General features: G+C 71.1%; 52 protein-coding genes and 1 tRNA gene (2 of these 53 cut by a window edge). 18 read left to right on the top strand and 35 right to left on the bottom strand.

Features of this window, described 5'->3' with window-relative positions:
* The 10 genes from D2L64_RS08815 to D2L64_RS08770 form a co-directional block, all read right to left on the bottom strand.
* Positions 1-1,082, bottom strand: the 5' portion of a protein-coding gene (locus D2L64_RS08815; protein WP_119574433.1) for a thymidine phosphorylase. The gene continues 199 nt to the left of window position 1, outside the view; 1,082 of the gene's 1,281 nt are visible here — the first part of the coding sequence; the start codon lies at positions 1,080-1,082; the stop codon falls past the left edge of the window.
* 175 nt (positions 1,083-1,257) lie between these two features.
* Positions 1,258-1,962, bottom strand: coding sequence for a cytidine deaminase (locus D2L64_RS08810; RefSeq protein ID WP_119574223.1), 705 nt, complete (start codon positions 1,960-1,962; stop codon positions 1,258-1,260).
* Between the two features lie 16 nt (positions 1,963-1,978).
* The gene (locus D2L64_RS08805) at positions 1,979-3,259 is read right to left on the bottom strand and encodes an ABC transporter permease (RefSeq protein WP_119574222.1); all 1,281 of its coding nucleotides are present in this window, start codon (positions 3,257-3,259) and stop codon (positions 1,979-1,981) included.
* Between the two features lie 3 nt (positions 3,260-3,262).
* Positions 3,263-4,588, bottom strand: a complete 1,326-nt coding sequence (locus D2L64_RS08800; RefSeq protein WP_119574221.1) for an ABC transporter permease — start codon at positions 4,586-4,588, stop codon at positions 3,263-3,265.
* Positions 4,585-6,351 carry an ABC transporter ATP-binding protein gene (locus tag D2L64_RS08795; protein ID WP_325049903.1) on the bottom strand — a complete coding sequence of 589 codons (1,767 nt, stop codon included), beginning with the start codon at positions 6,349-6,351 and terminating at the stop codon, positions 4,585-4,587. Before D2L64_RS08795 ends, D2L64_RS08800 begins: the two co-directional genes overlap by 4 nt.
* Positions 6,352-6,489: 138 nt before the next feature.
* Positions 6,490-7,554, bottom strand: a complete 1,065-nt coding sequence (locus tag D2L64_RS08790; RefSeq protein WP_119574220.1) for a BMP family lipoprotein — start codon at positions 7,552-7,554, stop codon at positions 6,490-6,492.
* A 278-nt stretch (positions 7,555-7,832) separates the two neighbouring features.
* Positions 7,833-8,174, bottom strand: a complete 342-nt coding sequence (locus tag D2L64_RS08785) for a hypothetical protein (protein WP_119574431.1) — start codon at positions 8,172-8,174, stop codon at positions 7,833-7,835.
* A gap of 459 nt (positions 8,175-8,633) precedes the next feature.
* Complete coding sequence (locus D2L64_RS08780; protein ID WP_119574219.1) at positions 8,634-9,551, bottom strand: sugar ABC transporter permease; 918 nt, start codon at positions 9,549-9,551, stop codon at positions 8,634-8,636.
* 2 nt (positions 9,552-9,553) lie between these two features.
* The gene (locus D2L64_RS08775; protein ID WP_119574218.1) at positions 9,554-10,570 is read right to left on the bottom strand and encodes a carbohydrate ABC transporter permease; all 1,017 of its coding nucleotides are present in this window, start codon (positions 10,568-10,570) and stop codon (positions 9,554-9,556) included.
* 142 nt (positions 10,571-10,712) lie between these two features.
* Positions 10,713-12,014, bottom strand: a complete 1,302-nt coding sequence (locus D2L64_RS08770) for an extracellular solute-binding protein (protein ID WP_119574217.1) — start codon at positions 12,012-12,014, stop codon at positions 10,713-10,715.
* A 327-nt stretch (positions 12,015-12,341) separates the two neighbouring features.
* Here D2L64_RS08770 and D2L64_RS08765 point away from each other — a divergent pair, with 327 nt between their 5' ends.
* Positions 12,342-13,406, top strand: coding sequence for a LacI family DNA-binding transcriptional regulator (locus tag D2L64_RS08765; protein ID WP_199714476.1), 1,065 nt, complete (start codon positions 12,342-12,344; stop codon positions 13,404-13,406).
* A 193-nt stretch (positions 13,407-13,599) separates the two neighbouring features.
* A complete protein-coding gene (locus tag D2L64_RS08760; protein WP_119574216.1) occupies positions 13,600-15,231 on the top strand; it encodes a glycoside hydrolase family 13 protein in 1,632 nt (543 codons plus the stop codon).
* A 163-nt stretch (positions 15,232-15,394) separates the two neighbouring features.
* On the opposite strand, the gene D2L64_RS08755 is transcribed toward D2L64_RS08760, so the two are convergent.
* From D2L64_RS08755 to D2L64_RS08735, 5 genes are read right to left on the bottom strand one after another with little or no spacing between them, the layout of a single operon-like run.
* Positions 15,395-15,832 (bottom strand): hypothetical protein, encoded by a 438-nt coding sequence (locus D2L64_RS08755; RefSeq protein WP_119574215.1) that lies wholly within the window; start codon positions 15,830-15,832, stop codon positions 15,395-15,397.
* A gap of 58 nt (positions 15,833-15,890) precedes the next feature.
* Positions 15,891-16,814: a YihY/virulence factor BrkB family protein gene (locus D2L64_RS08750; RefSeq protein ID WP_119574214.1), complete on the bottom strand. Its 924-nt coding sequence runs from the start codon at positions 16,812-16,814 to the stop codon at positions 15,891-15,893.
* A gap of 54 nt (positions 16,815-16,868) precedes the next feature.
* The gene (locus D2L64_RS08745; protein ID WP_119574213.1) at positions 16,869-17,456 is read right to left on the bottom strand and encodes a 2'-5' RNA ligase family protein; all 588 of its coding nucleotides are present in this window, start codon (positions 17,454-17,456) and stop codon (positions 16,869-16,871) included.
* A gap of 15 nt (positions 17,457-17,471) precedes the next feature.
* Positions 17,472-18,497 carry a tryptophan--tRNA ligase gene (gene trpS, locus D2L64_RS08740; RefSeq protein WP_119574212.1) on the bottom strand — a complete coding sequence of 342 codons (1,026 nt, stop codon included), beginning with the start codon at positions 18,495-18,497 and terminating at the stop codon, positions 17,472-17,474.
* Positions 18,498-18,530: 33 nt separating this feature from the next.
* Positions 18,531-19,499 (bottom strand): hemolysin family protein, encoded by a 969-nt coding sequence (locus D2L64_RS08735; RefSeq protein WP_119574211.1) that lies wholly within the window; start codon positions 19,497-19,499, stop codon positions 18,531-18,533.
* 86 nt (positions 19,500-19,585) lie between these two features.
* On the opposite strand from D2L64_RS08735, the gene galE reads away from it, so the two are divergent.
* Together galE and galK are read left to right on the top strand one after the other, a co-directional pair.
* Positions 19,586-20,569, top strand: coding sequence for a UDP-glucose 4-epimerase GalE (gene galE, locus D2L64_RS08730; protein WP_119574210.1), 984 nt, complete (start codon positions 19,586-19,588; stop codon positions 20,567-20,569).
* Positions 20,566-21,735 (top strand): galactokinase, encoded by a 1,170-nt coding sequence (gene galK / locus D2L64_RS08725; RefSeq protein WP_119574209.1) that lies wholly within the window; start codon positions 20,566-20,568, stop codon positions 21,733-21,735. The genes galE and galK overlap by 4 nt, the downstream gene beginning before the upstream one ends.
* Before the next feature lie 188 nt (positions 21,736-21,923).
* On the opposite strand, the gene cysN is transcribed toward galK, so the two are convergent.
* The 9 genes from cysN to D2L64_RS08680 form a co-directional block, all read right to left on the bottom strand.
* Positions 21,924-23,255, bottom strand: a complete 1,332-nt coding sequence (gene cysN, locus D2L64_RS08720; RefSeq protein ID WP_119574208.1) for a sulfate adenylyltransferase subunit CysN — start codon at positions 23,253-23,255, stop codon at positions 21,924-21,926.
* On the bottom strand, positions 23,255-24,166 hold the full coding sequence (gene cysD / locus D2L64_RS08715) for a sulfate adenylyltransferase subunit CysD (RefSeq protein WP_119574207.1): 912 nt from the start codon (positions 24,164-24,166) through the stop codon (positions 23,255-23,257). The genes cysN and cysD overlap by 1 nt, the downstream gene beginning before the upstream one ends.
* A 74-nt stretch (positions 24,167-24,240) precedes the next feature.
* Positions 24,241-25,071, bottom strand: a complete 831-nt coding sequence (locus D2L64_RS08710) for an inositol monophosphatase family protein (RefSeq protein ID WP_119574206.1) — start codon at positions 25,069-25,071, stop codon at positions 24,241-24,243.
* Positions 25,072-25,133: 62 nt separating this feature from the next.
* Positions 25,134-25,724: an aminoacyl-tRNA hydrolase gene (gene pth / locus D2L64_RS08705; RefSeq protein ID WP_119574205.1), complete on the bottom strand. Its 591-nt coding sequence runs from the start codon at positions 25,722-25,724 to the stop codon at positions 25,134-25,136.
* A 109-nt stretch (positions 25,725-25,833) separates the two neighbouring features.
* Positions 25,834-26,541: a 50S ribosomal protein L25/general stress protein Ctc gene (locus D2L64_RS08700; RefSeq protein WP_119574204.1), complete on the bottom strand. Its 708-nt coding sequence runs from the start codon at positions 26,539-26,541 to the stop codon at positions 25,834-25,836.
* 302 nt (positions 26,542-26,843) lie between these two features.
* The gene (locus tag D2L64_RS08695) at positions 26,844-27,824 is read right to left on the bottom strand and encodes a ribose-phosphate diphosphokinase (RefSeq protein WP_119574203.1); all 981 of its coding nucleotides are present in this window, start codon (positions 27,822-27,824) and stop codon (positions 26,844-26,846) included.
* A gap of 102 nt (positions 27,825-27,926) precedes the next feature.
* Positions 27,927-29,411 carry a bifunctional UDP-N-acetylglucosamine diphosphorylase/glucosamine-1-phosphate N-acetyltransferase GlmU gene (gene glmU / locus D2L64_RS08690; protein ID WP_119574202.1) on the bottom strand — a complete coding sequence of 495 codons (1,485 nt, stop codon included), beginning with the start codon at positions 29,409-29,411 and terminating at the stop codon, positions 27,927-27,929.
* 74 nt (positions 29,412-29,485) lie between these two features.
* A tRNA-Gln gene (locus D2L64_RS08685) sits at positions 29,486-29,556 on the bottom strand.
* 83 nt (positions 29,557-29,639) lie between these two features.
* Complete coding sequence (locus D2L64_RS08680) at positions 29,640-29,987, bottom strand: hypothetical protein (RefSeq protein WP_199714474.1); 348 nt, start codon at positions 29,985-29,987, stop codon at positions 29,640-29,642.
* A 134-nt stretch (positions 29,988-30,121) separates the two neighbouring features.
* On the opposite strand from D2L64_RS08680, the gene D2L64_RS08675 reads away from it, so the two are divergent.
* The gene (locus D2L64_RS08675; protein WP_119574201.1) at positions 30,122-31,084 is read left to right on the top strand and encodes an acyl-CoA desaturase; all 963 of its coding nucleotides are present in this window, start codon (positions 30,122-30,124) and stop codon (positions 31,082-31,084) included.
* Positions 31,085-31,196: 112 nt separating this feature from the next.
* Entirely contained in the window at positions 31,197-31,880 is a 684-nt protein-coding gene (locus D2L64_RS08670) for a TetR/AcrR family transcriptional regulator (RefSeq protein WP_119574200.1), read from the top strand.
* A 15-nt stretch (positions 31,881-31,895) separates the two neighbouring features.
* Here D2L64_RS08670 and D2L64_RS08665 read toward each other — a convergent pair whose 3' ends face one another.
* From D2L64_RS08665 to D2L64_RS08635, 7 genes are all read right to left on the bottom strand, one after another.
* Entirely contained in the window at positions 31,896-32,375 is a 480-nt protein-coding gene (locus D2L64_RS08665; RefSeq protein WP_119574199.1) for a DUF4383 domain-containing protein, read from the bottom strand.
* 107 nt (positions 32,376-32,482) lie between these two features.
* Positions 32,483-32,938, bottom strand: coding sequence for a DUF4383 domain-containing protein (locus D2L64_RS08660; RefSeq protein WP_119574198.1), 456 nt, complete (start codon positions 32,936-32,938; stop codon positions 32,483-32,485).
* 114 nt (positions 32,939-33,052) lie between these two features.
* Positions 33,053-34,855, bottom strand: a complete 1,803-nt coding sequence (locus D2L64_RS08655) for an ABC-F family ATP-binding cassette domain-containing protein (protein ID WP_119574197.1) — start codon at positions 34,853-34,855, stop codon at positions 33,053-33,055.
* A 305-nt stretch (positions 34,856-35,160) separates the two neighbouring features.
* Positions 35,161-36,108, bottom strand: a complete 948-nt coding sequence (locus D2L64_RS08650) for a 4-(cytidine 5'-diphospho)-2-C-methyl-D-erythritol kinase (RefSeq protein WP_119574196.1) — start codon at positions 36,106-36,108, stop codon at positions 35,161-35,163.
* 91 nt (positions 36,109-36,199) lie between these two features.
* Positions 36,200-37,072 (bottom strand): 16S rRNA (adenine(1518)-N(6)/adenine(1519)-N(6))-dimethyltransferase RsmA, encoded by an 873-nt coding sequence (gene rsmA, locus D2L64_RS08645; protein ID WP_119574195.1) that lies wholly within the window; start codon positions 37,070-37,072, stop codon positions 36,200-36,202.
* An 18-nt stretch (positions 37,073-37,090) separates the two neighbouring features.
* Positions 37,091-38,131 carry an ABC transporter ATP-binding protein gene (locus tag D2L64_RS08640; protein ID WP_119574194.1) on the bottom strand — a complete coding sequence of 347 codons (1,041 nt, stop codon included), beginning with the start codon at positions 38,129-38,131 and terminating at the stop codon, positions 37,091-37,093.
* Positions 38,118-39,161, bottom strand: coding sequence for an ABC transporter ATP-binding protein (locus D2L64_RS08635; RefSeq protein WP_119574193.1), 1,044 nt, complete (start codon positions 39,159-39,161; stop codon positions 38,118-38,120). The genes D2L64_RS08640 and D2L64_RS08635 overlap by 14 nt, the downstream gene beginning before the upstream one ends.
* Positions 39,162-39,379: 218 nt before the next feature.
* Between D2L64_RS08635 and D2L64_RS08630 the strand changes: the two genes are divergently transcribed.
* The 7 genes from D2L64_RS08630 (at position 39,380) to D2L64_RS08600 (ending at position 47,232) form a co-directional block, all read left to right on the top strand.
* Complete coding sequence (locus D2L64_RS08630; RefSeq protein ID WP_119574192.1) at positions 39,380-40,588, top strand: dipeptidase; 1,209 nt, start codon at positions 39,380-39,382, stop codon at positions 40,586-40,588.
* The gene (locus D2L64_RS08625) at positions 40,588-42,189 is read left to right on the top strand and encodes an ABC transporter substrate-binding protein (protein ID WP_119574191.1); all 1,602 of its coding nucleotides are present in this window, start codon (positions 40,588-40,590) and stop codon (positions 42,187-42,189) included. The genes D2L64_RS08630 and D2L64_RS08625 overlap by 1 nt, the downstream gene beginning before the upstream one ends.
* Positions 42,190-42,293: 104 nt before the next feature.
* Complete coding sequence (locus D2L64_RS08620) at positions 42,294-43,259, top strand: ABC transporter permease (RefSeq protein ID WP_233558863.1); 966 nt, start codon at positions 42,294-42,296, stop codon at positions 43,257-43,259.
* The gene (locus tag D2L64_RS08615; RefSeq protein WP_119574190.1) at positions 43,256-44,161 is read left to right on the top strand and encodes an ABC transporter permease; all 906 of its coding nucleotides are present in this window, start codon (positions 43,256-43,258) and stop codon (positions 44,159-44,161) included. The genes D2L64_RS08620 and D2L64_RS08615 overlap by 4 nt, the downstream gene beginning before the upstream one ends.
* Positions 44,162-44,168: 7 nt before the next feature.
* On the top strand, positions 44,169-45,329 hold the full coding sequence (locus D2L64_RS08610; protein ID WP_119574189.1) for a M24 family metallopeptidase: 1,161 nt from the start codon (positions 44,169-44,171) through the stop codon (positions 45,327-45,329).
* 5 nt (positions 45,330-45,334) lie between these two features.
* Positions 45,335-46,183, top strand: coding sequence for an alpha/beta fold hydrolase (locus tag D2L64_RS08605; protein ID WP_119574188.1), 849 nt, complete (start codon positions 45,335-45,337; stop codon positions 46,181-46,183).
* Positions 46,180-47,232 (top strand): Lrp/AsnC family transcriptional regulator, encoded by a 1,053-nt coding sequence (locus D2L64_RS08600; RefSeq protein WP_119574187.1) that lies wholly within the window; start codon positions 46,180-46,182, stop codon positions 47,230-47,232. Before D2L64_RS08605 ends, D2L64_RS08600 begins: the two co-directional genes overlap by 4 nt.
* Positions 47,233-47,281: 49 nt before the next feature.
* On the opposite strand, the gene D2L64_RS08595 is transcribed toward D2L64_RS08600, so the two are convergent.
* Positions 47,282-48,184 carry a TatD family hydrolase gene (locus tag D2L64_RS08595; RefSeq protein ID WP_119574186.1) on the bottom strand — a complete coding sequence of 301 codons (903 nt, stop codon included), beginning with the start codon at positions 48,182-48,184 and terminating at the stop codon, positions 47,282-47,284.
* A 75-nt stretch (positions 48,185-48,259) separates the two neighbouring features.
* Here D2L64_RS08595 and D2L64_RS08590 point away from each other — a divergent pair, with 75 nt between their 5' ends.
* Entirely contained in the window at positions 48,260-49,504 is a 1,245-nt protein-coding gene (locus D2L64_RS08590) for a hypothetical protein (protein WP_119574185.1), read from the top strand.
* Positions 49,505-49,582: 78 nt separating this feature from the next.
* Positions 49,583-50,434 carry an alpha/beta fold hydrolase gene (locus D2L64_RS08585; protein WP_119574184.1) on the top strand — a complete coding sequence of 284 codons (852 nt, stop codon included), beginning with the start codon at positions 49,583-49,585 and terminating at the stop codon, positions 50,432-50,434.
* Positions 50,435-50,629: 195 nt separating this feature from the next.
* Here the strand turns inward: D2L64_RS08585 and metG are convergent, their stop codons facing one another.
* Positions 50,630-52,432, bottom strand: coding sequence for a methionine--tRNA ligase (gene metG / locus D2L64_RS08580; protein WP_119574183.1), 1,803 nt, complete (start codon positions 52,430-52,432; stop codon positions 50,630-50,632).
* Positions 52,433-52,591: 159 nt separating this feature from the next.
* Between metG and D2L64_RS08575 the strand changes: the two genes are divergently transcribed.
* On the top strand, positions 52,592-53,521 hold the full coding sequence (locus D2L64_RS08575; protein ID WP_233558862.1) for a hypothetical protein: 930 nt from the start codon (positions 52,592-52,594) through the stop codon (positions 53,519-53,521).
* A gap of 40 nt (positions 53,522-53,561) precedes the next feature.
* On the opposite strand, the gene rsmI is transcribed toward D2L64_RS08575, so the two are convergent.
* Positions 53,562-54,431 carry a 16S rRNA (cytidine(1402)-2'-O)-methyltransferase gene (gene rsmI / locus D2L64_RS08570; RefSeq protein WP_119574182.1) on the bottom strand — a complete coding sequence of 290 codons (870 nt, stop codon included), beginning with the start codon at positions 54,429-54,431 and terminating at the stop codon, positions 53,562-53,564.
* 66 nt (positions 54,432-54,497) lie between these two features.
* On the opposite strand from rsmI, the gene D2L64_RS08565 reads away from it, so the two are divergent.
* On the top strand, positions 54,498-56,189 hold the full coding sequence (locus tag D2L64_RS08565) for a dolichyl-phosphate-mannose--protein mannosyltransferase (protein WP_119574181.1): 1,692 nt from the start codon (positions 54,498-54,500) through the stop codon (positions 56,187-56,189).
* A 318-nt stretch (positions 56,190-56,507) separates the two neighbouring features.
* Here D2L64_RS08565 and D2L64_RS08560 read toward each other — a convergent pair whose 3' ends face one another.
* Positions 56,508-56,780, bottom strand: coding sequence for a hypothetical protein (locus tag D2L64_RS08560; protein ID WP_119574180.1), 273 nt, complete (start codon positions 56,778-56,780; stop codon positions 56,508-56,510).
* A 270-nt stretch (positions 56,781-57,050) separates the two neighbouring features.
* On the opposite strand from D2L64_RS08560, the gene D2L64_RS08555 reads away from it, so the two are divergent.
* Positions 57,051-57,671, top strand: partial view of a 4'-phosphopantetheinyl transferase family protein gene (locus tag D2L64_RS08555; RefSeq protein WP_119574423.1) — the 5' portion only. 33 nt of this gene lie beyond the right edge of the window; the window shows 621 of its 654 coding nt (coding positions 1-621); the start codon lies at positions 57,051-57,053; its stop codon lies off the right edge, out of view.

The raw sequence follows: 57,671 nt of genomic DNA, 5'->3' as shown, positions 1-57,671 counted from the left end.
TCCTTGCGGGCCCGGCCCGCGCCGAGCCGCCAGGCGGCCACCCCGATGGCGTACGCGTCGACCGTCGCGACGTACCCGTCGGAGTCGGCGCGCACCACCTCCACCTCGTTCGCCTCGGGCATCGGCGCGTCCGGGTCGCCGCCCTGTGCCCGGATCATCGACCGCCACACGTCCATCGCCCGGCCGTCGCGCAGCGCGGCGGCGGGATCGGCGGCGGAAAGCCCGGCCGCGTCGAGCATCTCCCGGGCCAGCGCCAGGGTCAGCTCCACCACGTCGGCGGGGCCGCCACCGGCGAGCACCTCCACCGACTCGGTCACCTCGACACCGTTGCCGATGGCCCGACCGAGCGGGGTGGACATGTCGGTGAGCAGGGCGACGGTCTTCACCCCGTGCGCGCCGCCCAGCTCCACCATGGTCCGGGCCAGCTCACGGGCGTCGTCGACCGACTTCATGAACGCGCCGAAACCGACCTTCACGTCGAGGACCAGCGCACCGGTCCCCTCGGCGATCTTCTTGCTCATGATCGAGCTGGCGATCAGCGGGATCGCCTCGACGGTGCCGGTGACGTCGCGCAGCGCGTACAGCTTGCGGTCGGCGGGAGCGAGTCCCGACCCGGCGGCGCAGATCACCGCGCCGATGTCGCGCAGTTGGGCGGTGAACTCCTCGTTGCTGAGCGCGGCCCGCCAGCCCGGGATCGACTCCAGCTTGTCCAGGGTGCCGCCGGTGTGCCCGAGCCCGCGTCCGGACAGCTGCGGCACCGCCGCGCCGCAGGCCGCCACCAGCGGGGTGAGCGGCAAGGTGATCTTGTCGCCGACGCCGCCGGTCGAGTGCTTGTCGACGGTCGGCCGGGCCACGGACGACAGGTCCAGCCGTTCGCCACTGGCGATCATCGCGGCCGTCCACCGGGCGATCTCCGGCCCGGTCATCCCGTTCAGCAGGATCGCCATGGCCAGCGCCGACATCTGCTCGTCAGCCACCGCCCCCCGGGTGTACGCGTCCACCACCCAGTCGATCTGCGCGTCGGACAACACCCCGCCATCCCGCTTCGCGCGAATCACATCAACCGCAGCAAACCCACTCATCGTCGAGTCCCATCCCTCCACAAGTCGCCACCCGCCCACGCCGATCCCACTGAACCCGTCGTCCCGCAGCAGACGCAGAAGCCGCACACCCGTCGGGCCGGGGGCCGACCGTGCCCGGCGCAGGGATCAAGCCTGACCGCCCGGAGCCGGGCACGGTCGGCCCCCGGCCCCAACATCAACCACCCCAGCGAACCGGAATCTCCGCAGGCGGCTCACCCTCACCCGCCCAGAAGATGGTGCCGGACGCGTCCACCACCACCACCCGGGGCGTACGCGCCAACCCCCAGGTGATCGCCTCCGCGGAGTCGGCCCAGCTCGGCCCCTCCTCCAGCACCCCGGTCTCGGCGCCCACCTCGTCGCCGGCCGAGCGCTCCCAGTAGGCCGTCCAGACCTGCTGTCCGGCCGACAGGTCGGGGTGGACGAAGACGGTGCCCCGACCACGCCAGGCGGCCAGCCGGTCCGGTACCACCGGAACGGGCTGCTCGCCGGTGACCGCCTCGATGTCGGCCACGTCGAAGGCGTGCGGCAACAGTTCGGCCATCCGCAGCGGGCCGCCCTTGGCCTCGATCAGGCACTCCGGGCCGCCCTGTTCCCAGAGCAGCTGCCGGCACCGTCCGCAGGGCATCAGCGGTTCACCGGTGGCGTCGACGCAGGACAGCGCGACGATCCGGCCGCCGCCGGTGGCGTGCAGCGAGGAGACCACCCCGCACTCGGCGCAGAGCACCACGCCGTACGCGGCGTTCTCCACGTTGCAGCCGACCAGCATCCGGCCGTCGTCGACGAGCGCCGCCGCGCCCACCGGGAACTTCGAGTACGGCACGTACGCGTGCCGCATGACCTCGGTGGCCGCCGCCCGCAGCCGCACCCAGTCGATCTCCATGGTGTACCCCCCCGGATCAGCCCTTGATGTACGGCTTGCCGTCGGCGGCCGGCGCCCGGACCCGGCCGACCAGCCCGGCCACCGCCAGGATCGTGGCCAGGTACGGCAGCATGGCCAGGAACTGGCCCGGAATGATGCTGTTGATCGCGCCCAGGTAGGTCGCCAACTGGTCGGCGAAGCCGAAGAAGAGCGCGGCGAGCAGCGCCCCGGTGGGGCTCCACCGGCCGAAGATCAACGCGGCCAGGGCGATGAAGCCCTTACCACCGATCATGTTCTTGGTGAACGAGAAGAGCGCCAGCGTGTACGACGCACCGCCGATGCCGGCGACCGCGCCGGCCAGGATGACGTTGCGGTAGCGCAGCCCGAGCACCTTCACGCCGAGGGTGTCCGCCGCCGTCGGGTGCTCACCGACCGAGCGGGTCCGCAGCCCCCACCGGGTACGGAACAGCGCGATGTGGATCACCAGCACCAGCACCAGGGCGAGGTAGAGGAAGATGTTGCCCCGGAACAGCGCCGGGCCGAGCACCGGGATGTCCGACAGCAGCGGGATCTCCCAGTTGCCGAACCGGGGGGCGCTGTTGTAGCGGGCCGCGTCGGTCTGCATCAGCCGCTCGTAGAGGAAGCCGGTGATGCCGAGCGCCAGCAGGTTGAGCACGATGCCCATGACCACCTGGTCGACCAGGTAGCGGATGGAGAACACGGCCAGCAGCAGGGAGATGAACGAGCCACCGACGGCGGCGGCGACCAGACCCACCCAGACGCTGCCGGAGATGCTGCCGAACAGGGCGCCGCTGAACGCGCCCATCAGCAACTGCCCCTCGATGGCCACGTTCACCACACCGGAACGTTCGCAGAGCACACCGGCCAGCGATCCGAAGATCAACGGCAGGGCGAGCAGGAAGGTGCCCCGCACGATGTTGACCAGCGGCATGAAGTTCTGCCCGGTCGGCGCGGCGGAGACCTGCCAGCACAGGAACGACAGCACGAAGGCGACCAGCCCGACCGCCAGCGCCGGGACGAACCAGCGTTTCGGCAGGCCGGCGAGCATCGCGGCACCGGCGGCCAGGGTGATCAGCCCGAAGACGATCGCCCCGACCGTGCCGTTGACCTCCAACGCGGCCCCGGCGGCGTCCTCGCTGAGCGTGAAGCGGGCCTGCTCACCGGTGGCGAGCGCACCGAACAGCACGGTAGCCAGCAGGCCGAGGGCCAGCAGCACCAACCCCACCTTGCGGGTACGGGTCCAGAAGCCCTCGTCGACCGGCGCGACCGCGACGTCGGGAACAGCCGTGGTGGACATGCCTCACCAGCCCTTCGCGAGGCTCGTCTGCAGCCGGGCGGCCCGCGCGGCCCGGAGCTGGAAGATCGCCTTCACCAGGGCCGGCGCGGCGATGAAGATGACGATCAGCGCCTGGAGCACGGTGACCAGCTCCAGCGAGATCCCCGAGTACGACTGCATCCGGTTGCCGCCGGCCTGCAACGCCCCGAACAGCAGCGCGGCCATGGCCACCCCCCACGGTTTCACCCGGCCGAGCAGCGCGACCAGGATGCCGTCGAAGCCGATCTGGGCGACCACCAGGGGAGTCAGCGCGGCGGCGGTGGTGCCGAGCACCATCTGCGAGCCGCCGAGCCCGGCCAGGACCCCGGCGAAGACCATGACCAGGACGTACGTCCGGGTGACGCTGATGCCGGCGGTACGGGAGGCGTCCGGGTTGGCGCCCACCGCACGCAGCTCGAAGCCGAGCGTGGAGCGGTTGAGCAGCCAGGCGACGGCCCAGGTGGCCAGCACCGCCAGGATGATGCCCGCGTGGGCCCGCAGCCCGTCGCCGAAGAGGCGGGGCAGTTGGGCGGAGGCGTCCACCGGTCGGCTGATCGCGTCGGTCCGGTTCGGGTCCTGCACCCCGTTCTGCACGATCAGCCAGGTCAGGAAGTAGACCGCGATGTAGTTGAGCATGATCGTGTTGATCACCTCGTGGGCGCCGGTGCGCGCCTTGAGGATGCCCGGGATGAAGCCCCAGATGGCCCCGCCGATCGCGCCGGCCAGCACCGCGACCAGCAGGTGCAGCCCGGGCGGAAGCGGCAGCAGGAAACCGGCCAGCGCGGCCAGGACGACGCCCATGATGGCCTGCCCCTGTGCGCCGATGTTGAACAGACCGCCCCGGAAGGCCAGCGCCACCGACAGGCCGGTGAAGACCAGCGGGGCAGTGTAGGTGAGCGTCTCCGAGATCGGGCTGAGCGCGGCGTTGACGGTGGTCGCGCCCGGGTCGAAGACGGAACCCTTGAACAGGTTCGCGTACGCCTCGCTGACCAGCGTCCAGCTGGCGTTGATCGCGTCCGCCGGTCGGGCGGTGAAGTAGGCGTAGGTGGCCAGCACGTCCGGATCAGAGATGATCATCAGGACGGCGCCGACGACCATGGCGAGGACCAGCGACAGCAGGGTCACCGTGAAGGTGTTGGCGGCCCACAGGTTCTCCACGAACAGCCGCCCCAGCGTGGGCCGCTGCTCGGGCGCGGTGGGCGTGGCGGCGGCCTCGGCCCGCTCGGTGTTGCCGAGCGTGCTCTGGGCGGCCTGCTCCTCGCTCGCCGGCTCCTTGTCGGGAGAGCCGGCCGGGGGGTTGGAGTTGGTCATGCCTTCCTGTCCTCGCTGCCTGGTCCCTCGGGAGCCGGCGCCACGCCGTCGGTGGTGGCGGCGACGTCACGGTCGGTGGTCGCCGCCGTACCATCGGCGGTCACCGTGTCGGCGTCGGTCGCCGCCGGTTCGGTCCGGTCGGTGGTCGCCACGTCACCGCGACCGGCGACCGCCGCGCCCATCGGCGAACCGCCCGTCGCGTCGGGGGTGACGCCCGCCATCAGCAGGCCGATCTCCTCGCGCGGGGTGTCCGGGCCGACGATGCCGATGATCCGGCCCCGGTACATCACCGCGATCCGGTCAGCCAGCCCGATCACCTCGTCCAGCTCGCTGGAGACCACCAGGACGGCGGTGCCGATGTCCCGCTCCCGGATGACCCGACTGTGGATGAACTCGATCGAGCCGACGTCCACGCCCCGGGTGGGCTGGGCGGCGATGAAGAGCTTCAGCGGCCGGGACAACTCCCGGGCCACGATCACCTTCTGCTGGTTGCCGCCGGAGAGGGTGCCGACCGGCGCCTGTGCCGAGGAGGTGCGCACGTCGAACTGCGCGATCCGCTCGTTCGCCGACTCGGCGATCGCATCCGGTTTGAGCGACAGACCGCGGCCGAACGGCGGCCGGTCGTAGATGTCCAGCACCAGGTTCTCCGCGACGGAGAACTCCTTGACCAGCCCGTCGACGCTGCGGTCCTCCGGCACGTAGCCGACGCCCGCCCGGAGCACCTTCTTGGTCGACCAGCCGTCGACCCGCTGGCCGTCCAGGGTGACCGTGCCGGCGAGCAGCGGGCGCAACCCCATGATCGCTTCGATCAGTTCGGTCTGGCCGTTGCCCTGCACGCCCGCGACGCCGAGCACCTCACCTGCGCGTACGGTGAGGTCGACGCCGTCGACCGCGCGGACCTGTCGGTCGTCGTCGACGACCAGGCCGGAGACCTCCAGGACCGGCTCACCCGGGGTGGCCGGGGCCTTGTCCACGGTGAGCCGGACGGTACGGCCGACCATCAGCGCGGCCAACTCGTCGCGGCTGGCCTCGGGCGAGGCGGTACCCACGGTCTTCCCGCGGCGGATCACGGTGATCCGGTCGGCGATCGCCTTGACCTCACCGAGCTTGTGGGTGATGAAGACGATCGACTTGCCGGCGGCCTTGAGCGACCGCATCACGGTCAACAGCTCTTCGGTCTCCTGCGGGGTGAGCACCGCCGTCGGCTCGTCGAGGATGAGCAGGTCCACGTCGCGGGTAAGCGCCTTGACGATCTCCACCCGCTGCTGGATGCCGACCGGCAGGTCCTCGATCACCGCGTCCGGGTCGACCCGCAGGTTGTACCGCTGCGAGACCTCGGCGACCTCGCGCCGGGCCCGGCGGCGGTCCAGGAAACCGGCGATGCCGCCGCGCACCTGCTCGGCGCCGAGCATGATGTTCTCGGTGACGGTGAAGACCGGTACCAGCATGAAGTGCTGGTGCACCATGCCGATGCCGGCGGCGATCGCGTCGGAGGGGCCGCGCAGCTTGAGCGGCTCGCCGTCGACCAGGATCTCGCCCTCGTCGGGCTGGTAGAGCCCGTACAGCACGTTCATCAGGGTCGACTTGCCGGCGCCGTTCTCGCCGAGCAGGGCGTGAATCTCTCCAGGCTCCACCGTCAGGTCGATGTGGTCGTTGGCGACCAGATCACCGAACCGCTTGGTGATGCCGCGCAGTTCGAGTCTCAGCGCAACCTCCTGGAGTGCGAAGCGATGGTGCAGCGTAGCTGCTGGTGAACGGAGCACGGCGCGGACCCGACCGGTGACGCGCCACGGCCGCCCCGGCGCGGCGGGATTACCCCGCGCCGGGGCGGCCGGATCAGATGTGGCAGGGCGCGCCGGCCGCCTGCGGTGATCGTCTCACCACAGCCGGCCGGCGACGGGTCACTTCGGCTGGGCGGCCGAGGTGACCTTGACGGTGCCGGCGGAGATGTCCGCCTTCAGCTTGTCGACCTCGGCCTTGAGCTCGGCCGGGACCTTGCTGTCGAACTCGTGGTACGGGGCGATGGAGACGCCGTCGTTGGCCAGGACGCCGACGAAGCCCTCCTCGGCGTTGAGCTTCTCGCCACCGGCGGCCTTGAGCACGGCCTCCTTGACGGCACCCGAGATGTTCTTGACCACGGTGGTGATGATCGCCGAGCAGTCCGGCGTGCTCTCGCAGCCGTCGACGTCCACCCAGATGGTGTTGTACTTGCCACCGGAGGCCTTGGCCGCGCTGGTGGTGCCGAGGCCGGCGCCACCGGCGACCGGCATGATGATGTCCGCGCCCTGGGCGACCAGCGCGTCGCTGACCTTCTTGCCCTCATCCTGCTTCTCGAACGAGTTGGTGAAGGAGCCGTTCTGGGTCGCCTTGTTCCAGCCGAGGGCCTGGACGTTCGCGCTCTTGGCCTGGTTGTAGTAGGCGACGCCGTCGACGTAGCCGTCCATGAAGATGGTCACCGGCGGGATCTTCATACCGCCGTAGGTGCCCACCTTGCCGCTCGCGCTCATCCCGGCCGCGACGTAGCCGGCGAGGAAACCAGCCTGCGCGGTGTCGAACTCCATCGGGAAGACGTTGGCCACGCCCGGGTTGGCGTCGACGATGCCGAACTGCTGGTTCGGGTTCGCCTCAGCGATCTTCTTGGTGGCGTCGCCCATCAGGCCGCCGACGGCCAGGATGAAGTCGCAGTCCTGGTTGACGTACTGGGTGAGGTTCGGCTCGTAGTCCGCCTGCGCCTTGGACGCCACGTACTTGATGTCGATGTTGCTGTTCTCGGCCTTGGCCGCCTCCAGGCCCTTCCAGGCCGAGGCGTTGAACGACTTGTCGTCGATGCCGCCGACATCGGTGACCATACAGGCGGTGTACTTCTCGCCGCCGGAGCCGGCGTTGTTGTCCTCATCCGGGGCCTCGCCACAGGCGGCGGCGCTCAGTACGAGCCCACCCGCCGCGATGATCGAGGCAATCCGCATCCCACGCACCGAGCGCAAGACGTCTCCCTTCCCATTGCACACCGCGTGGTTGCGGTGGCAGCCCTTTGAACCGGCTTGCGCCTTGCCGCCGGCGTCCCACGTTACGGACGCAGAGCGTACGCCCGCGCCCACCTGCCGAACGACAATCGTGCAGGACTGTTGGAGGCCTGTTACCCCTACGTAATGCTCGGGTGGGGCAAGTCACTCAGAGTGTCGACAGGTGGGCGCGGTAGTGCCTGGATAGTCCGTTTCCCGGGCTGGCCGGGCGACTCCGGCGGTCAGCGCCAGAAGACTGCGACGGCCGCGTTGAGCAGGGTCAATCCCACGATGGCGAGGAAGTGACCCCGGTTGACCTCGGTCCGCTTCCTGGAGAAGAAGACCATCACGAAGATCATCAGGGCGAGCACCAGCTTGACGACGAGCTTCGCCGGTGCCGGCTCGTCGCCGTCCCGCAGTGGCGCGGACAACCCAATGCCGGTGAGCAGTTGGATCACCGCACCCCAGAGCATCGCGGAGTTGATCCGGGTCTTGCCGGTCAGGTACTGGGCGATCGCGCCACCGAGCAGCAGCGCGAACCCGATCAGATGGGCGTAGAGAAGGATGAGTCGAAGTGTTTCCACCCGACCCATCCTGCCCTATCAACGACAGTTTGTAGTAGAGGCATCCGACTGCTCGGCGAGCCAGCGGGTTACACACCCCGGGCTGAGCAGAATCTGGGCGCTACGCACAGACCGGCCAGAAGCAACATCCCAAACAGGCGTGATTTCACCCTGAAATATTGATTTCAGAGTGAAATCAGCGTCCTGGCGACCACCACCCCCGCGGGCCAACCGGGTGTCTGGGGCGATCATCCGGCCAGGCTGACCGTGCCCCGGCCGGTGAAGGTGACCACTCCTGCGCCAACGTGACGTCCCCGGGAAGTTCGCACCCACGCTGCCACTCGCCCGCTGTCGTTCGTCGCCCGAAGCACGTCGGCCAACTGCTCACCGAGGACGGAGCTGGTCGAGGTGTGGCTTCCGCCGAGGGCCCGCATCATCGCACGGGTGGCCGGGAACCTAGACCCCTTCGATCGCGCAGCGTCAGCCCTTGGTGCCACCCGCCGTCAGGCCGGAGACCAGGTGCTTCTGGGCGAAGAAGAAGACCAGCCCGGCCGGGATGGTGACCAGCACCGCCGCAGCGGTCAGGTACTCCCACTGCGGGTTGAACTGCGGCACGAACTGCTGGAGCCCGTACGCCAGGGTGAACTTGTTGTCGGTCTGGATGAACGCCGACGCGTACGCCACCTCACCCCAGGCGGTGAGGAAGGTGTAGAAGGCGGTCACCGCCACCGCCGGGCGGGCCAGTGGCAGCACCACCCGCCAGAAGGTGGCGAACGGTCCGCAGCCGTCCAGCGCCGCCGCCTCGTCCAGCGAGGTCGGGATGGAGTCGAAGTAGCCCTTCAACATCCAGGCACAGAACGGCACCGCGATGGTCAGGTACGCGATGATCAGCGCGGGCATGGTGTTGATCAGGCCGAGCCGGGCCAGGATCGTGTAGATCGGCACGATCAGAATGGCCACCGGGAACATCTGGGTGACCAGGAAGACCATCATCAGCGGGCGGCGGCCGGGGAAGTTGAACCGGGACACCGCGTACCCGGTGGTCGCCGACAGGAAGATGCCGATGGCCATGGTGAACGCCGCGACGATCACCGAATTGAGGAACCAGCGCGGAAAGTTCGTCTCGGTCAACACGTAGCTGTAGTTGCTCAGGGTGGTGTCCCGGAACAGGGTCAGCTCGCTGCTCTGGATCGCGTATCCGGGCTTGAGCGAGGAGAGCAGCACCCAGGCGATCGGGCCGATCGCGATCAGCGAGGCCAGGATCAGGGTGCCGTGCAGCAGTACGGACATCGCTGGGCTGCGCCGGCTGCGCCCGGCCCGGGTCACCCTCCGGCTGTCGGCCAGGGCCGGGCCGGCGACGGCATCCGCCGTCGGCGGCGTGGCGGTGGATCGGCTCATGTTCACCACACCTCACCTTGCTTGCGCAGCACCCGCCGGTAGAACAGCGAGAAGACCAGCAGGATCGACAGGATCAGTACGCCGTACGTCGAGGCCAGTGAGTAGTTGCGGATGCCCTCGAAGGCGGCCCGGTAGGCGCCGGTCACCAGGATCTCGCTCTGCCCGGCCGGCTGCCCCTCGGTCACCAGGAAGATGATCGGGAACATGTTGAACGTCCAGATGGTGCCGAGCAGCACCACGGTCATGCTGACCGGACGCAGCCCCGGCAGGGTGATGTTGCGGAACCGCTGCCAGGCCGAGGCGCCGTCGATCTCGGCCGCCTCGTAGAGCTCGGACGGAATGGTCTGCATGCCGCCGAGCAGCGCCACCATCATGAACGGCACGCCCAGCCAGACGTTGGTGACGATGGCGGTGAAGAGCGCGGTCCACCGGTCGGCGAACCACGAGACCGGGTCGATGCCGACGGCGGTGAGCAGCGCGTTCGCCAGGCCGAAGCGCTCGTTGAAGATGAACTTCCAGGCGAATGCGCTGACGAAGGCCGGTACCGCCCAGGGCAGCACCAGCAGCACCCGGTACAGCCCGCGGGCCCGCATCGGGCGGTTGAGCATGCTGGCCAGGCCGAGGCCCAGCCCGAAGTGGCAGGCCACGCAGACGAACGTCCAGATCAGCGTGACACCGGTCCACTGCCAGAACTCGCCGACCTGGCCGGTGAGCACCCGGACGTAGTTGTCCAGGCCGATGAACTCCCACTTGTTGGGGTTGTCGGCGCAGACCTCGCCGCCGGTGATCGACCTGGTGCAGATCTCGGCGACCTGGTTGGCCTCGGTGAGGTTGGTGAAGGAGAGCCAGATCCCGCGGAACAGCGGGTAGAAGATCAGTACCGCCAGGACGATGACGACGGGCAGCACCATCGCCCAGGCGTACCAGTGCTTGTCCCAGCTGCGGCGCAGCCGGGGCGGACGAGCGGATCGGCCGGGCCGCGTGGACGACGGCGCCGGGTCGGCTGTCACGGTGGACATCAGCTGCGCTCCAGAGGAGAGATCCGGTGGGGTCGGCGACCGGGACGGTCGCCGACCCCACCGGGGGGTGCCGAAGGGTCACCGGCGCGGGGCCGGCGTCAGGGCCACAGCCCGGCCACGCCGGGCCCAGCCGACGACCAGATCAGAGCCCGTAGCCGGGCACGACCTCGGCCTTGTACTTCTTGGCGACGGCGTCCAGGGACGCCTTCGGGTCCCGGTTCTGGACCATGACCTCGGTGGCCATCTGGTCCAGCGGGCCGAAGAACTGCCCGGCCTCGGGGATCCACGGCCGACCCACCGCGGCCTCGTTGACGGCCTGGAACGCGGCGACCACGGCGTTGTTCTTCACCGAGTCGACCTGGTACGCGGAGGTACGGGTGGGCAGCAGGCCGAGCTTGTCCGACAGGAACGCCTGCGACTCGGCGGAGCTCATGAACTTGACGAACGCGACGGCGGCGTCCACCTTCTCCTGGGGCATGCCGGACCAGATCACGTAGTTGTGGCCGCCGACCGGGCCACCGGCGCGGGCCGAGCCGGCCGGCACCGGCGCGATGCCCAGGTTCTCCAGGCCGCCGAAGTCCGGCGCCGAGGAGACGTTGTTGACCTCCCACGGCCCATTGATGATCATGGCGACCTTCTGCTCCTTGAACAGGGTCATCATGGTGCCGTAGGAGTCGTTGGCGGAGGGCTTGGCGGCGGCGCCGCTGTCGATCAGATCCTTGGCGATCTTCAGCCCGGCCGCGTTCTGCTCCGAGTTGACGACGATCTTCTGGGAGCCGGTGTCGACCAGGTCGCCACCCTCGCCGTACATGAAGGGCAGCAGGAAGTAGCCGGCCGGGTTCAGGTACACGCCCTCGGCGTCGGTCTTCTCCTTGACGGTCTGCGCGGCGGTCTTCAGCTCGGCCCAGGTCTTCGGCGCCTCGCCGATCCCGGCCTTGCTCAGCAGTTCCTTGTTGTACATCAGCGCAAGGCTGTCGGTGACCTGCGGAACGCCGTAGGTCTTGCCGTCGTACGTGTTGGAGGCGAGCGGGGTCTCCAGGAAGTCCGCGGCGTCGGCGAGCAGTTCGGAGCCGTCCAGCGCGTAGAGGTAGCCCAGCGAGGCGAACTCGGGCACCCACGCCACCTCGGCCCGCAGGATGTCCGGGGCGCCGGTCTTGGCCTGCGCGGCGGTCTTGAACTTGTTCTGGGCCTCGCCGAACGGGACCGACTGGTAGTTGATCTTCACGTTCGGATAGGTCTGGTTGAACTTGGCGATCAGTTCCTTGAACGCCGGGCCCTCGTTCTGCGGGTCAGAGGTGTCCCACCAGGTCAGTTCTGCGGTGAGGGAAGCGGGGTCGACCGCGGGCTGCCCCTCGGGCGCCTTGTCCTCGCCGCCGCACGCGGCGACGGAGAGGGCGAGGGCGGCGGAGGCGAGTACGGCGATTCCCCTGGCTGTGCGACGCATGTTCGCTCCTAAGTTCCTGCCGGGTAACGGCGGGGACAGTAGCAAGAAGTTTCGTAACTAGAAACCCTTTGCGAACGGCCTTGCAACAACCGTGCTCCATCCGCAACTTTGACGATCGACAAATGTCGCCATCTGGTCATATCTCCTCGCCTGAAGTGAACGAACTCGCCGCGCCGATGACCCTCCGCGCCCCGGGAAGCGCCGATCATCCCGGCCAGAGCCAGCGTGGGTACCCACTCCCGAGCCGACGCCCGACGCGCGCTGCTCGGTTCTGCAAGCTCTTGCTGGCCAATGCGCAAGAACTTGTCGGTGAGCTACAGTGCGGCCATGCGCGCTCGCCTCTCCGACATCGCTCAGCAGGCCGACGTCAGCGAGGCCACGGTGTCGCGGGTGCTCAACGACCGCCCCGGCGTGGCACCCGAGACCCGGCAGGCCGTCCTGACCGCCCTCGACGTGCTCGGCTACGAGCGTCCCGCCCGGCTGCGCAAGCGCAGCGCCGGGCTGGTCGGTCTGGTGGTACCGGAGCTGGACAACCCGATCTTCCCGGCCTTCGCCCAGATCATCGAGTCCGCCCTGGCGCCCACCGGCTACACCCCGGTGCTGTGCACCCAGACCCCCGGCGGCGTGCGCGAGGACGAGTACGTCGAGATGCTGCTCGACCGGCAGGTCTCCGGCATCGTCTTCGTCTCCGGCCTGCACGCCGACACCGCCGCCGACCACGACCGCTACCGGACGCTGATCGCCCGGCCACTACCCATCGTCATGATCAACGGGTACGCCCCGGGCATCCCCGCGCCCTTCGTCTCCTGCGACGACCGGGAGGCCGCCGAGCTGGCCGTGGCCCATCTGGTCGCCCTGGGCCACCGGCGGATCGGCCTGATCACCGGGCCGGACCGGTTCGTCCCGGTGCAGCGCAAGGTCAACGGCTACAAGTCGGCGATGCACCGGCTCGCCGGGGTGAACGAGGACGAGCTGGCCGAGCTGACCGAACTCTCCCTGTTCGGCGTCGAGGGTGGCGAGGTCGCGGCCGGACGGCTGATCGAGCGGGGCGCGACCGGCATCGTCTGCGGCTCCGACCTGATGGCGCTCGGCGCGATCCGGGCCGCCCGGCAGCGCGGCCTGTCGGTGCCGGGCGACCTCTCCGTCGTCGGGTACGACGACTCGCCGCTGATGGCCTTCACCGATCCGCCGTTGACCACCATGCGCCAGCCGGTGGCCGCGATGGCGGTGGCCGCGGTCCGGGCCCTGGTCGACGAGATCAACGGGCACGGCGCGCCACACTCGGAGTACCTGTTCCGGCCGGAGCTGGTGGTCCGCGGCTCCACCGCCGTAGCCCCCCACCCCACCCCGCCCCCGAATCCCCGCGATCATGCACTTTCTGCGGCGACATAAGGCGTCAAGGCGGACTAAACGCCGACAGGAAGTGCAGGATCGCGGCGAGAAGACGGCTGGAGCACGCAGCCCTTGCGCAAGGAATGCTTGACTCTTGCAGCGCTCGCCCGGCATTCTGCTCAGACACCCGTCGCGTCCACCGTTGCCCACGCCGGGTGCCGCCGTCCCGCGCCACAGAACGGGGAACCACCCGATGACCGTCAGCAACCCCTCACCGCTGACCTCCGACGCCGACTGGTGGCGATCCGCCGTCGTCTACCAGGTGTACGTCCGCAGCTTCGCCGACTCCAACGGCGACGGCATCGGTGACCTCCAGGGCATCCGCGAACGGCTGCCGTACCTGCGTGAGCTGGGCGTGGACGCGCTGTGGCTGACCCCCTTCTACACCTCGCCCATGGTCGACGGCGGCTACGACGTCGCCGACTACCGGGACGTCGACCCGATGTTCGGCACCCTCGGCGACTTCGAAGCGATGATCACCGACGCCCACGCGCTCGGTCTGCGGATCATCGTCGACATCGTGCCGAACCACACCTCCGACCGGCATCCGTGGTTCCAGGCCGCGCTGGCCGCCGGCCCCGGTTCCGCCGAGCGGGAGCGCTACCTCTTCGCCGACGGCAAGGGCGAGCACGGCGAGCAGCCCCCGAACGACTGGGAGAGCATCTTCGGCGGACCGGCCTGGACCCGGGTGCCCGACGGCCAGTGGTACCTGCACCTGTTCGACCCGGCCCAGCCCGACCTGAACTGGCGCCACCCGCAGGTACGCGCCGAGTTCGAGGACGTCCTCCGGTTCTGGCTCGACCGCGGCGTCGACGGGTTCCGGATCGACGTGGCGCACGGCATGATCAAGGCCGAGGGGTTGCCGGACGTCGGTTTCAGCTCGATGACCACCGGCCGGCGCCAGTCCGAACTGCTCGGCAAGGGCCGGTTGCCCTACTTCGACCAGGACGAGGTGCACGACATCTACCGCGCCTGGCGGCCCATCCTGGACAGTTACCCCGGTGGCCGGATGGCGGTGGCCGAGGCGTGGGCCGAGACCCCGCAGCGGCTGGCCCGCTACATCGGCCCGGACGAGCTGCACCAGGCGTTCAGCTTCGACTTCCTCGACGCCACCTGGTCGGCCGACTCGTTCCGCAAGGTGGTCGACACCGCGTTGGCCGAGTCGACAATCGTCGGCGCACCGACCACCTGGGTGCTGTCCAACCACGACCGGCAGCGGCACGTGACCCGCTACGGCGACGGGGACGTGGGGCTGCGCCGGGCCCGCGCCGCCGCGCTGCTGATGCTCGCCCTGCCCGGCTGCGCCTACCTCTACCAGGGAGAGGAACTGGGCCTGCCCGAGGTGCTCGACCTCCCCGACGAGCTGCGGCAGGACCCGGCGTTCCTGCGTACCGGGGAGAGCCGGGACGGCTGCCGGGTACCCATCCCGTGGAGCGGCGACCTGGCCCCGTACGGCTTCGGTCCGGCCGGCAGCGAGCTGAGCTGGCTACCGGCCCCGACGACCTGGCGGGCCCTCTCGGTGGCCGCCCAGGCCGGCGTGCCCGGTTCGACGCTGGAGCTGTACCGCGCGGCGCTGCGGATCCGGCACCAGCACCCGGCGCTGGCCGGCACCGGCGGCATCACCTGGCAGGAGATCGGGCCCGGCCTGCTCGCCTTCAGCCGCCACGCCGACGGCAGCACGCTGACCTGCGTGGTCAACACCGGCGACAGCGCGGTCCGGGTCGACGGCCACGGTACGCCGATCGTCGCCAGCGAGGCGCTCACCGAGCAGGACGGCGGACACCTGCTCCCGGTCGACTCGGCCGCCTGGTTCGAACGGCGCTGAACGGGTAAGCCCGTCCTCAACCTGGTCGCTCGGCGTGCTCCGCGCCGCCGGGCGACTGGGGCTGACGACCCCTTGTGGTGAGGGGTGGTAGAGGTCGACTTCGTTACGGCGGAACGGACGAAACCGCACCACCGGACCCCGACGCAGCTGGTCGCCGCGAGGCTCAGCCGCCGGCCAGCTGCGCCGCGATCCGGGCGAAACCCGCACGCAGCTCGGCCACCTCCGGCACCGGCAACGGGCCGGTGGCGCGATCGTGCTCGGCCGCCTCCAGCTCCTGCTCGTCGATGATGTCCTCGAAGTCGCCGTACAGGTCGGCCCGCTCCTCCTGGACGGTCTCGTCCGCCGCGGCGAGTTGCGCGGCGGCGATCTCACCACGGATCTGCTCCACCGAGACCGCCGGCACCAACGGCTCGACCACGGCCATCAGCTGCTCGTCGGCAACCACCGCCTCGGCCAACGCCAACGCGTGCGGCCGCTCGTACGGGCCGCAGACCACCGGTTCCCACTCGTCGTCGGCGGCGAGCGGGCCGAACGTGATGATCCACGGCAGGTCGAGCAGCGGCGAGTCGTCCGGCAGGTCCAACGTCACGAGTGCGCCCACGGACCCATCATCGTCGCCGCCCGGCCACGTCGCGGCCGGTTCGGCACATCACCGCCGGTCAGCCCGCCCCGCCGGGGGCGCCCGGATCGATGTCCAACTCGGCGTCGACGGGCCGGCGCCCACTGGCCAGGTCCACCACCTGCCCGCGCCGGCTGGTCGCGGCCAACGCCGCACCGAAGAGCACCAACTGGTTGAGCAGGTACAGGTAGACCAGCAGTCCCACGGCGGTGGCCACCACCGTGTACGCCGGATTGTGCTCGACCCGCCCCACCCAGAACCGGCCGACCGTGTTGAGCAGGGTGATACCGACCGCCACCAGCACCACCACCGGCCGCAGCCGGGCCCGACTCATCCGTACCCGGGACACCACCACCAGCAGCAGGGTGGCCACGACCGCGTTGACCAGCACGCTGAGCACGGCACTTATCGTGGTCAGTCCGACCGAACCGGTGCTGCGCAGCAGGAAACGCAGCAGCGACTCCAACGCGTCGACCGCCGCCACCGAGGCGCCGAGCAGCACGAAGACCACGAGCAGCACACCGAGGTCGACCAGCCGCCGGACGACCAGGTTGCCGGGATGCTGGTCGAGGCCGTGGATCAGCCGCTGGGACGACCGGATCGCCTCCACCCACCCGATCCCGGTCAACACCAGGATGAGCAGACCGACCACACCGACCGTGCCGCTGCTCTCGGCGACCTGCGCCGGATCGAGGAACGGCAGGTTCTCCCGGAGGAACTCCTCCGCCGCCGCCCGCACCTCGTCGTTCTCGTCCAGGATCGCGCCGAAGGCCGCGTACGCCACCAGGGCCAGCGCGAAGACCGCGAAGAAGCCGTAGTAGGCGATCGCCGCGGCCAACCGGCCGCCCTGCAGTTCTGTGTAGCGGACCCCGGCCCGCCAGAGATGGTCGAACGCCGGCCAGCGGCGACGGGCGGCACCCAACCAGCGGTCGACGGCCGCCTCGACCCGCCCCAGAACGTTCACCCGGTCATCCTCGCCGTTTCCTCGTGGCCGCGCCCGGTCGGCCCGGTACGCCGGTCAGCCACCCAGCCGGAAGTCCCGGCGCGGCTGCCATCGCGTCTGTCCGCTGTGCGAGAAGAGGGTGAACGCCTCCACCTCGAACATCGCGGAGAAGTCGGCCAGGTCCTCGTACGCCTTGTCCAGCGCCTCGGGGGCGACGTCCTGCGCCACCGTGACATGCGGGTGGTACGGGAAACGCAACTCCCGGCGCAGCTGTGGGGCGGCGTTGATGGCGGCGGCCAGCAGCTCGCACTCGCTGATCCCGGCGGCGACCGCGACGAAGACCACCTGGGTCACCGGCCGGAACGTCCCGGTCCCCCGCAGGTGCAGGGTGAACGGCAGGTGGGCGGCGGCGACCCGGGCGAGGTGCCGCTCCACCGCGGGCAACGCGGACACCGGGATCTCGGTCGGCCCGAGCAGGGTCACGTGCGCCGGGACCGTGTTCGGGTCGCCCGCCTCCAGCCGCCGCCGGGTCAACGCGCCACCCCACGGCTCGGGGATGTCCACCGCGATGCCGATCTGGACGGCGTCGCCGGTCGGCGCCCCGTTCCCGTGGTCCACGCTCCGCGCCACTCCTTCGGCCACCGACCTGTCCGGACCGCCCACGCTCGCCGCGGTCGGCTACTCGCCGCGTACCGGCGGGAAGAAACCCACCCGCTCGTACGCCTTGAGCAGCGTCGGCACCGCCACCGCCCGGGCCTTCTCCGCCCCGCCGGCGAGCAGCTTGTCCAGCTGCACCGGATCGTCGAGGTAGGCACGGGTGCGTTCCTGGATCGGTGCCACGAACTCCCGGACCACCTCGGCGAGATCCTTCTTCAGGTCGCCGTAGCCCTTGCCGTCGTACGCGGCGACCAGGTCGTCGATGCCGCGCCCGCTCAACGCCGAGAAGATGGTCAGCAGGTTGGCGATGCCCGGCTTGGTCTGCTCGTCGAAGACGATCTCCCGACCGGTGTCGGTGACCGCCGAGCGGATCTTCTTGGCCGAGCGGGCCGGCTCCTCCAGCAGGTCCACGATGCCGGCCGGGGAAGACGACGACTTGGACATCTTCGCCGTCGGATCCTGCAAGTCGGTGATCTTCGCGGTGGACTTGACGATGTGCGGGGCGGGCACGGTGAACGTCGGCCCGAACAGCGAGTTGAACCGCTGCGCCAGATCCCGGGACAGTTCCAGGTGCTGCCGCTGGTCCTCACCCACCGGAACCGCGTTGGCCTGGTAGAGCAGGATGTCCGCGGCCTGCAGGATCGGGTACGTGAACAGGCCCACGCTGGCCCGTTCGTTGCCCTGCTTCTGCGACTTGTCCTTGAACTGGGTCATCCGGCTGGCCTCACCGAACCCGGTGATGCAGCCCAGCACCCAGGCCAGCTGCGCGTGCTCGGGCACCTGCGACTGCACGAACAGGGTGCAGCGCTCCGGGTCCAGCCCGACCGCGAGCAGCTGCGCGGCGGCCACCCGGCTGCGCTGGTGCAACACCTTCGGGTCGTGCCCCGCGGTGATGGCGTGCAGGTCGACCACGCAGTAGAAGGCGTCGTGCGACTCCTGCAACGCCACCCAGTGCCGCACCGCGCCCAGGTAGTTGCCGAGGTGGAACGAGTCGGCCGTCGGCTGGATGCCGGAGAAGACGCGGGGGCGGGCGGGAACGTCGGACATGCCGGCAATTCTGTCAGCATCACCCGGCGTACGTCATGACGGGCCGGCGGGTCGGGCCCGGTCGGTCGTACGGCGCTGTTCCGGCAGGCGGACGGCGGTGACCGCGAGTCGGGCCACCCGCCGTCCCTCCAGGCTCAACACCCGCAGCGCCCAACCGGGCGTCCCGGAGGGCTCGGGCACCCCGATCTCGTCACCCGGCGCCGGCAGCCGACCCAACGCGGCCATCACGAACCCACCCACCGTCTCGTACGGCCCGACGGGCAGCACCACTCCGGTGCGCTCGGCGAAGTCGGCGAGGTTGAGCCGGCCGTCCACCACCGTCGGCAGCCCCGGCTCGGGGTCGTCGGCGTACCCGTCGTGGATCTCACCGACCAGTTCCTCGATCAGATCCTCACAGGTGACGATGCCGGCCGTACCGCCGTACTCGTCCACCACCACCGCCAGGTGATGGCCCTCCCGGCGCATCTCGGTCAACGCGGCGAGCACCCGCTTACTCGCCGGCAGCCGCTTCACCTCACGGCAGAGCTGGCCGACGGTGGTGCTCCGGTCCCGGTCCGGGCCGAGCAGGACGTCCCGCAGGTGCACGACGCCGACCACGTCGTCGTGGGTGCCGTCGACCACCGGATAGCGGGTGTGGGTACCGGCCCGCACCAGCGGCTCCGCCTCGGCCAGGGTCAACGCCGCGGAGAGGAAGACCACCTCGGTACGGGGCATCATCACCTCGCGGACCAGGCTGACCCCGGCCACCAGCACCTCGTCGATGATGCGACGACCCACCGGATCCAGCACCGTGTTCGCGGCGACCAGGCTGCGCAGCTCCGCCTCGCTGATCCGCTCCCGTCCCGCCGCCGGCCCCGCCCCGAGCAGCCCGGTGACCAGCCGCGACGCGCCGTCAGCCGCCCGGACCACCACCCGGGCCACGGCTCGGGCCAGCCGCCCTGGCTCGCGGCGGGACCGCACCGACCCACGCCGCCGGGATCCGCGCCGACGCGCTGCCCGCATGACAGTGATGGTAGCCAGCGGACCCACCGTAGGGTGAGACCCGACACACGGCACGACGTCAGCGGGACCGGTAGAAGGAGACCGATGTGAAACTGCTCGTCACCGGCGGCGCCGGCTTCATCGGCAGCGTGGTGACCCGGATGTTGTTGGACGCCGGGCACGAGGTGGTCGTCCTGGACGACCTGCGCACCGGGCACCGGGAAGCGCTGGCCCCCGAGGCGACCCACGTGGCCGCGAGCATCCACGACGCCGCCCGGGTGCTCACCCCGCAGGCCGGTTTCGACGGCGTACTGCACTTCGCCGCCCTGATCGCCGCCGGTGAGTCGATGACCGCACCGGAGAAGTACTGGCACACCAACACCGTCGGGTCGCTGGCGCTGATCGACGCCGTCCGCGCGGCCGGCGTACCCCGGATGGTGTTCTCCTCCACCGCCGCCGTCTACGGCAACCCGGTCGAGCTGCCCATCCCCGAGACCGCCGTGCAGGCCCCCACCAACACGTACGGGGCGACGAAGCTCGCCGTCGACATGGCGCTCACCTCCGAGGCGGTCGGGCACGGCCTGGCCGCCGTCTCGCTGCGCTACTTCAACGTGGCCGGGGCGTACCTGCACGGCGACACCGCCCTCGGCGAACGGCACGACCCGGAGACCCACCTCATCCCCATCGCCCTCGAAGTCGCCGCCGACCAGCGGGACAAGTTGCAGCTCTTCGGCGACGACTACCCCACCCCCGACGGCACCTGCGTACGCGACTACATCCACGTCGCCGACCTGGCCCGCGCCCACCTGCTCGCCCTCGACGCGGCCACCGCCGCCCAGCACCGCGTCTACAACCTCGGCAACGGCAACGGCTTCACCAACCGGCAGGTCGTCGACGTGGTCCGCGAGGTCACCGGCCACCCGGTACCGGTCGAGGTGGCGCCCCGCCGCGAGGGCGACCCGGCCGAACTGGTCGCCTCCGCCGCGCTGGCCCGCGCCGATCTGGGCTGGGAACCCCGCAAGCCCACCCTGCACGCCATCGTCGCCGACGCCTGGTCGTTCTACCGCACCCACCGGCTGGGGCGGCCGTGACCGGCCAGTCCCGCGCGGTCTCCGACCGCGCCGCCACCGGCTTCCGGCAGGTGTACGGCCAACCACCCGCCGGCCGCTGGGCGGCGCCCGGCCGGGTCAACCTGATCGGCGAACACACCGACTACAACGACGGCTTCGTGCTGCCGTTCGCGCTGCCGCTGCGCACCGTCGCCGCCGCCGCACCCCGCCCCGGCGAGCACTGGACGGTCTGGTCCGAGCTGACCGGCGAGACGGTGGACTTCGGCGCCGACGAGATCGCCGACCCGGGCCGGGTCGGCGGCTGGGCCGGGTACGTGGCCGGGGTGGTGTGGTCGCTGCGCGAGGCGGGTCACCGGGTCACCGGCGCCCGGCTGGCGATCACCTCCGACGTCCCGCTCGGCGCCGGGCTCTCCTCCTCGGCCGCGCTGGAGGCCGCCGTGCTCGCCGCCCTAGTCGACCTCGGCGGGCTCGACCTGCCCGCCGAACACCAGCCCCGGCTGGCCCAGCGGGCCGAGAACCACTACGTGGGCGCCCCCACCGGCATCATGGACCAGTCGGCCGCCGTCCGCTGCCGTGCCGGCCACGCCCTCTTCCTCGACTGCCGCACCGAGCGGGTCGAGCACATCCCGTTCGACCTGGACGACGCCGGCCTCGCCGTGTTGGTGGTCGACAGCCGTGCCCCGCACCGGCACGCCGACGGCGAGTACGCCTCCCGCCGTGCCAGCTGCGAGAAGGCAGCGGCCCTGCTCGACGTACCCGCGCTGCGCGACGTACCGACCGAGCACCTGGACGACACGCTGGCCCGGCTGCCCGACGACGAGACCCGCCGCCGGGTCCGGCACGTGGTGACCGAGAACCAGCGCGTGCTGGACACCGTGACCCTGCTGCGCGCCGGCCGGGCCCGCCAGATCGGGCCGCTGCTCACCGCCTCCCACGCCTCCATGCGCGACGACTTCGCCATCACCGTCCCCGAGGTGGACACCGCCGTCGAGGCGGCACTCGCCGCCGGGGCGCTCGGCGCCCGGATGACCGGCGGCGGCTTCGGCGGCTGCGTACTGGCCCTGGTCGAGACGGACCGGTCCGACCAGGTGGCCGCCGCCGTCACCGCGGCGTACGCCGAACGCGGCTTCACCGCACCCACCCACACCACCGTCACCCCCGCCGACGGCGCCACCCGCCTCGACTGACGACCGCCACCATCCCTCACCCGCCCGCCCCTGCCGCCGCCGCTGGGCGCGCCGCTGGACCGGCTGGTGCGGAAGGTAGCCGTCTCCGCGGGTAGGAGACACACCTCCCCTCGCCGAACGGGGAAGTCACGCCACGACAGGCCGAGCCCCGGTCGGCAGCCGACCGGGGCTCGGTGTGGCGGGAGCAGTCAGGCGGCCTCGACGATCATGCCGGCGCCGACCGTACGGTTGGTCGCCTCGTCGATGATGACGAACCCACCCGTGGTGCGGTTGCGGCGGTACTCGTCGGCCAGCAACGGAACCGTGGTACGCAGCCGGACCCGGCCGATCTCGTTGAGCCGCAGCTCGCCCGCGGACTCGTCGCGGTGCAGCGTGTTGATGTCCAGGCGGTAGTGCAGTCCGCGGACGATCGCCCGGGCCGCGCGGGTGGTGTGCTTGATCGCGTACCTGCCGCCGACCTGCAACGGGCGGGTCTCGTCCATCCAGCAGACCATCGCCTCGATGTCCTGCGCCACCGCCGGTGCGTTGTTCGGCCGGCAGATCAGGTCGCCCCGGGAGATGTCGATCTCGTCGGTCAGGCGTACCGTCACCGACATCGGCGGGAACGCCTCCGCGACCGGCCCGTCGGCGGTCTCCACCGAGTGGATCCGGCTGGTGAAGCCGGACGGCAGCACCATCACCTCGTCCCCCGGCTTGAGCACACCGGAAGCCACCTGACCGGCGTAGCCGCGGTAGTCGGTGACCCGGGTCGACTGGGGGCGGATGACGTACTGCACCGGGAACCGGACGTCGACCAGGTTACGGTCGCTGGCGATGTGCACCCGCTCCAGGTGGTGCAGCAACGCCGGCCCCTCGTACCAGGGCATGTTCTCCGACCGGGTGACGATGTTGTCGCCCTTCAACGCGGAGATCGGCACCACGGTCAGATCCGGTACGTCGAGCTTCGCCGCGAAGGCGGTGAACTCGTCGGCGATCTGCTCGAAGACCTCCTGCGAGTAGTCGACCAGATCCATCTTGTTGACGCAGAGCACCAGGTGCGGCACCCGCAACAGGGAGCACAGGAACGCGTGCCGGCGGGACTGCTCGACCAGTCCCTTGCGGGCGTCCACCAGGATCAACGCCAGATCGGCCGTCGAGGCGCCGGTGACCATGTTCCGGGTGTACTGGATGTGCCCCGGGGTGTCGGCGATGATGAACTTGCGCCGCGGGGTGGCGAAGTAGCGGTACGCCACGTCGATGGTGATGCCCTGCTCCCGCTCGGCCCGCAGGCCGTCGGTGAGCAACGCCAGGTTGGTGTACTCGTCACCACGAGCCGCACTGACCGCCTCCACCGCGGCCAACTGGTCGGTGAAGAGCGACTTCGTGTCGTACAGCAGCCGACCGATCAGCGTCGACTTGCCGTCGTCCACGCTGCCCGCGGTGGCGAAGCGGAGCAGATCCATCGGCCGGCCCTCCGGCCCCGCCGGGCCGCTCAGCCGCCCGTCCTCGGCGCCACCCGGCGCGAGCGTCTCGATGGTCATCAGAAGTAGCCCTCCCGCTTGCGGTCCTCCATCGCAGCCTCGCTGACCCGGTCGTCACCCCGGGTCGCCCCACGCTCGGTGATCCGGGTCGCGGCGACCTCCTCGATGACCTTCTCGACCGTGTCCGCGTCCGAACGGACCGCCGCCGTGCAGGAGGCGTCACCCACCGTCCGGTACCGCACCTGGGCCTTGAACCGCTCCTCACCCGCCCGAGCCGGCAGGAACTCGTTGACCGCGTAGAGCATCCCGTCGCGTTCGACCACCTCGCGCTCGTGCGCGTAGTAGATGGACGGCAGCTCGATCCGCTCCCGGGCGATGTAGTGCCAGACATCCAACTCGGTCCAGTTGGACAACGGGAAGACCCGGATCGACTCGCCCGGATGGTGCCGCCCGTTGTAGAGCGCCCACAGCTCCGGCCGCTGGTTCTTCGGATCCCACTGGCCGAACTCGTCGCGGAAGCTGAACATCCGCTCCTTGGCGCGGGCCTTCTCCTCGTCCCGCCGGGCCCCACCGAAGAGCGCGTCGAACCGGTGCTTCTCCACTGCCTCCAGCAGCACCGGCGTCTGGATCCGGTTGCGCATCCCGTCGGCCGACTCCCGGACCAGGCCGCTGGCCAATGCCTCCGGCACGCTGGCCACCACCAGGTGCAGGCCCAACTCGGCGACCCGCCGGTCCCGGTACTCCAGCACCTCGGGGAAGTTGTGGCCGGTGTCCACGTGCATCACCGGGAACGGGATGTGCGCCGGAGCGAACGCCTTCTGCGCCAACCGGAGCATGACGATCGAGTCCTTGCCGCCGGAGAAGAGCAGCACCGGTCGTTCCATCTCGGCGACGACCTCACGCATCACGAAGATGCTCTCCGCTTCCAACGCGTCGAGGTGGGTCACCTGGTACGCCGCCGGTGCGGTCATGACACCGGCTCGATTCGCTCGCTCATCGGCTTTCCAGACCTTTCCGGTCGGGGATGTCAGAAAGTAGCGCCAGGCTACCCGCAATGCCGGTGCAGCGCCGCAAGTAACCGGCTGGCGAGATCCCTGCGGCACACCAGCAGATCAGGCAGACGCGGATCCGCCTCGTTGTATTTCAGCGCAGATCCATCGATCCGGGAAGCGTGCAGTCCGGTGGCCGTCGCCACAGCCACCGGCGCCGCCGAGTCCCACTCGTACTGCCCGCCCGCGTGGATGTACGCGTCCACCTCGCCGGTCACCACCGCGGCGATCTTCGCCCCGGCCGATCCCATCGGCACCAGATCCGCCCCGACCTCCGCCGCGAGGCCGGTCAGGAACGCCGGTGGCCGACTCCGACTGGCCGCCAACCGCAGCCGCCCGGCGTCACCGGCGCCCGCCTGCGACGACATCGGCGGGTAGCCGGGCGGATCGTCCGTGGCCAACACCCGATGCTGTGCCGGCAATCCGACAGCACCGGCGACCAGCCCGTGCGAACTCGACGCGGTACGCGCCCAGAGCGCCACGTGCACCGCCCAGTCCGCCCGCCCCGACTCGCTGAACTCCCGCGTACCGTCCAGCGGGTCGATGATCCACACCCGGTCCGCGGTCAACCGAGACACCGCCGCCGCCGGCAGGTCACCCGCGACCGCCCGCCGGGCCCCCTCGTCCTCCTCGGAGAGCACCGCGTCACCCGGGCGCCACCGCGCCAACTCCGCCCGGATCAGATCGTGCGAGACCTTGTCCCCCGCCGACTTCAACGCAGCCGGATCGTCGAACCCCAACTCGGCCCGCAAACCGACAAGCGCCGCACCCGCCCGGCCCGCCAACCAGCGGGCGAACTCCGCATCGGCCATCGGAGGACTGCCCATGCTCCACGCTCCCGTCGCCGCCGAACCCGCAGACTACCGACCCGCCACCCGGACCGCCGCCCTCAGCCGCCGTGGTACAGGTTCTGCGTCGGCTCCACACCCTTGGTGATCACGGACTCCACCACGTCCGCGGCCCGATCCACCAGGAAGTCCAACTCCTTGCGCTCCGCCGCGCCGAAATCCGACAGCACGTAGTCCGCCGGATCCTGCCGTCCCGGCGGACGACCGATCCCGAACCGCACCCGCACATAGTCCTTCGTGCCCAGCGACTTCGACATCGACCGCAGACCGTTGTGCCCGCCCTCGCCGCCGCCGAACTTCACCCGCACCTGACCGAAGTCGATGTCCAGCTCGTCGTGCACCGCGATCACCTGGACCGGCGGCACGTTGAAGAACTGGGCCAGGCTGGCCACCGGCCCGCCGGAAAGGTTCATGTACGTCAACGGCTTGAGCAGCACCAACTTCGGCCCGCCGAACCCGAGCCGCCCCTCCGCGACCTCCGCCATCGCCCGCTTGTACCGGCCGAACTTCGCATCCAGCCGCCCCGCCAGCAGGTCCGCCACCATGAAACCGACGTTGTGCCGGTTGGCCGCGTACTCCCGGCCCGGGTTACCCAGGCCGACCACCAGCCACGGCCCGGTCTCGTCCGTCACCGTCCGTCCCCTCCGTCATCCACCCCGCCGCCGGCCGGCGGCCGACCCCGATACGCCGACAGGCGCCCCCGCAGCACGGGGACGCCTGTCGCACAGCCTACGAAGCCGATCAGGCCTCGGTCTTCGCCTCGGCAGTCTCCTCGCCACCCGCGGCAGCCGGCTCGCCGGCCTCGGCGCCCTCGGACGACTCGGCGGTCTCCTCGCCGACCCCGGCCTCGACCTCGGCGTCGGCCACCTCGACCTCGGGCAGCGTCGCCTCCAACTGCTCGGCGGTCGGCGCGGCGGTGACCGTCGCGACCGGCAGCTCCGGGTCGGCGGCCAGCTCGACGCCGCTCGGCAGAGCGACATCGGCGGCGGTGACCTGCACACCCGGCTCGGCGCCCTCGATCGACGCCTCCAGGTGATCCGGCACCTTGGTCGCCTCGGCGGTCACCGAGAGGGTCGAGTGGTCGTGCACGATCAGCGTGTCCTTCGCCGCCTCACCGGTCAGCTCGACCGGCACCTCGACGGTGACCTTCTCGCCCCGACGCACCAGCAGCAGGTCGACGTGCTCGAAGGTGTCCTTGATCGGGTCACGCTGGATCGCCTTCGGCAGTGCCAGCGCCTGAGTGCCGTCGCTGACCTCGATCGCGAAGAGCTGGTTCGCACCACCCTTACGGATCGCCGCGGCGAACTCACGAGCCGGCAACGCGATGTGCTTGGGCTTCTCGCCATGGCCGTACAGCACGGCGGGCACCTTGCCGGCCCGGCGGGTACGACGGGCACCACCCTTGCCGAACTCGGTACGGGGCTCGGCGCTGATCTTTACCTCGGACACGGGGAAACTCCTGATGCTTCGCTACGGCAGCTTGTCGTCTGGCGGTGCTGGGCGGGGGGCTCGCTGGGGCTCATGCGTCGAACGACTGCCCGGAGCACCGCGTCGATCACGGTGCCTCCGTGCGGCGCTTCTCAGCGGCCCGCAGGGCACCCTCGCCGTGGCAACCGCACCAGTCTACCCGAGCGGATTCCCGAACCTCCGGCAGTCCCCGTACCACCGTCACCGGCCCGCCCGCAGCGCCCCCGCAAACGGACAAACCGTACGGGCCGGCCCAGCCGGCCGACCCGTCCGCACAGCTCAGATCAGCTCAGACCACCGAAGAGCGTGGTCACCGAACCGTCGTCGAACACCTCACGGATGGCCCGCGCCAACAACGGCGCGATCGACAACACCGTCAGCTTGTCCAGCTGCTTCTCCGGCGGCAGCGGCAGCGTGTTGGTCACCACGACCTCGCTGATCGGGCTGTTCTTCAACCGCTCCGTCGCCGGATCCGACAGCAACGCGTGCGTGGACGCCACGATCACGTCCGCCGCACCGGAGTCCTTCAGGATGTCCGCCGCCTTGCAGATCGTGCCCCCCGTGTCGATCATGTCGTCCACGATCAGGCAGACCCGGTCCTCGACCTCGCCGACCACCCGGTTCGCCACCACCTGGTTCGGCTTCAGCGGATCCCGGGTCTTGTGGATGAACGCCAACGGGCAACCGCCCAGCCGGTCGGTCCACCGCTCCGCCACCCGCACCCGACCCGAGTCCGGCGCGACCACCGTCATCGGCCGACCCGCGTACCGGCGCTCCACGTACTCGGCCAGGATGTCCATCGCGAAGAGGTGATCCACGGGGCCGTCGAAGAAGCCCTGGATCTGCGCGGTGTGCAGATCCACGGTGAGGATCCGGTTCGCCCCCGCCGTCTTCAACAGGTCCGCGACCAGCCGCGCCGAGATCGGCTCCCGGCCCCGGTGCTTCTTGTCCTGCCGCGAGTACGGGTAGAACGGCAGCACCACGGTGATCCGCTTCGCCGAACCACGCTTCAGCGCGTCGACCATGATCAGGGTCTCCATGACCCAGGTGTTCACTCCGTGCGTGACGGACTGCACCACGAAGGCGTCCGAACCACGTACCGAGTCCTTGAACCGTACGAAGATCTCGCCGTTGGCGAACTCGTACGCGTCGGCCGGCGTCGGCGCGACGCCGAGCACCTCACCGATCTCCTTGGCCAACTCCGGAAAGCCACGTCCGGAGAAGAGCATCAGGCTCTTGCGGTTTTCGGCGACGATGCTGCCCATGGGCCCGTCTGCTCCCGTTTGGTCGGCGGTACCCGGCCTGCGGTGGTGGTCGGCCGGGGACTATTCGGTTGCAGTATCTCCCGCCTGGGTCACCACGCCCACTCACTCGCCAGCGCCGTGGATTGCCTCACCTTCACTTGCGGGCGGCACCTGCGAAGACGCACCCTGCACGGCCCGCTCGGCCGCCTCCGCCGCCGCCGTACCCGGCCGCCGCTTGCGCACCCAGCCCTCGATGTTGCGCTGCCGCGCCCGAGCCACGCCCATCGCACCCGCCGGCACATCCTCGATGATCACCGAACCGGCCGCCGTGTACGCCCCGTCGCCCACCTCCACCGGTGCCACGAACATGTTGTCCGCGCCGGTCCGGGCGTGGCTGCCGATCACCGTGCGGTGCTTCTTGACCCCGTCGTAGTTCACGAACACCGACGCCGCACCGATGTTGCTCTGCTCGCCGATCGTCGCGTCACCCACGTACGTCAGGTGCGGCACCTTCGAGCCGGCGCCGATCTCCGAGTTCTTCACCTCGACGAAGGTGCCGACCTTCGCCTTCTCGGCCAGCCGCGCGGCCGGCCGCAGGTACGCGTACGGCCCGACGCTGGCGCCCGGACCGATCTCCGCACCGACCGCGTGGCTGCGCAGCACCGTCGCGCCGGCACCGACCACGGTGTCGACCAGCGTCACGTCCGGACCCACCAGCGCGCCGCTACCGACCACCGAACCGCCGCACAGCTGGGTGTTCTGGTCCACCACCGCGTCCCGGTCCAGCGCCACCGTCACGTCGATCCACGTCGTCTCCGGGTCGAGCAGGCTCACCCCGGCACGCATCCAGCCCGCGTTGACCCGGTCCCGCAGCATCCGCCGCAGCGCCGCCAACTCCACCCGGTCGTTGCAGCCGAGCGTCTCGGTGTGGTCGGCCGCCAGGTGCACCGCCACCGGCTCCCCGGCCGAGACCAGCAGCCCGAACACGTCGGTCAGGTACTCCTCGCCCTGGTCGTTGTCGGTGGAGAGCTTGCCGAGCACATCCCGCAACCGGCCCAGGTCGAACGCGTAGATGCCCGCGTTGATCTCCCGCACCGCCAGCTGGGCCGGGGTGGCGTCACGCTGCTCGACGATCTGCTCCAGGCGACCCGCGGCGTCCCGCACGATCCGGCCGAGGCCGGTCGGGTCCGGCACCTCGGCGGCCAGCACGGTGGCCGCCGCGCGCTCACCCTCGTGCGCCGCCACCAGCGCGGTGACCGTCTCCGGCCGTAGCAGCGGCACGTCGCCGTTGAGCACGACGACGGTGCCGGTGGCCTCCGGCGCCGCCTCCAGCGCGATCCGTACCGCGTGACCGGTGCCGAGCTGCTCGGCCTGGTGCACCGCGACGGCCTCCGGTGCCACCTCGGCCAGCTGCGCCCGGACCTGGTCCGCGCCGTGCCCCACGACCACCATCGTCCGCTGCGCCGCCAGCGGCTCGGCCGCGCTCAACACGTGCCCGAGCAGCGTCCGGCCGAGCAGCGGATGCAGCACCTTCGGCAGGGAGGACTTCATCCGCTTGCCCTCGCCGGCGGCGAGCACGACGACGGTGCGGGAAAGGGGCTCGGACACGACGTGGCTCCCGTCGGGACGCGGACAGTCTCGCGGCCATGCTAACCAGACAATCCGCCGCAGATGAGCGGAAGCTCCCGGGAGAGGATTCGAACCCCTATAATCAGGACCAAAACCTGACGTCCTGCCATTAGACGACCCGGGACGGCCTAAAACGGACGAAAGCTATTGCTAGCCGGACCCCTACACCTTAGCGCCCCGAGCCCTGGGCACCATCGCTCACTCCCTTCATGATCCCTCGATCTCGACGTCGGCAGTCTCGTGAATCGCCACTCGGTACCGCAGGGCGCCGCGATGCTCACCCAGCGCTTCGGCGAACCGCAGGAAGAGTTCGATCAGCGCCGGGTCGCTGTTCACGAACCGTGGTCTTCGAGCGGGCGCGGCGGCGCGTAGCTCCACCGTCTCGGCACGCAGGTCGTCCTTGGCGTTGGGGCGTCGGGTCCGGGCGGGCGGTGGGAGGCCGCGCAGCAACTCGTACACCCGGTTGCGGCCGAGGCTGGCGCGGGCCTGGATCTCGCGGACGGAGAGCTGCTCCTCGGTGCGCAGGCGGCGCACCTCGGCCGCGGGATCGGTCATGCGGTGCAGGGCGGGGCCGGGGTGGGACGCTGCGGCCATCCGTTGCGGTCGCTGCCTGGTGTGATCTTCCGAGGGCTAAGTTACGGTGACGTAGGCGTAGTTTCGCGATCTCCACCGTCCCCCTGCGAGGTGCCATGTCCACCGCCCTTCTCGATTCCCACAGCAGCGGTCCGAAGCCCCTCACCCAGGGCGCCCAGTCGCGCGGCATCCTGGTCGCGCTGTGGGCGTTCGTGGTGATCCCGTTCGCGGCGTTGATCGCCGCCGTGCCGGTGGCCTGGGGCGGCTGGCTCAGCTGGGTCGACGTGGGTGTCGCCGCGTTCTGGTACGTGCTGTCCGGCCTGGGTATCACCGTCGGCTACCACCGTTACTTCACGCATGGGTCGTTCAAGGCGAAGCGGTGGCTGCGGGTGGCGCTGGCCGCGTCCGGGTCACTGGCGGTGCAGGGCGAGATCATCCAGTGGGTCGCGGACCACCGCCGCCACCACGCGTTCTCCGATCTGGAGGGCGACCCGCACTCGCCGTGGCGGTTCGGCGCGACCCTGCGCGGGCTGACCAAGGGGCTGTTCCACGCGCACATCGGCTGGTTGTTCGGCCGGGAGCTGTCCAACCGGGAGCGCTTCGCGCCCGATCTGCTCAACGACCGGGACATCCGGCGGATGGACCGCTTCTTCCCGGTACTGGTGATCGTCTCGGTGCTCGGCCCGGCGCTGATGGGCGGGCTGTTGACCTGGTCCTGGCAGGGCGCGCTGACCGCGTTGTTCTGGGGCGGGCTGGTCCGCATCTCGCTGCTGCACCACGTCACCTGGTCGATCAACTCGGTGTGCCACGTGTACGGTGAGCGGCCGTTCATGATGCGGCACGGTGACCGGGCGTCGAACTTCTGGCCGCTGGCGCTGGTGTCGTTCGGGGAGAGCTGGCACAACCTGCACCACGCCGATCCGACGAGCGCCCGGCACGGGGTGCTGCGGGGTCAGATCGACATCTCGGCGCGGGTGATCTGGCTGTTCGAGAAGTTCGGTGCGGCGTCGGATGTGCGGTGGCCGAGGCCGGAGCGGATCGCGGCGAAGCTGGTCAAGCCGTCGGACCGGGCCGCGTAGCGGTGACCGGACGGCCAATCGGCAAGTTACCTGGCAGTATGTTCGGGTGACCGGGCAGAACGCAGGCAACATCCCACGACAGGGCGTCACCGAGCGCCAGCGAGGTGACGAGATGGCCGAGGTTCCCACCGACGAGGTGAGCAAGCGCCGGCGGCCGGTACGCGCCGCGGCGGGCAAGTCGACCTCGCGGGTACGCATGTCGGCGGCGCAGCGTCGTGAGCAGCTCATCTCGATCGGCCGGCAGATCTTCGCCGAGCGTGGTTTCGACGCCACCTCCATCGAGGAGGTGGCGTCCCGCGCGAAGGTGTCCAAGCCGGTGGTGTACGAGCACTTCGGCGGCAAGGAGGGCCTCTACGCGGTGGTGGTGGACCGCGAGGTCCGGTCGCTGCTGGATCGGATCACCACGGCGCTGACGGCCGGCGATCCGCGGGAGTTGCTGGAGCAGGCGGCGTTGGCGCTGCTCGGGTACATCGAAGAGGAGACGAGCGGGTTCCGGGTGTTGGTGCGCGAGTCGCCGTTGCTCTCCGCGACCGGCAACTTCAGCAGCGTGATGAACGATGTCGCGCACCAGGTGGAGCACATCCTGGGTGCGGAGTTCTCCAGCCGGGGGTACGACGCGAAGCTGGCCGAGTTGTACGCGCAGGCGCTGGTGGGCATGGTCGCGTTGACCGGCCGTTGGTGGTTGGAGGTGCGTAAGCCGCGCAAGGAGACGGTGGCGGCGCATCTGGTCAACCTGTCGTGGAACGGGTTGTCGCACCTGGAGGCGAAGCCGGGGTTGATCAGCGCAAGCCGGTGAGCGGTCGACGGGCGGTCAGTGGTGGCGGTGGATCTCGGCGACGGGGTGGTAGCGGCGGTTGCGTTCGGCCTCGGCGTGTTCGGGCGGGCCGACCCGGTCGTACAGGCCGGTGCCGAGTAGCACCAGGCCGAAGAGCATCGACACGACCACCGTCGACATGGAGAAGTTCAGGAAGTTGGCGGGGGTTTGCAGCACCGACATCATCAGGATGCTGGTGACCAGGAAGACGACGCCGGCGGTCAGGTTCATGTAGTGGCCGAGGTTGCCGCGTCGGGACGCGCCGATGATGAGCACGATTCCGAAGATCACGGAGACGAGCGAGAAGGCCAGGTTGGTCCGGAGTCCGAGGGCCCAGTTGCCGTCCCGGCCGAACAGCGGGCCGCCCCAGGTCAGTGCGGTGCCCCAGACGCCGAAGACCAGGATGTACAGCCCGATGAGGCCGGAGAGCACCCGGTAGATCGGCCGGGCGGGGTGGTTGACCGGAAAGTGCGGCACGTGCGTCCTCCACGCGAAGACAACAATCCGGACAATTGTCGCCCATGGGTGGTACTCGTGCCGGTCGAACCCGGGATGCAACCACCCCGACCGGAAACGGACGAAACTCAGAGTACGAGTCGGGCCTTCTGCCACGCCTCGTGCTCGTCGTCGCTGCCGACCTTGCCGTACATGCCGGCCATCAGCAGCATCAGGCTGAGGAGCATGAGTACGACGACCGTGCTGACGCTGAAGTTGAAGATGTTGGCCTCGGTGCGGAGGAAGGCGAGCCCGGCCAGGCTGACCACCATGATCAGGTACGCGCTCCACTGGTTGATCAGCACGTCGAGGTTGCGACCGATCGCGGTACCGGCCAGCACGATGGCGCCGATCACGATGCTGAACAGGGAGAAGCCGAGGTTGGTGCCCTGTCCCAGCGCCTGGGTGTCGCCCTGGCCGAAGAAGGGGCCGCCGCTGCTGGCGAAGAAGCCCAGCAGACCGAAGACCACCAGGTACAGACCGATCAGCCCGCCGATCGCCCGGTAGATCGGCCGTGCGGGGTGGTTGACGGGGGTGTGGGCCATGTCGGTGTCTCCAACGCCGTTGGGTGTGGGTCGCCGGTGATTCTCCCGTACCCCGGGTTGTGACGCCGCACACGGGGTGCCGGGGGCGGTGGGCCTGCTCGCCGCCGGGCCGGTTCAGCTCGCCGGGATCTCCTCGGCGAGGGCGAGCCACGCCTGTTCGAGCTGGTCACGTTCGGCGCGCACCTCGTTGAGTTGGGCATCCAACTCGGCGACCCTGGTGTAGTCGGTGGCGTTCGCGGCGAGTTGGTCGAGCAGCGTCGCTTCCTTCTGCTCCAGCTTGCCGACCTGCCGTTCCAGCCGGCTGAGTTCCTTGCGGGCCTGCCGTGCCTCGGCGGCGCTCATCCCGGTGCCGCCAGTGGTGGTATAGGTGCTGGTGGGCGTCGCGCTCCGACCGGGTCCGGGGCGTTGGGCGGTGCGGGCCAGGTACTCCTCGACCCCACCCGGCAGGTGCACGAGCCGACCGTCGCCGAACATCCCGTACGCGGTGTCGGCCACCCGTTCGATGAGGTAGCGGTCGTGGCTGGCCACCACGATGGTGCCGGGCCAGGAGTCGAGCAGATCCTCCAGCGCGGCCAGGGTGTCGGTGTCGAGGTCGTTGGTGGGTTCGTCGAGCAGCAGCACGTTCGGTTCACCGGCGAGCAGACGCAGCATCTGCAGCCGGCGGCGTTCGCCACCGGAGAGGTCGCCGACCGGCGTCCAGAGCCGCCGGTCGTCGAAGCCGAACACCTCGGCGAGTTGGGCGGCGGAGATCTCCCGGTCGCCGAGGCGTACCCGCCGGGCGACCTCCTCGACGGCTTCGAGGACCCGCAGCTCGCCGGGGAGTTCCCGCAGTTCCTGGGAGAGGAAGGCGGGCCGGACGGTGGAGCCGGTGACCAGTCGACCGCCGTCGGCGTGGGTGATGCCGGCGAGCATCCGCAGCAGGGTGGTCTTGCCGGCGCCGTTGGCACCGAGGATGGCGACCCGGTCGCCGGGGCCGACCTGCCAGGTGGTGTCTTCGAGGATGGTCTTGGGGCCGGCGTGCAGCCGGACGTATTCCAGGTCGTACACCTGCTTGCCGAGCCGGGCGGTGGCCAGCCGTTGCAGCGAGGTGGTGTCGCGCGGCGGCGGTACGTCGGCGATGAGGGCGTTGGCGGCGTCGATGCGGAACTTGGGCTTGGAGGTCCGCGCCGGGGCGCCCCGGCGCAGCCAGGCGATCTCCTTGCGGAGCAGGTTCTGCCGGCGGGCCTCGGTGGCGGCGGCGATGCGTTCGCGTTCGACGCGGGCGAGGGTCCACGCGGCGTAGCCGCCCTCGTAGGCCCGTACGGTCTGGTCGGCGACCTCCCAGGTGGTGGTGCAGACCGCGTCGAGGAACCAACGGTCGTGGGTGACCACCACCAGGGCGCCCTTGCGGCCGAGCAGGTGGTGGGCCAGCCAGTCGACGCCGCCGACGTCGAGGTGGTTGGTGGGCTCGTCGAGGATGAGCAGGTCTGCTTCGCGGACCAGCAGGGCGGCGAGCGCCACCCGGCGGCGCTCGCCGCCGGACATCGGCCCGACCGGGGCGTCGAGGCCGAGGTGGGGCATGCCGAGGCCGTCGAGGATGGCGCGTACGCCGGCATCGCCGGCCCATTCGTGTTCGGCGCCCATGCTCTCGGCGAGCCATTCGGTGCCGAGGACCACGTCGCGGACGGTGGCTTCAGGGCTGAGGGTGAGGTTCTGCGGCAGCCAGGCGACCCGCAGGTCACGGCGGTGGGTGACGCGGCCGTCGTCGGGTTCCTCGGCGCGGGTGAGCAGGCGCAGCAGGGTCGACTTGCCGGCGCCGTTGAGCCCGACGACGCCGATCCGGTCGGCGTCGTCGAGGCCGAGTGAGACGTCGGTGAGCAGCGGCCCGGCAGCGCCGTAGCCCTTGGACACCCGGTCCAGGTTGACGATGTTGGCCACGAACCCACCTCTCATGATCAAGGCGTCCCGGTGCCGGCGGGCACCTGGGGACGCCTGGCCCTAGGGTACGCGGACCGCTGGGCGCTCCCGCGCACGTCCGGGGCTGCGCGGACGCGTAAGCCCCCGGCCGGTCGGGCCGACGGCTTACGTCGCCTCGTGCTCAAGCGGCCGGGCTTGGGGTCCGAGTGGCCGGAAGCAGATCCGTGGGCAGACATGATTTCAGGGTGAAATTTTGATTTCACCCTGAAATCAGCGTCCTGAAGACGACCGTCCCGAGCCCGCGGACGTCATCACCGAGGCTCGGGTCAGGTGACGCGGGCGCCGTGGACCGGGCCGTGGGCGACGCGGGCTTGGCGGCACACCCCGGCGGCCTCCAGCTCGGTGGCGACGCGTTGGGCGTCGGCGGCGTCGGCGGTGAGGAAGACGCAGGTGGGGCCGGAGCCGGAGACGATGCCGGCCAGCGCTCCGGCTGCCTCACCGGCCTTGAGGGTGGTGGCGAGGGCCGGACGCATGGACAGCGCGGCGTCCTGCAGGTCGTTGCCGAGGGTCGGGGCGAGTATCCGCGGGTCACGCTGCCGCAGCGCGGCGAGCAGCGTGTCGGTGCTGCCGAGCGGCGGACCCGCGGCGCCGGTCTCGCGGAGCCGGTCGAGTTCGCGGTACGCCTGCGGGGTGGACAGGCCGCCGTCGGCGATGGCGACGACCCAGTGCCAGGAGGTGGGGCGGGCCAGGACCGGGCTGACCGCCTCACCGCGCCCGGTGCCCAGGGCGGTGCCGCCGTGGATCAGGAACGGCACGTCCGAGCCGAGGTCGGCGGCGATGCCGGCCAGTTCCTCGCGGGAGAGTCCGGTGCCCCACAGGGTGTCGCAGGCGACCAGCGCGGCGGCCGCGTCGGCGCTGCCACCGGCGAGGCCACCGGCGAGCGGGATCTGCTTGCGCAGATGCAGCCGGGCGTGCGGCAGTACGCCGGCGTATCCGGCGAGCGCGTGGGCGGCCCGGATGACCAGGTTGGAGTCGTCCAGGGCGAGTTCCCCGGTGCCTTCGCCCTCCATGGTCAGGGTGAGGGTGTCCCCACGCCGCGCGGTCAGCTCGTCGTAGATGGAGATCGCGTGGTAGACGGTGTTGAGTTCGTGGTAGCCGTCCCGGCGCAGCGGGCCGACTCCCAGGTGCAGGTTGACCTTGGCGGGCACCCGTACGCGGACCGGTCCGCTGGCCCCGCGCCGTTCCTCGTCGTCCGGTCGCCAGGCCTCGGTCACCGGGTGAGATCCCGAACTCGCGGCCGGATGTCGAACGACTTCTCCACGATCAGCTCCTCGGCGATGTCAGGCGGCCGGTACCGGCGTCAGCCTACTGCGCGACGGGCGGACGGCTCGGGGCCGACGCGGCGACGGCGGTGAACTGCTCGACGGTGAGTGACTCGCCGCGTGCACCGGGGTCGACCCCGGCGGCGGTCAGCGCATCGGCGGCCCGGTCGGCTCCCCCGGCCCAGCCGGCGAGGGCGGCCCGCAGCGTCTTGCGGCGCTGCGCGAAGGCCGCGTCGACCACGGCGAAGACCTGGGCGCGGGTCACGTCGGCGCGGGGCGGCTCGCGGCGGGTGAACGCGACCAGCCCGGAGTCGACGTTGGGTACCGGCCAGAACACGTTCGGCGGCACCTTGCCGGCGGCGCGGGCGTGCGCGTACCAGGCGAGCTTGACCGACGGGATGCCGTACACCTTGGAGCCGGGTCCGGCGACGAGCCGGTCGGCGACCTCCTTCTGCACCATGACCAGCCCGGTCCGGAGGGTGGGCAGTTCGGCGAGCAGGTGCAGCACCACCGGTACGGCGACGTTGTAGGGCAGGTTCGCCACCAGGGCGGTGGGGGCCGGGTCGGTCAGGTCGGCGGCGGTGATCCGCAGCGCGTCGGCGTGGTGCACGGTGAGCCGGGCGGCGTCGGGGCCGGCGTGCCGGGCGGCGGTGTCGGGCAGCGCGCCGGCCAACGTCGGGTCGATCTCGACGGCGTGCACGTGCGCGGCGGCGGGCAGCAGCGCCAGGGTGAGCGAGCCGAGTCCCGGCCCGACCTCCAGGGCCACGTCGTCGGGGGTGAGCCCGGCGGTGGTGACGATCCGGCGCACGGTGTTCGGGTCGTGCACGAAGTTCTGGCCGAGCTTCTTCGTGGGGGCGACGCCGAGGCGGGCGGCGAGTTCCCGGATCTCCGCCGGGCCGAGCAGGTCTGCGGCCATAACGTGACAGCGTACGGGTCAGCCGGGGACCGCCCGCGCGCCCTCGGCGAAGTGGCAGGTGGCGAGGCGACCGGTGGGGTCGGTGGCGGTGGGTGGTTCGCTGTGCCGGCAGACGTCCTGGGCGACCGGGCAGCGGGTGTGGAACCGGCAGCCGGGTGGTGGGGCGACCGGGCTGGGCGGGTCACCGGCGAGGGTGACCCGTTGGCGGCCACGTTCGGCGGGGTGCCGCACCGGCACCGAACCGAGCAACGCCCGGGTGTACGGGTGGGCGGGCTGCTGGTACACCGTGGCGGCGGGGCCGAGTTCGGCCAGTCGACCGAGGTACATGACCGCGACCCGGTGCGACACGTGCCGGACCACGCCGAGGTCGTGGGCGATGAAGACCAGGGTGAGCCCGAGCCGGCGCTGGAGTTCGGCGAGCAGGTTGACCACCTGGGCCTGCACGGAGACGTCGAGGGCGGAGACCGGTTCGTCGCAGACCACGACGCGGGGCTCGGTGGCCAGGGCGCGGGCGATGCCGATGCGTTGCCGCTGGCCGCCGGAGAACTCGTGCGGGAAACGCTGCATCATGTCGGGTGCGAGGCCGACCAGGTCGAGCAGTTCGGCGACCCGGTCGCGGCGGGCGGCGGCCCCCCGGGTGAGTCTGTGCACGTCGAGTGGCTCGGCCACCAGGTCGAGCACGGTCAGCCGCGGGTTGAGCGAGGTGAGCGGGTCCTGGAAGACCATCTGCACGGCCCGACGCAGGTCGCGGCGGCGGGTTCCCCGGGCGGTGGCGACGTCGTCTCCCGCGTAGCGGACGCTGCCGCCGTCGGGACGTTCCAGCCCGACGAGCATCCGGGCCAGGGTGGACTTGCCGCAGCCGGACTCGCCGACCACGCCGAGGGTCTCCCCGGCGGCCACGCTGAGGTCGACACCGTCGACGGCGTGTACGCGCACGCTGCGGCCCAGGCCGCGGCCGGCCCGATAGGTCTTGCGGAGCCCGGTGGCGACCAGCAGTGGCTCCCCGGCGGGGCGGGTCGCCGGGGCCGTGGGCGCGGTGGGTGACTCAGACGGTGGCATCGACGCCCTCCTCGGCGTGGTGGCAGGCGGCGGTCCGGTCGGCGCGTGCCAGCGGGCGGCGGGGCGGCCGGGTGGCCCGGCAGGTGTCGTCGGCGCGGGGGCAACGCGGGTGGAAGGCACAGCCGGTGGGCAGGGCCAGCAGGTTGGGCGGGCTGCCGGGGATCGGCCGCAGCGGTTCCCCCGGGTCGGCGAGGTCGGGTACGGAACGCAGCAGGGCGGCGGTGTACGGGTGGGCCGGCGCGTCGAGGATCTCGGCGACCGTGCCGGTCTCGACGATCCGCCCGGCGTACATGACGGCCACCCGGTCGGCGAGTTCGGCGGCGACGCCGAGATCGTGGGTGATCAGCAGGACGCCCATGCCGAGTTCGGCGCGGAGCCGGTCGATGAGGTCGAGGATCTGCGCCTGGACGGTCACGTCGAGGGCGGTGGTGGGTTCGTCGGCGATCAGCAGCCGGGGGCCGAGGGCGACGGCCATGGCGATCAGGATGCGTTGCCGCATGCCGCCGGAGAACTGGTGCGGGAAGTCGCGTACCCGGCGGTCGGGGGCGGGGATGCCGACCAGCCGGAGCAGTTCCACCGCCTCGGCCCGGGCCTGTCTGCGGGAGGCGCCCCGGTGCAGCCGGTAGACCTCGCCGAGTTGGTCGCCGATGGAGAGCACCGGGTTGAGCGCGGAGAGCGCGTCCTGGAAGACCAGGGACATGGTGCTGCCACGCAGTCGGCGTACGTCGTCGGGACGGCCGCCCACGATGTCGTGACCGGCCACCCGGATCTCGGCGGCGTCGAGGCGTACGCCGGGGCCGTCGAGCAGGCCCATCACGGACCGCGCGGTCACCGACTTGCCGGAGCCGGACTCCCCGAGCAGCACCAGCACCTCGCCGGCGGCGATGTCGAGGTCGACGCCGCGGACGGCGGGCAGGTCGCCGCGTCGGGTGGTGAAGGTGACGTCGAGCCCGCGTACCCGCAGCGCGTCTCCGGGCGGCTGGTGCCCGGTCGCCGCGTCGGCGGTGGTGCCTGTTGACCGTCGAGCCATCCCCGGCCCCCTGATTTCCGGCTGATTTCAGCACGTAACGATTTCTAGCGCGATCCACGGCATTCACGCCGAAGTTGTTCTGCATATTGACATGCCGCGACTGATCCTGGCAATCTCTCGTTCCACATCGCCGAGATTCGGCACCGCCCCCAGCCACGGATGACGGATTCTCCCGCCACCACCCCCGGGACGGCCGACCGACACGAAGGGAGAAACGCGTGCTCGACCCCGCGTCGCGTTACACCGGGTACACGTCCTACAGCTACCTGGAGGCCGGCACCGACTACCGGGAGTTCAAGCTGGTGCCGGAGATCGGCCGGGTACCCGCGTACCAGGGCGTCCCGCTCTCCGACGAGCAGCGCGAGCGGGTCACCCGGCTGCTCACCAACGAGATCGTGATCTCCCTGCACGACCACCCCTCGGTCTTCCCGGAGAACATCCGGGAGACCGTCGACTACAACCGCACCGCCCGCCACCACACCGGCTACGCCGGGCTGGCCCGCTCCGGCATGACCGCCGTCTTCGACAACCTGATGGACGGCACCTGCTGCGTGACCAGCCAGATGGGCTGGAAGTGGACCGACGTCATCGCCGACCTGGGGATGCGCCTCTCCGACGTGGCCCACCAGGACTTCCTGGTCAAGGTGGAGAAGCTGGCCGACATCCGGTACGCGCACGAGACCGGGCGGATGGGTCTGGTGCTCGCCACCGAGGCCGCCACCATGATCGAGAACGAGCTGGACCGGCTGGACATGCTCTACGGCTTCGGCGTCCGGCAAATGGGCATCGCCTACAGCGAGGCCAACACCCTCGGCAGCGGCCTCAAGGAACGCAACGACGGCGGGCTGACCTACTTCGGCGAGAAGGCCGTCCGCCGGATGAACCGGCTCGGCATCGCCATCGACATCTCCCACTCCGGCGACCGCACCTCGGCCGAGGTGGTCGCCCGATCGGAGAAGCCCGTCTTCATCACCCACGCCGGCTCGCGGACGGTCTGGCCGACCAACCGGATGAAGCCCGACGACGTGATCGTCGCCTGCGCCGAGCGCGGCGGCGTGATCGGCCTGGAAGCGGCACCGCACACCACCCTCTCGGCCGCCCACCCCCGGCACAGCCTGGAGTCGGTGATGGACCACTTCGTCCACTGCGTCGAGCTTGTCGGCATCGACCACGTGGCGTTCGGCCCGGACACCCTCTTCGGTGACCACGTGGGGCTGCACGACACCTTCGCGGCGCACCTGTCCATCGCCGAGGCACACGGGCACGTCGAGCACCCCCGGGTGCCCTACGTGGACGGCCTGGAGAACCCGGCCGAGTGCTACTGGAACATCGTCGCCTGGCTGGTCGGCCACGACTACTCCGACGACGAGATCAGCAAGGTCCTGGGGGGCAACATCCTGCGCGTTCTAGAGGAGGTCTGGCACTGATGCGCCGCACAACACGTACCCTCGCCATGGCGGTGGGGCTGCTCTCGATAGGGCTGGTCACCGCCTGCTCACCCAGTGACCCGGACGCCGGTGGCGGCGCCGGCAGCGCCGAACGGTTGACCATCGGCACCACCGCCGACGTGATCAACTACAACCCGCTGGTCGGCAACAGCCGCACCGACACCTGGGTCACCAACCTGATGTACCCGCGCCTGATGGGTATGGGCCTCGACGGCACCCGCACCCCGTACCTGGGCACCGAGTGGGCGTACGCGCCGGACGGCAAGAGCGCGAAGGTGACCCTGCGCGACGACTTCACCTGGACCGACGGGGAGAAGGTCACCGCCGACGACGTGGTCTTCACCATCAAGGCCATCGCCGCGGAGAAGATCGGCGTCGTCGCCGGCCTGATCCCGGCGTTCCAGGAGGCCACCGCGCTCTCCCCGACCGAGGTGGAGTTCACCCTCTCCGAGCCCGACGGCACGTTCCTGGAGAACGTCGGCTTCTGGATGCCGATCGTCCCCGAGCACGTGTTCAGCAAGGTCGGCAAGGTCGCCGAGTTCGCCAACGACGCGGACTGGGTCTCCGCCGGCCCGTACCAGCTGACGTCCGTGGAGCGCGGCCAGCGGTACGTGCTCAAGCGGGTGGCGAACTACCCGCTGGTCGACGGCGGCCCGAAGACCGCCGAGCTGGTGTTCCGGGTCTTCCCGGACGTCAACACCGAGGCGTTGGCGCTGCGCAACGGCGAGATCGACCTGATCGCCAACGCGCTGCCCCCGGCACTGGCCAAGACGCTGGAGGGCGACAGCAAGCTCAAGCTGGTGAAGGTCCCCTCGCTGGGCTGGGCGCACATGCAGTACAACCTGGCCCGCAAGCCACTGGACAAGCTGGAGGTACGGCAGGCGCTGGCCGCCGCGGTGGACTACGAGGCGATCCGCCGGGTGGCGTTGCAGGGTTCCGCGGTCTCGTCGAACTCGTCGGTGCTCACTCCCACCCTCAAGCAGTGGCAGGACCCCTCGGCGACCGAGTACGCGTACGACCCGGCGCGGGCGAAGCAGCTGCTGACCGGGGCGGGGTTCACCGACGGCAACGGTGACGGGCTCTTCGACGGGCTGAGCCTACGGATGATCTACGACCAGGCCGACCCGAACATCGCCAAGTGGGCCCAGCTGGTGCGCGACTCCAGCAAGGAGGCCGGCATCGACATCAAGCTGGAGGGCCTGGAGCGCAACACCTACCTGGCCAAGACCAAGGAGCGGGACTTCGACATCTACGCCGGCTCCTGGGCGATCATGGAGAACCCGCCGGCCAACCTGACCCTGGCCTTCAAGTGCGACGGCTTCATCAACTACGCCAACGCCTGCGACCCGGCGCTGGACAAGCTGATCGACGAGTCCCGGTCCCACCTGGACCAGCCGTCGCAGAAGACCGCCATCCAGGCCGCCGCGAAGATCATCAGCGACCAGGTGTACGACAACGTGCTCTACGTCGAGGAGTTCACCTTCGCGCACTCGGCCAAGTGGTCGAACTTCCTGGTCCAGCCCAGCGAGTTGCTCTCCATCGTCAACCCGCAGTCACTGGCCCAGGCCACCACCGACTGAGCGGAGGAGGGGCCCCGGCCGACGCCTGCGGCAGAGCAGGGGCCCCTCGCCAAACTTCCCGACCGATCCGACCACCGGCACCGAAGCACCCGAGGGAGGCACCCGTGCCCGCCGGCATCCGCTTTCTCCTGCACCGCGTACTGCGCGGCCTGCTCACCATGTGGTTCGCGGTCACGGTCACCTTCTTCCTGCTGCGCCTACTGCCCGGTGACCCCGCGCTGGCCATCGCCGACCCCGGGATGACCGAGGAACTGCGGGCCAAGCTGCTCGCCGACTACGGCCTGGACCGCTCGCTCGGCGTGCAGTACTGGGAGTACCTGACCCAGCTCGCGCAGGGCAACCTCGGGGTGTCGTTCCGGCAGAACCAGCCGGTGCTGGACATCCTGCTGGAACGGCTGCCCTGGACGCTGCTGCTGGCCGGCTCGGCCCTCGCGGTGACCGTCGCGCTCGGCATCCCGCTCGGCGTGCTCGCCGCCACCCACGCCAAGAGCGGCCTGGACCGGTTCATCCAGGTCGGTGGGATCACCGGCCAGTCGCTGTTCGTGCCGAGCATCGGCGTCCTCCTGTTGTACGTCTTCGGCGTACAGCTCGGGCTGCTGCCCATCGGCGGCGCGATGGACGGCGACGCGACCGGGGCGGCGGCCTGGGGCAGCATCGCCGTACACCTGATCCTGCCCTGCCTGTCGCTGGTGCTGGTGCAGCTCGGCTCGTACGTGCTGACGCTGCGCAGCACGCTCATCGACGCGCTCGGCGAGGACTACTGCACGCTGGCCCGGGCCAAGGGCATGCCGCAACGCCGGGTGGTCTGGCGGCACGCGCTGCGCAACGCGCTGCTGCCCACCACCACCCTGGTCGGCCTGCAACTGGGCTTCCTGGTCGGCGGGGCGGTGCTGACCGAGTCCATCTACGCCTACCCGGGCGTCGGCCGGAGCATCTTCGAGGCGGTCGGCCAGCTCGACTTCCCGGTGCTCCAGGGCGCCTTCCTGATGCTGGCCTTCGCGGTGATCGTGGCGAACCTGCTCACCGACGTCGCGTACGGCCTGCTCGACCCGAGGGTACGGACCGCATGACCATCTCCCGGACCTCCGCCGCCGGCAGCACACCCACCGCCGGCACGACCGCCGCCGCGCTCCCGCCGTCGGAGTCGGTGGCCCAGCAGACCTGGCAGGCGTTCCGGCGCAATCCGCTCGGCCTGGCCAGCGCCGCCGTGCTGATCCTGCTGATCCTGGTCGCCGCCGGCGCCGGCCTGATCGCCGACTACCCCAGCGGGTACGGCGAGGACGTGCTCGCCGGCCCCAGCGCCGCCCACTGGTTCGGCACCGACGACCTGGGGCGGGACGTCTTCGCCCAGGTGGTCTGGGGCACCCGGGTCAGCATCGTGGTGGGCCTGGCGGCCAGCGTGCTGGCGATCGTGATCGGCGTACTCGTCGGCGTCGCCGCAGCCTACTTCCGGTACGCCGACGCCCTGCTCGGTGTGATCGTCGACCTCTCCCTGTCGCTGCCGGTGCTGCCGCTGATGATCCTGGTCGCCGCGCTGGCCGGGCCGAGCGTGTCGACCCTGGTCGTGGTGATCGCACTGTTCAGCTGGCCGGAGGTGGCCCGGGTGGTGCGTTCGCAGGGGCTGGCCGTGGTACCCATGCCGTACGTCTCGGCGGCCCGGGTGATCGGCGGCTCGCACCTGTGGATCATTCGCAAGCACGTCCTGCCCGGGGTGGCGCCGGTGATCGCGGTGTCGGTGGTGCTGACCACCTCCAGGGCGGTGCTCTCCGAGGCCGGGCTCTCCTTCCTCGGCCTGGGTGACCCGAACAGCTGGTCGTGGGGAGCGATCCTGCACCAGGCCCAGCGTTCCGGATCGCTGGCCACGGCGTGGTGGACCACGCTCTTCCCCTCCCTGGCCATCCTGCTGCTGGTGGTGGCCACCACCCTGCTCGCCGTGGCGTACAACGACGCCCGCAACCCCCGGACGAGGTGACCGACCGGTGCGACTGCCACCCACCTTCTACCCCGCGCTGCACGACCGGGTCCGCGCCGGCCTGGCCGAGGCCGGGCTCGACGCGCTGCTGCTCGACGACCCGCTGGACGTGGCGTACCTGACCGGGTTCGCGCACTTCCCCAACGAACGCCCGGTGGTGGCGCTGGTGCCGCGCGACGGCGAGGTGCTGCTGCTCGTGCCGGACCTGGAGCGGGAGTACGCGGCCGACCAGCGGGCCGCCGCCCGCCTGGTGGTGTACCCGGAGTTTCCCGGCGAGCGCAGCCCGTTCGCGCTGCTGGCCGACGCCGTGGGCGGAATCCGGCGGATCGGGCATGCGGCGTCCACCTCGACCGGTCGGGTGGCCGCGGTCGCCGCCGCCTTCGCCGGTGCCGAGACGGTGACCTGCGAGCTGGTCGGGCGGCTGCGGCTGCGCAAGACGCCGGAGGAGATCGCGCTGCACACCGAGGCGGCCCGGATCGCCGACGCGATGCTCGCCGAGGGCGCCCGGCTGGTCGCCGCCGCCACCGGCGCCGACGACCTGCCCACCGAGACCGAACTCGCCGCCCAGGTGACCCGGTTCGGCGCGGCGATGATGTACGCGGAGCACGAGGACGTGGTGGTCGTGCCGATGCTCACCGGTGGGCTGGTCTACGGCGGCCCCAACTCGGCCCAGCCGCACCGGCTGCCCGGTGGCGACCGGCTGCGCCGGGGTGAGCCGTTCATGCTCTCGCTGGGCTGTGCGGTCGGCGGCCGGTTCGTGGAGAGCGAACGGACGTTCCTGCTCGGCGAGCCCACCGCCGAGCAGCGCCGGTACTACTCGGTGGTGCGCCAGGCGCAGCAGGTGGGCACCGAGGCGCTGCGTCCCGGCGTCCGTTGCGCGGAGGCGAACCGCACCTGCCTGGACGTGATCCGCCGGGCCGGGCTGGCACAGTTCCTGCGACACCGGCAGGGGCACGGCATCGGGCTGGGCTTCCACGAGCCGCCGTGGGTCGCCGACGGCGACGACACGGTGCTGGAGCCCGGCATGGTCCTCTCCAGCGAGCCCGGCATCTACCTCCCCGGCCACGCCGGCTACCGCATCTCGGACACCGTACTGGTCACCGAGGACGGCCCGCGCCGGCTCACCGGATACCCCCGTGACCTCGCCGACATCGTGATCGGAGCCTGACTGACATGTTCGTGGAGATCAACGGAAACCGGCTGAACGTCGAGGTGCTCGGCGACGCCCCCGACCGACCCACGATGATCGTCCATCATGGTGCTCCCGGGCTGGGCTCGCTGGCCGAGCCGCGCGCGGCGTTCGCGCCGTTCGCCGACGCGTACCGGGTGATCGTCTTCGACGCCCGGGGCTCCGGCGCCAGCGAGGGCAACCCGCCCTTCACCCACGAGCAGTGGGCGGCCGACGTGGACGGCCTGCGTGCCTGGGCGGGCGCGGAGAAGATCGTCATGGCCGGCGGGTCGTACGGCGGCTTCATCGCCATGGAGTACGCGCTGCGCTACCCGGACCGGGTCGCCGGCCTGGTGCTGCGGGACACCGCCGCCGACAACGTCAACCAGGAGTTGGCGCTGCGCAACGCGCTGGCGTCGTCCCGGGTGGAGATCGACCGGGCGAAGCTCGACCGGATCATGTCCGGCACGGTGCGCGACGACGCCGACCTGAAGGACTGCTGGGCGGAGATCCTGCCCCTCTACGACCACGACCTCGACTGGGCGAAGGTCCGGCAGCGGGTGGAGAACACCCCGTACCGGTACGCCACGCACAACTTCGCCTTCGCCGTCAACCAGCCGAACTACGACATCAAGCCGCTGCTGCCCCGGATCGGCTGCCCGACCCTGGTGACCGTCGGCCGACACGACTGGATCACCCCGGTGGTGTGCAGCGAGACCATCGCGTCGCTGGTCCCGGACGCCCGGCTGGTGGTCTTCGAGCACTCCGGACACTCGCCGCAGCTGGAGGAGGCGGAAAGGTTCCAGTCGGTGGTGCGCGCGTTCCTGGCGGAACTACCGACCACTGCGGCATGATGCCCATCGACATGTACGATCTCGATCCCATCGACCGGCGCATCGTCGCCGCCCTCCAGGTCAACGGCCGCGCGAGTTGGACGGACATCGCCCAGCTCACCGGCACGTCGGTGACCACCGTGGCGCGCCGCGCCCAGCAGCTGCTGGCCGACGAGATGGTGAAGGTCGCGGCGGTGCCGCAGCCCGGCGGCGGCGGTCCGGCGGACCTGCTGATCGTCCGGATCCGCTGTACCCCGGGCAGCCAACTGCCGGCCGCGCAGGCGCTCGCCGCGATGCCCGAGGTGCGTTTCGTCGCCCTGGTCACCGGGGTCTACGACCTGGTGGCCGAGGTGCTGGTGCCCAAGGGCACCAGCATGCACGGGGTGCTGCTGGACGGGTTGCAGACCATTCCCGGGGTGCAGGGCAGCGTCGCCGACCTGGAACTGCACACCTACAAGGCCACCCACGAGTGGAGCCAGCACCTGCTCGGCGGTGCCGCGCAGCTCGCCGGGCCGCCCCCGGTGCACGACTGCTCGGCGAACCACCTCGACGAGGTGGACGAGCGGATCGTGGCCGCGCTGCGGGCCGACGGGCGGGCCAGTTTCCAGGCCGTCGCCCTGGGTCTGGGGGTCAGCGAGAGCACGGTACGCCGCCGCTTCGAGGCGCTGTACCAGGCAGGCTGCGTACAGGTGATCACGCTGGTGCCGGCGGCGGCGCTCGGCTTCGAGGCGGAGATCCTGTTCTGGTTGTCGGTGGCGCCGGCCCGGCTGGACGCGGTGGCGCGCGAGCTGGCGGCGCTGCGCGGGGTGCGGTACGTGGCGGCCACCCTCGGGCAGGAGTCGCTGATGTGCGAGGTGATCCTGCCCAGCCACGCCGACGTCTTCGAGTTCACCACCAAGACCCTCGCCGGCATCGAGGGCATCCAGGCGTGGACCGCCGGGGTGCAGCTGCTCACCGTCAAACGGGGCTACGTGATCACGCCGTGGGCGGCACGTCGCCTCGACGCGGCCGGCGCACCCGCCCCGGCCGCACCCGCCACCGCGCGCACCCCGCGCGCCCGCCGCGGCTGAGACACCAGGCACCTGCTCGACCCGGTGGGCAGGCCGCGACGGATGGGCGTCAGCGCCAGGGGCCGAAGGCGCGTTCGCCGGTGGCCGAGATGGCGGCGCAGAGCTCGTCGAGGTCGGTGCCGGTGGTGGCGGCCAGCGCCCGGACGGTGAGCGGGATCAGGTACGACGCGTTCGGCCGCCCCCGGTGCGGGACCGGGGTGAGGTACGGCGCGTCGGTCTCCACCAGGATCTGGTCGAGGGGGGTCAGCGCGGCGGCGTCACGCAGCGCAGCCGCGCTGGCGAAGGTGACGGTGCCGGCGAAACTGAGCAGGTAGCCGCGGCGCACGCACTCGGCGGCGAACTCCGCGTCGCCGGAGAAGCAGTGCAGCACCACCGTGTCCGGTGCGCCCTCGTCGTCGAGGATGCGCAGCACGTCGGCGTGCGCGTCCCGGTCGTGGATGACCAGCGTCTTGGCGTACCGCTTGGCGATGGCGATGTGCGCCCGGAAGCTCTCCTCCTGGGCGGCCCGGCCGTCGTCGCCGGTGCGGTAGTGGTCCATGCCCGTCTCGCCGACGCCCCGCACCCGGTCCTGGGCGGCCAGGGCCTCGATCTCGCGCAGCGCGGCGTCCAGGTCGGTCAGCCGGGGTGCCTCGTTGGGGTGCAGCGCCACGGTGGCCACCACCGCCGGGTACCGGCCGGCCACCTCGGCACCCCAGCGGGAGGAGTCGACATCCACCCCGACCTGCACCAGCCGGTCCACCCCGACCGCGGCGGCGACGTCGACGGCCACCGCGACCGGGTCGTCGGCGGTGCCGCCGCCCGGCACCCCGGCCTCGCTGACGGTGATGTCGAGATGGGTGTGGCTGTCCAGCACCGGCCGGGGCAGTGGCTCGGGCGCGGGTGGGAACTCGCCGGCGCGGCGGGCCGCGCGCTGGCTGCGGGACTCGGTCGGCTCGCTCATCAGCGACAGCATCACACATCTCCACGGGCCACCCGTCCGCCACCCGGTGTTCACCTCGACTACGCCGGACGGTCCTACCGTGACCCGGTGAGCATCACCGGACGGGCCGAGGGCACGGCGCAGGAGCGCACCGGCCTGCGGGTGGCGTACGGCGGTGCGGTCTACCCGGCGGAGGAGATCGCCCGCGGCGCGGCGTACGAGTTGTTCAGCGCCGACGAGGTGCCCGGTTTCGAGTGGGCGCCGCGACCGAACTCGGCGCTGCCGTGGCGGCGTTTCGTGCACGTCACCGAGGTCACCGCCGTGCACGGGGCGGCGGCGGTGGAGGAGCCGGAGGCCCCGCTGCTGGTGCCGTTGCACCGCCAGCGGGGCTGGGCGGAGGTGCACCGGCTCGGTCAGCAGCCGAGTGCGGCGGACGATCCGCTGGTCACGGCGGTACGCGCGTCGGCGACCGTGCGCCGGGGCACCCGGATGATGAAGATCCTCTCGGCTCGGCAGCTCGCCGGTCACGTGCGGGGCTGGCTGCCGCACGGGTTCTGCTACCGGGAGCACGACGTGGCGCACCTGCGTACCCCGGCGGCGACCGCGCTGCTGCGTACCGACGGCGGGGGTGGCCGCGACGGCGCGGATGTCACGTACGCGCTGCGGTGGCGCGCCGTCGACCCGGGCGACTACGACGTACCGGCCGGGACGGCGTACCGGGGGTTGTCCGCGTTGGGTGCGCGGGACCGGCTCGGCCCGGCCGTGCTGGGCACCGGATTCACGCCCAGCAGCAGCCAGTTGATCCCGGAGTTCGTCACCCGGGACTTCGCCGACCTGCCGATGCCGGCGAACGCCACCCTGCTGGCGTACCCGGCCGAGGGGGTCGAGGTGGTGCTCTACGCCTACCAGGCCGAGCAGCGGGGCTGGTTGCGGATGGTGGGCCCGCAGTGGCGGCACCTGCTCGCCGCGGTGCCCGGCCTGTCGCCGGACCAGGAGTACGTGCCGACCGGCGAGGCGCCCCGGTCGACCCGGCTGATCGGCACGTACGCCGGTGGGGAGTACGAGGCGGTGGCGGACCTGCCCGGCGGGTTCCGGGTGCTGGCGTTGACCCGGGCCGCCCGGTACCCGGTCGACGGGGTCTGCCGGCGGCTGCGCCTGGCGGCCTGGCGTGGGGTGCCCTGCCTGGTGCTGCGGGAGGAGGCGGGTTGGCTGCGGTTGCGGCTGCGCCGGCCGGATCCGGACGCGGTGGCCGTCACCGGGGCGCAGTGCCACGAACGGGGCGTCTACGAGACCTGGGCGCCGGGTGGTGAGGTGACCGACGACCAGGTAGTGGATCACCCGTACGTCCTCTGACCACGGGTGGGCGGTGCGCATATCGGTCGGTGGCGCGGGAATGCGGGGCGGACAGCGATGTCGACCGTAGGAGTGGAAATGCCCTTCATCACCGTCGGGACGGAAAACTCCGCGCCCATCGACCTGTACTACGAGGACCACGGTTCCGGGCAGCCGATCGTGCTGATCCACGGGTTCCCGTTCAACGGGGCGACCTGGGAGAAGCAGACCGGGCCGCTGCTCGCGGCGGGATACCGGGTGATCACGTACGACCGGCGTGGTTACGGCAACTCGGCACAGCCGGCGTTCGGGTACGACTACGACACCTTCGCCGCCGACCTCGACGTGCTGATGACCGAACTGGACCTGCGCAACGCGATCCTGGTCGGTCACTCGATGGGCACCGGTGAGGTGACCCGTTACCTGGGCGCGTACGGCTCGGAGCGGGTGGACCGGGCGGTGCTGCTGGCGCCGCTGGCGCCGTACCTGCGGCAGGCCTCGGACAACCCGGAGGGCGTGGAGGTGAGCGTCTTCGACGGGTTCAAGCAGGCCATCGTGCAGGACCGGTTCGCCTTCCTCACCCAGTTCTGCGACAACTTCTTCAACTACGCCGAGAACAAGGGCAAGCTGGTCAGCGAGGAGGCGTACCGGGCGCACTGGGAGATCGGCGCGCGGGCCTCGGCGATCGCCACCCTGAACTCGGTCGACGCCTGGGGCACCGACTTCCGGGCCGACGTGTCGCGGATCGACGTGCCGGTGCTGATCGTGCAGGGCGACAAGGACATGGTGCTGCCGTACCCGAAGACGGGTCAGCGGCTGCAGCCGATGCTCTCGGACAGCCGACTGGTCACCATCAAGGGTGCGCCGCACGGCATTCCGTGGACCAACGGCAACGAGGTGAACCGGGCGATCATGGAGTTCGTCGGTTCGCCGTCGATGGCGCGGGCCTGATTCGACGGCCCCGGCGGCGTCGGTTCGTCGCCGCCGGGCCGGTGCCGACGGCGGGCGCGACCCCGGTCCGGGGTCGCGCCCGCCACGCGGTCCGCCCCGGCTCGATCTCCCGAGCCGGGGCGGTTCGCCACGGCTCGATCGCCCGAGCCGTCCGGTTTCCTCGGCTCAACCGCCGAGCCGGGCCAGTTCCTCGGCTCAACCGCCGAGCCGGGCCAGTTCCTCGTCGACGATCGACGGGTCGAGCTTGCGGAACACCGGCTTGGGCGCCGCGAGCGGCCGGCCGACCGGCAGCGGTACGGACTCCCAGCGGGCGCCCTGCGTGTAGTCGCCGGTCAGCACCGGGTACCCGGGACCGCCGTCGAGGTCCTCGACCTCCTCGATCACCGGCATCGGGGCGTGTACGCCGGTGCCGCCGAGCAGCTGGTGGACCTGCTGCGCGGAGTGCGGCAGGAACGGGGTGAGCAGCGTGTTGGCGTCGCTGACCACCTGGAGGGCGACGTGCAGGATGGTGCCCATCCGGGGCTTGTCGGCCGCGTCCTTGAGCTTCCAGGGCGCCTGCTCGGAGAGATACTTGTTGGCCTCGGCGACCACCCGCATCGCCTCACCGATGGCCTGCTTCTGCCGGTGCCGGGCGATCAGGTCACCGACCGTGGTGAAACCGGCGCGGGCGACCGCGAGCAGCGCCTCGTCGGCTTCGGTGAGCCCGGCCGGGTCGACGGCGGGGATCTCGCCGAAGTTCTTCGCCGCCATCGAGATCGACCGGTTGACCAGGTTCCCCCAGCCGGCGACCAGTTCGTCGTTGTTGCGGCGGAGGAACTCGGCCCAGGTGAAGTCGGTGTCGTTGCTCTCCGGACCGGCCACCGCGATGAAGTACCGCAGCGCGTCGGCGTCGTAGCGTTCGAGGAAGTCCCGGACGTAGATGACCACCCGGCGGGAGGAGGAGAACTTGCGACCCTCCATGGTCAGGAACTCGCTGGAGACCACCTCGGTGGGCAGGTTGAGCCGGCCGAGCCGGCCCGGCTCGCCGTCGCGGGCGCCCTCACCGGAGTAGCCGGCGAGCAGCGCGGGCCAGATCACCGAGTGGAAGACGATGTTGTCCTTGCCCATGAAGTAGTAGGACTGCGAGTCCTTGCCTTCCGCGTCCGTGGACCACCACCGGCGCCAGGCCTCCGGGTCGCCGGAGCGGCGGGCCCACTCGATGGACGCGGAGAGGTAGCCGATCACCGCGTCGAACCACACGTAGATGCGCTTGTCGGTGCGCTCCCGCCAGCCGTCGAGCGGGATGGGTACGCCCCACTCCAGGTCCCGGGTGATGGCTCGGGGCTGGAGGTCGTCGAGCAGGTTCCGGGAGAACCGCAGCACGTTGGGGCGCCAGCCCTCCCGGGTGTCCAGCCACTGCCGCAGCACCTCGGCCAGGGCGGGCAGGTCGAGGAAGAAGTGCTCGGTCTCGACGAACTTCGGCGTCTCGCCGTTGATCTTCGACTTGGGGTCGATCAGGTCGATCGGGTCGAGCTGGTTGCCGCAGTTGTCGCACTGGTCACCGCGGGCGCTGTCGTAGCCGCAGATCGGGCAGGTGCCCTCGATGTACCGGTCGGGCAGGGTCCGGCCGGTGGACGGCGAGATCGCCCCCATGGTGGTCTTCGGCACGATGTACCCGTTGCGGTACATCCCCTCGAACAACTCCTGCACCACCGCGTAGTGGTTGCGGGTGGTGGTCCGGGTGAACAGGTCGTAGGACAGGCCCAGGCCGTGCAGGTCCTCCACGATCACCCGGTTGTACCGGTCGGCCAGCTCGCGCGGGGTGAGCCCCTCGGCGTCGGCCTGCACCTGGATCGGGGTGCCGTGCTCGTCGGTGCCGGAGACCATGAGCACGTCGTGGCCCGCCATCCGCATGTACCGGGCGAACACGTCGGAGGGAACGCCGAAACCGGAGACGTGGCCGATGTGGCGGGGGCCGTTGGCGTACGGCCAGGCCACTGCCGCGAGAACGTGACTCATGCCCAGGAAGCCTAGTGACCCGGCCCGGGTGGCTGCGAACCAATAGGAGTGCCGGGTCGGCGAAGCGGGCCGACCTGGCCCGACCGGTCGTCCGATTTGTCGCCGACACGCTGTCTGAGCTGCCCGGTGTCCCCCGGCGAGCGGTGTCCAATGAACCGCGTGACTGGCAGCAGAGCCGCCCGCGAGCACGAGGACGGGCCCCCCACGGACACCTGGCCGGATCCGGCCGCGCGTACCCAGGCGGTGGCACCGCATCCCCGGACGGTGCCCGTCGGGGCGACCGAGGCCGGGCCGTCCGACGCACCGGAGCAACCCGCCGCGGACCACCGCCCGTCGGCCACCGTCGAGGTGGAGCCCACCACGGGGGCTCCGGTCGACGCGGTACCGAGCCGGGTACCGATCCGGTCGGCCGGCCGCCGGGCCCGCCGGGGCTATCCCGCCGACGCCGGTACGCCGGACGACGACGACACGTTCTGGGCACCGATCGAGGAGGTGCACTGGGACGGCACGCCGGTCCGGCAGGAGGATCCCGCCCGGGGCAGCTGGCGGTGGCGGCCGACCTGGCCGGTGCGACGCCGCCGGGAACGGGCGAACCACCCACCGGATCCGCTGTCGGGCCTGGCCACGCTGGTGGGGTTGAGCCTGGCGGCGGCCTTCTTCGCCTGGGTCAGCGCCGGGCCGTTCTGGCTCGCCGTCGGCCACGCCAACACCGGCACCGTGGTGTTGACCGAGTGCACCGGCAGCGGGTTGAGCCAGCGCTGCCGGGGCATCTTCACCGCGACCGGCGAGCAGTTCCGGACCCACGGGGTACGGGTCAGCGGGGTGACCGAACGGCAGGCCACCGCCGGTACGGTCCTGCCGGCCCGGGTCACCGGCCCGGAGGCCGCCACCGCGTACGCCGACCGGGGCGTCAGTGCTCACCTGCGCTGGTCGCTCGGCCTGCTGGGCGTGCTCGGCTGCGCCGCCGGCATCGCCCGGTGGACCGGCGCGACCCGGCTGCCCGGTGCCCGCGCCCGCCGCTGGGCGGTCACCGCCGCGCTCGGCGGCCCGTTACTGACCACCCTCGGCTTCCTCATCGCCGCCTGGTGAAGCGCCCGGCTCAGCTCTGGTGCACGACGGCGTACACCGCTCAGCTCTGGTGCACGACGGCGTACACCTCGCGCCGACGCAGGCCGAAGGCGGTGGCCACCTCGGTGATGGCGTCCCGGCGGGTCAGGCCGGCGGCCTCCCGCTCGGCCACCGCGGCGCGCAGCGCGTCGTCGTCCGGGCGGGTCGCGGGGGTCGCCGGGGCACCGCCCACCACCAGGGTGATCTCGCCGCGCGGTGCGCCCTCGGCGGCCCACCGGGCCAACTCGCCGAGCGGGCGGCGGAGCACCTCCTCGTAGGTCTTGGTCAGCTCCCGGCACAGCGCGGCGGGCCGGTCGGCACCGAACGCGGCGGCCAGGTCGGCCAGCGCGGCGGTTACCCGGTGCGGCGCCTCGAACAGCACCAGCGTCCGCTCCTCGGCGGCCAGGGCGCGTAGCCGGGAGCGGCGGGCGCCCGGACTGCGGGGCAGGAAGCCTTCGAAGCAGAACCGGTCGGAGGGCAGCCCGGAAAGCGCCAGGGCGGTGGTGACGGCGCTGGGCCCGGGAGCCGCGGTGACCGGGATCCCGGCGTCCAGGGCCGCCCGGACCAGCCGGTAGCCCGGGTCGGAGACGCTGGGCATGCCGCCGTCGGTGACCAGGGCGACGAGGTGTCCGGCGGCGAGCGCCTCGACGAGTTCCGGCGTGCGCCGCTCCTCGTTGCCCTCGAAGTAGGAGACGATCCGGCCGGCAACGGTCACGTCGAGGTCGCGGGCCAGCCGGCTCAGCCGCCGGGTGTCCTCGGCGGCGACCACGTCGGCGACGCCCAGGACGTCGCGCAGTCGGGCGGAGGCGTCGGCGGGATTGCCCAGCGGCGCGCCGAGCAGAACCAGGCGGCCCTGGCTGGACATATCGCCCACGAGTATGCGCTCCTTCATCGATGGTCGTACCGGATTCGGGGACGACGCACGCCACCGAGCCCGTTGGCAGCCTACGATCGCCGGGTGACGAGTGCGTCGACAGCACACAGCGCGAGCGCGGACCGACCGGAGCCGGATGCCGGCCCGTCCGACACCGGTCCCACCGTTCCCCTGGGAGGTGGGGTGCCGGCGACGGTCCGGCGCCGGCTGGCCACCGTCGAGACGCGGTTGGACGCGTTCTCCTGGCTGGCCACCGCGGTGGTGGTGGCGATCGCCGCGGTCCTGCGGTTCGCCAACCTGAGCCACCCGCCAGGCAAGATCTTCGACGAGATCTACTACGCGCGGGACGCCTGGGCCCTGGTCGACAAGGGCGTGGAGTGGAACTACAAGGACGGCGGACCGTCGTACGTCGTCCACCCGCCGCTGGGCAAGTGGTTGATCGGCCTGGGCGAGTGGGCGTTCGGCTACGCCGACACCGAGCACGGCATCTCGGTGCCCGGCCACCTCTGGACCACCTCGCCCGAGTTCGGCTGGCGGTTCTCGGCGGCGGTGATCGGCACCCTGTCGGTGCTGCTGCTGGTCCGCATCGGTCGCCGGATGTTCCGTTCCACGGTGCTCGGTTGCGTCGCCGGGCTGCTGCTCGCCGTCGACGGCTTCCACCTGGTGCTCTCCCGCACCGCGCTGCTCGACATCTTCCTGCTCTTCTTCGTACTGGCCGCGTTCGGTGCGCTGGTGCTCGACCGGGACGCCACCCGACGGCGCTGGTCCCGGGCGCTGGAGGCGGGGCTGGATCCGACGGCCCGGGGACGGGCCGGCCGTCCACCGGGTGGCTGGCGGACTTGGCCCTGGTGGCGGTTGGCGACCGGGGTACTGCTCGGCTGCGCCTTCGCGGTGAAGTGGAGCGCGCTCTTCTTCGTGCCGATGTTCGCGTTGCTGATGCTGCTCTGGGACGTCGGCGCCCGCCGCTCGGCCGGGGTGCCCCGGCCCTGGCGGGCCACCATGCTCGACGGCTTTCCCTCGATGGTGCTCGCTGGCCTGTTGATGGCGGTCACCTACGTGACGACCTGGTCCGGTTGGTTACTCAGCCACGAGGGCTACTACCGGCTCGCCGAGCGGTACCCACAGGCGGGGCTCAGCGATGCTCCGGTCGTCGGCCCGCTGTGGAACCTGATGCGGTACCACCAAGCCGCGCTGGGCTTCCACAACCAGCTCGACGACGCGCACAAGTACCAGTCGTGGCCGTGGCAGTGGCTGCTACAGGGCAGACCGGTGGCCTTCCACTGGGTGCAGCCCGCGGGCTGCGGGGCACCGACCTGCGCGGAGGAGGTGCTGCTGCTCGGCACGCCGCTGCTGTGGTGGTCGTTCCTGCCCGCCCTGGTGGCGCTGATCTGGCTGGGCCTGGCCCGGCGGGACTGGCGGGCGGGCACGATCCTGCTCGGCGCCGCCTCGGGGATCCTGCCCTGGGCCTGGATCGCCCTCGACGGCCGGACGATGTTCTCCTTCTACGCCGCCCCGGCGCTGCCGTTCTTCGTGCTGGCGGTGGTGTACGTGCTCGGCGCCATCGCGTCACCGGCCGGGCTGAGTGGCACCCGGACCGCCGGTGGGGTCGAGGACGAGGCCAGCCGGGACCGCCGAATGATCGGTGGGGTGATCGTCGGTGCGTACCTGGTGCTCGTCGTGCTCTGCTTCGCGTACTTCTATCCGATCTTCGTCGGCCAGAACATCCCGTACACCGAGTGGTCGGCCCGGATGTGGCTGGGTGGCCGCTGGATCTGATCGGCCGAAGGGCCCGCACGCTGTGCGTGCGGGCCCTTCGGGAAAGTAGGACGCGCCCCGATCGCCTGCCACGGGGGAAGCGGGCGATTGGGGCGCGCACCAGAAGCTTAACCACCCATGACCAGCGGCACAACGGGGCGGCCCGGGTCAGATTTCCGACCGATGGCGATCAAGGGCAGAGATCAACGCCGAGGTCGTCGCTGGGTGACGCCGCGCGGACGCTACGCGGCGCGGACCGCGCCGCAAACCGGCGACAGGCCGTCCCCGCCACCCCTCGGCAGGCCGGGGTGACCGGCCGAGAAAACGTCATGGGTACGTTCAGAAGCGCTTCGGGCGGCGTGGCAGCCAGCCGAGGAACCGGTCCTGCAGGGAGGTCGATCCCGGGGCGTGCAGGTCCTCCGCGGCGGCGGCCAGACAGGCGCCCAGGTAGACGCTGAGCATCGCCCGGTCCGCCGCGTACTCGGCCAGCAACCGGTCGCGTTTGGGCTCGCACGGCCAGGCCGCACCGCAGGTGCCGCAGGTCCAGTCGGGTGTCACCGGAGCGTGCTCGTACGCCGCCGCGGTCGCCGGGACATCGCTCGCCCCGGTCACTCCGACATCCGAGCGATCCGCAACACCGGTCATCGCGCTCCTATCCGCCACTCCTGGACGGCGGGTGGGTACCCGCCATCGATCATCAGCCCGTCCGTCGCCCCCGCGCGCACCATCAGCGCCCGGGAACGCTCCGGTGTTACATCGTTGCGGTACGTTCACCAGCCATGGCCACGACGCGCCGCGCGAACCCGTCGCGCCCGACCACCCGATCCGCGCCGGTCGATGCTACCGGCAACCGGCACCGAGGCAACCTGTCCGGATCCGGCCGTGCGTGACCTGCTGCCACCGGAGGTCGCGGTGGCGGTGGCCGAGCCGCCGGACTGGACCGGTGCCCTGCTCGCGGCAGAGGCGGCCGGCCTCAGTGACCGGGCGGTGGAGAGCCGACGGCGGGACTTCACCGCCGGCCGGGTCTGCGCCCGGCGCGCCATGGTCATGCTGGGCCTGCCGCCGGTCGCCGTACCCGCCGCCGCCGACCGGTCGCCGGTCTGGCCGCCGGGTACGGTCGGCGCGATCACCCACACCCGCGGCTACTGCGCCGCCGCCGTGGCCCGTGCCCACGAGATCCGGTCGGTCGGCGTGGACGCCGAGCAGCACCGGCAACTCAGTCCGGAGGTACGCCGCCTGATCTGTCTGCCCGAGGAGGACGAGCGGTGCAGCCGGCTGCCGCCGGGAGTGTCCTGGCCGGCGGTGCTCTTCAGCGCCAAGGAGACCGTCTACAAGGTGTGGCATCCGATCGTCGGCAGCTGGCTGGACTTCCACGACGCGCTGGTGGAGGTGGATCCGGACAGCGGCACGTTCACCGCCCGGATTGCGCCGGCCCGGATCGACGCCGCCGCGGGCGCCCGCCCACCCGCGACCGTCGTCGGTCGCTTCGCCGTGGACACGACC

Source organism: Micromonospora radicis (genome assembly GCF_003583405.1).
GTDB classification, from domain to species: domain Bacteria; phylum Actinomycetota; class Actinomycetes; order Mycobacteriales; family Micromonosporaceae; genus Micromonospora; species Micromonospora radicis.
This window is presented reverse-complemented; position numbering and strand designations above follow the sequence as displayed.

Bases quoted from the DNA above. Each gene is read 5' to 3' on its own strand.
- D2L64_RS08765 (WP_199714476.1), top strand. From the start codon at position 12,342: ATGCGCGCTCGCCTCTCCGACATCGCTCAGCAGGCCGACGTCAGCGAG.
- D2L64_RS08710 (WP_119574206.1), bottom strand. From the start codon at position 25,071: ATGGGCAGTCCTCCGATGGCCGATGCGGAGTTCGCCCGCTGGTTGGCG.
- D2L64_RS08680 (WP_199714474.1), bottom strand. From the start codon at position 29,987: ATGACCGATCCCGCGGCCGAGGTGCGCCGCCTGCGCACCGAGGAGCAG.
- D2L64_RS08635 (WP_119574193.1), bottom strand. From the start codon at position 39,161: ATGGCTCGACGGTCAACAGGCACCACCGCCGACGCGGCGACCGGGCAC.
- rsmI (WP_119574182.1), bottom strand. From the start codon at position 54,431: ATGAAGGAGCGCATACTCGTGGGCGATATGTCCAGCCAGGGCCGCCTG.
- D2L64_RS08625 (WP_119574191.1), top strand. From the start codon at position 40,588: ATGCGCCGCACAACACGTACCCTCGCCATGGCGGTGGGGCTGCTCTCG.
- metG (WP_119574183.1), bottom strand. From the start codon at position 52,432: ATGAGTCACGTTCTCGCGGCAGTGGCCTGGCCGTACGCCAACGGCCCC.
- D2L64_RS08640 (WP_119574194.1), bottom strand. From the start codon at position 38,131: ATGCCACCGTCTGAGTCACCCACCGCGCCCACGGCCCCGGCGACCCGC.
- D2L64_RS08600 (WP_119574187.1), top strand. From the start codon at position 46,180: ATGATGCCCATCGACATGTACGATCTCGATCCCATCGACCGGCGCATC.
- D2L64_RS08770 (WP_119574217.1), bottom strand. From the start codon at position 12,014: ATGCGTCGCACAGCCAGGGGAATCGCCGTACTCGCCTCCGCCGCCCTC.
- D2L64_RS08760 (WP_119574216.1), top strand. From the start codon at position 13,600: ATGACCGTCAGCAACCCCTCACCGCTGACCTCCGACGCCGACTGGTGG.
- D2L64_RS08660 (WP_119574198.1), bottom strand. From the start codon at position 32,938: ATGGCCCACACCCCCGTCAACCACCCCGCACGGCCGATCTACCGGGCG.
- D2L64_RS08675 (WP_119574201.1), top strand. From the start codon at position 30,122: ATGTCCACCGCCCTTCTCGATTCCCACAGCAGCGGTCCGAAGCCCCTC.
- D2L64_RS08805 (WP_119574222.1), bottom strand. From the start codon at position 3,259: ATGTCCACCACGGCTGTTCCCGACGTCGCGGTCGCGCCGGTCGACGAG.
- trpS (WP_119574212.1), bottom strand. From the start codon at position 18,497: ATGTCCGACGTTCCCGCCCGCCCCCGCGTCTTCTCCGGCATCCAGCCG.
- D2L64_RS08605 (WP_119574188.1), top strand. From the start codon at position 45,335: ATGTTCGTGGAGATCAACGGAAACCGGCTGAACGTCGAGGTGCTCGGC.
- D2L64_RS08790 (WP_119574220.1), bottom strand. From the start codon at position 7,554: ATGCGGATTGCCTCGATCATCGCGGCGGGTGGGCTCGTACTGAGCGCC.
- D2L64_RS08735 (WP_119574211.1), bottom strand. From the start codon at position 19,499: ATGCGGGCAGCGCGTCGGCGCGGATCCCGGCGGCGTGGGTCGGTGCGG.
- cysD (WP_119574207.1), bottom strand. From the start codon at position 24,166: ATGACCGCACCGGCGGCGTACCAGGTGACCCACCTCGACGCGTTGGAA.
- D2L64_RS08595 (WP_119574186.1), bottom strand. From the start codon at position 48,184: ATGCTGTCGCTGATGAGCGAGCCGACCGAGTCCCGCAGCCAGCGCGCG.
- D2L64_RS08800 (WP_119574221.1), bottom strand. From the start codon at position 4,588: ATGACCAACTCCAACCCCCCGGCCGGCTCTCCCGACAAGGAGCCGGCG.
- cysN (WP_119574208.1), bottom strand. From the start codon at position 23,255: ATGACCATCGAGACGCTCGCGCCGGGTGGCGCCGAGGACGGGCGGCTG.
- D2L64_RS08585 (WP_119574184.1), top strand. From the start codon at position 49,583: ATGCCCTTCATCACCGTCGGGACGGAAAACTCCGCGCCCATCGACCTG.
- D2L64_RS08670 (WP_119574200.1), top strand. From the start codon at position 31,197: ATGGCCGAGGTTCCCACCGACGAGGTGAGCAAGCGCCGGCGGCCGGTA.
- D2L64_RS08775 (WP_119574218.1), bottom strand. From the start codon at position 10,570: ATGTCCACCGTGACAGCCGACCCGGCGCCGTCGTCCACGCGGCCCGGC.
- D2L64_RS08810 (WP_119574223.1), bottom strand. From the start codon at position 1,962: ATGGAGATCGACTGGGTGCGGCTGCGGGCGGCGGCCACCGAGGTCATG.
- rsmA (WP_119574195.1), bottom strand. From the start codon at position 37,072: ATGGCCGCAGACCTGCTCGGCCCGGCGGAGATCCGGGAACTCGCCGCC.
- D2L64_RS08695 (WP_119574203.1), bottom strand. From the start codon at position 27,824: ATGGGCAGCATCGTCGCCGAAAACCGCAAGAGCCTGATGCTCTTCTCC.
- D2L64_RS08780 (WP_119574219.1), bottom strand. From the start codon at position 9,551: ATGAGCCGATCCACCGCCACGCCGCCGACGGCGGATGCCGTCGCCGGC.
- D2L64_RS08615 (WP_119574190.1), top strand. From the start codon at position 43,256: ATGACCATCTCCCGGACCTCCGCCGCCGGCAGCACACCCACCGCCGGC.